The 46809-nt window shown below is 25.1% G+C and carries 35 protein-coding genes and 1 other RNA gene (1 of these 36 cut by a window edge); 35 read left to right on the top strand and 1 reads right to left on the bottom strand.

The genetic code is table 11. The features are described 5' to 3' along the window. The first annotated feature begins 113 nt into the window (after positions 1–113). The 6 genes from recA (at position 114) to BUE91_RS06585 (ending at position 8204) form a co-directional block, all read left to right on the top strand. Entirely contained in the window at positions 114–1160 is a 1047-nt protein-coding gene (recA, locus tag BUE91_RS06610) for a recombinase RecA (protein WP_073508355.1), read from the top strand. 3 nt (positions 1161–1163) lie between these two features. Continuing rightward, a complete protein-coding gene (locus BUE91_RS06605) occupies positions 1164–1727 on the top strand; it encodes a regulatory protein RecX (RefSeq protein ID WP_073508354.1) in 564 nt (187 codons plus the stop codon). Then, positions 1727–2308, top strand: coding sequence for an RdgB/HAM1 family non-canonical purine NTP pyrophosphatase (gene rdgB / locus BUE91_RS06600; RefSeq protein WP_066900197.1), 582 nt, complete (start codon positions 1727–1729; stop codon positions 2306–2308). Before BUE91_RS06605 ends, rdgB begins: the two co-directional genes overlap by 1 nt. 10 nt (positions 2309–2318) lie before the next feature. After that, on the top strand, positions 2319–4385 hold the full coding sequence (recG, locus tag BUE91_RS06595; RefSeq protein WP_073508353.1) for an ATP-dependent DNA helicase RecG: 2067 nt from the start codon (positions 2319–2321) through the stop codon (positions 4383–4385). Between the two features lie 80 nt (positions 4386–4465). After that, positions 4466–6244, top strand: coding sequence for an ABC transporter substrate-binding protein (locus BUE91_RS06590; RefSeq protein WP_073508352.1), 1779 nt, complete (start codon positions 4466–4468; stop codon positions 6242–6244). A gap of 172 nt (positions 6245–6416) precedes the next feature. Beyond that, complete coding sequence (locus BUE91_RS06585; RefSeq protein WP_073508351.1) at positions 6417–8204, top strand: oligopeptide ABC transporter substrate-binding protein; 1788 nt, start codon at positions 6417–6419, stop codon at positions 8202–8204. A gap of 66 nt (positions 8205–8270) precedes the next feature. Here the strand turns inward: BUE91_RS06585 and BUE91_RS06580 are convergent, their stop codons facing one another. After that, on the bottom strand, positions 8271–9557 hold the full coding sequence (locus BUE91_RS06580; protein WP_073508350.1) for an MFS transporter: 1287 nt from the start codon (positions 9555–9557) through the stop codon (positions 8271–8273). Between the two features lie 123 nt (positions 9558–9680). Between BUE91_RS06580 and BUE91_RS06575 the strand changes: the two genes are divergently transcribed. From BUE91_RS06575 to BUE91_RS06435, 29 genes are all read left to right on the top strand, one after another. Beyond that, entirely contained in the window at positions 9681–10955 is a 1275-nt protein-coding gene (locus BUE91_RS06575; RefSeq protein ID WP_073508349.1) for a hypothetical protein, read from the top strand. Between the two features lie 12 nt (positions 10956–10967). Then, positions 10968–11909, top strand: coding sequence for a hypothetical protein (locus tag BUE91_RS06570; RefSeq protein ID WP_073508348.1), 942 nt, complete (start codon positions 10968–10970; stop codon positions 11907–11909). Beyond that, positions 11893–12660 (top strand): Nif3-like dinuclear metal center hexameric protein, encoded by a 768-nt coding sequence (locus BUE91_RS06565; RefSeq protein WP_073508347.1) that lies wholly within the window; start codon positions 11893–11895, stop codon positions 12658–12660. Before BUE91_RS06570 ends, BUE91_RS06565 begins: the two co-directional genes overlap by 17 nt. A 49-nt stretch (positions 12661–12709) precedes the next feature. Then, positions 12710–13041: RNase P RNA component class A (gene rnpB / locus BUE91_RS06560), an RNA gene on the top strand. 194 nt (positions 13042–13235) lie between these two features. Then, complete coding sequence (locus BUE91_RS06555) at positions 13236–13571, top strand: hypothetical protein (protein ID WP_143605225.1); 336 nt, start codon at positions 13236–13238, stop codon at positions 13569–13571. A 97-nt stretch (positions 13572–13668) separates the two neighbouring features. Then, positions 13669–14208, top strand: a complete 540-nt coding sequence (locus BUE91_RS06550; protein ID WP_231097816.1) for a CPBP family intramembrane glutamic endopeptidase — start codon at positions 13669–13671, stop codon at positions 14206–14208. Between the two features lie 367 nt (positions 14209–14575). Beyond that, entirely contained in the window at positions 14576–15658 is a 1083-nt protein-coding gene (gene hemW, locus BUE91_RS06545; RefSeq protein ID WP_073508345.1) for a radical SAM family heme chaperone HemW, read from the top strand. Positions 15659–15667: 9 nt separating this feature from the next. Next, positions 15668–16543: a DMT family transporter gene (locus BUE91_RS06540; protein ID WP_073508344.1), complete on the top strand. Its 876-nt coding sequence runs from the start codon at positions 15668–15670 to the stop codon at positions 16541–16543. A 3-nt stretch (positions 16544–16546) separates the two neighbouring features. Then, complete coding sequence (locus BUE91_RS06535; RefSeq protein WP_073508343.1) at positions 16547–18262, top strand: ABC transporter ATP-binding protein; 1716 nt, start codon at positions 16547–16549, stop codon at positions 18260–18262. Then, positions 18255–19976: an ABC transporter ATP-binding protein gene (locus BUE91_RS06530; protein ID WP_073508342.1), complete on the top strand. Its 1722-nt coding sequence runs from the start codon at positions 18255–18257 to the stop codon at positions 19974–19976. The genes BUE91_RS06535 and BUE91_RS06530 overlap by 8 nt, the downstream gene beginning before the upstream one ends. A 9-nt stretch (positions 19977–19985) precedes the next feature. Further along, a complete protein-coding gene (locus BUE91_RS06525) occupies positions 19986–20441 on the top strand; it encodes a thioredoxin family protein (RefSeq protein ID WP_066900218.1) in 456 nt (151 codons plus the stop codon). A gap of 11 nt (positions 20442–20452) precedes the next feature. Beyond that, positions 20453–23038, top strand: a complete 2586-nt coding sequence (gene polA / locus BUE91_RS06520) for a DNA polymerase I (RefSeq protein ID WP_073508341.1) — start codon at positions 20453–20455, stop codon at positions 23036–23038. A 23-nt stretch (positions 23039–23061) separates the two neighbouring features. Beyond that, on the top strand, positions 23062–23724 hold the full coding sequence (locus tag BUE91_RS06515; RefSeq protein ID WP_073508340.1) for an HAD family hydrolase: 663 nt from the start codon (positions 23062–23064) through the stop codon (positions 23722–23724). 10 nt (positions 23725–23734) lie between these two features. Then, complete coding sequence (locus tag BUE91_RS06510; protein ID WP_073508339.1) at positions 23735–24622, top strand: RluA family pseudouridine synthase; 888 nt, start codon at positions 23735–23737, stop codon at positions 24620–24622. Positions 24623–24874: 252 nt separating this feature from the next. After that, positions 24875–25930 (top strand): ThiF family adenylyltransferase, encoded by a 1056-nt coding sequence (locus tag BUE91_RS06505; protein WP_073508338.1) that lies wholly within the window; start codon positions 24875–24877, stop codon positions 25928–25930. Next, entirely contained in the window at positions 25927–27117 is a 1191-nt protein-coding gene (locus BUE91_RS06500; protein WP_083573816.1) for an MFS transporter, read from the top strand. The genes BUE91_RS06505 and BUE91_RS06500 overlap by 4 nt, the downstream gene beginning before the upstream one ends. A 128-nt stretch (positions 27118–27245) precedes the next feature. Next, entirely contained in the window at positions 27246–29528 is a 2283-nt protein-coding gene (locus tag BUE91_RS06495; protein ID WP_073508337.1) for a Tex family protein, read from the top strand. An 8-nt stretch (positions 29529–29536) separates the two neighbouring features. Beyond that, positions 29537–32323 (top strand): isoleucine--tRNA ligase, encoded by a 2787-nt coding sequence (gene ileS, locus BUE91_RS06490; RefSeq protein WP_073508357.1) that lies wholly within the window; start codon positions 29537–29539, stop codon positions 32321–32323. Position 32324: 1 nt separating this feature from the next. Beyond that, positions 32325–32786, top strand: coding sequence for a signal peptidase II (lspA, locus tag BUE91_RS06485; RefSeq protein WP_073508336.1), 462 nt, complete (start codon positions 32325–32327; stop codon positions 32784–32786). A gap of 21 nt (positions 32787–32807) precedes the next feature. After that, positions 32808–33689 (top strand): glycine--tRNA ligase subunit alpha, encoded by an 882-nt coding sequence (gene glyQ / locus BUE91_RS06480; protein ID WP_066900239.1) that lies wholly within the window; start codon positions 32808–32810, stop codon positions 33687–33689. Beyond that, positions 33689–35695 carry a glycine--tRNA ligase subunit beta gene (glyS, locus tag BUE91_RS06475; RefSeq protein ID WP_073508335.1) on the top strand — a complete coding sequence of 669 codons (2007 nt, stop codon included), beginning with the start codon at positions 33689–33691 and terminating at the stop codon, positions 35693–35695. Before glyQ ends, glyS begins: the two co-directional genes overlap by 1 nt. Positions 35696–35710: 15 nt before the next feature. Beyond that, positions 35711–36262 (top strand): hypothetical protein, encoded by a 552-nt coding sequence (locus tag BUE91_RS06470; RefSeq protein ID WP_066900244.1) that lies wholly within the window; start codon positions 35711–35713, stop codon positions 36260–36262. Between the two features lie 10 nt (positions 36263–36272). Beyond that, positions 36273–37277, top strand: a complete 1005-nt coding sequence (gene ruvB / locus BUE91_RS06465) for a Holliday junction branch migration DNA helicase RuvB (protein WP_066900246.1) — start codon at positions 36273–36275, stop codon at positions 37275–37277. A gap of 1 nt (position 37278) precedes the next feature. Next, positions 37279–37980 carry an RsmE family RNA methyltransferase gene (locus BUE91_RS06460; protein WP_066900248.1) on the top strand — a complete coding sequence of 234 codons (702 nt, stop codon included), beginning with the start codon at positions 37279–37281 and terminating at the stop codon, positions 37978–37980. A 13-nt stretch (positions 37981–37993) separates the two neighbouring features. Then, a complete protein-coding gene (locus BUE91_RS06455) occupies positions 37994–38968 on the top strand; it encodes a LytR C-terminal domain-containing protein (protein WP_073508334.1) in 975 nt (324 codons plus the stop codon). An 8-nt stretch (positions 38969–38976) separates the two neighbouring features. Beyond that, complete coding sequence (gene rsfS / locus BUE91_RS06450; protein ID WP_066900252.1) at positions 38977–39282, top strand: ribosome silencing factor; 306 nt, start codon at positions 38977–38979, stop codon at positions 39280–39282. A gap of 5 nt (positions 39283–39287) precedes the next feature. Then, positions 39288–41165 (top strand): penicillin-binding protein 2, encoded by a 1878-nt coding sequence (mrdA, locus tag BUE91_RS06445; protein ID WP_073508333.1) that lies wholly within the window; start codon positions 39288–39290, stop codon positions 41163–41165. After that, the gene (gene rsmG, locus BUE91_RS06440; protein ID WP_073508332.1) at positions 41165–41860 is read left to right on the top strand and encodes a 16S rRNA (guanine(527)-N(7))-methyltransferase RsmG; all 696 of its coding nucleotides are present in this window, start codon (positions 41165–41167) and stop codon (positions 41858–41860) included. The genes mrdA and rsmG overlap by 1 nt, the downstream gene beginning before the upstream one ends. A 16-nt stretch (positions 41861–41876) precedes the next feature. Next, on the top strand, positions 41877–46809 hold the 5' portion of the coding sequence (locus BUE91_RS06435; protein ID WP_073508331.1) for a translocation/assembly module TamB domain-containing protein. Its footprint extends 47 nt past the window's final position; only the first 4933 of its 4980 coding nucleotides appear in the window; its start codon is at positions 41877–41879; its stop codon lies beyond the right edge, outside the window.

The following is a 46809-nucleotide window of genomic DNA, read 5'->3' as shown; positions in this document are numbered from 1 at the left end:
TTGCCAAACTCTTTTTATAATCTAACTGTAATAAAAATATAACAGAATATATTGACATTATAAATCAAAAATGATATAATTAATTAATAAATTATTAAAATAAGGGGGAACTCATGGCTAAAAAAGAAAGTGCTACAGTTAATGAAGATAAATTAAAGGGATTAAAGGTTGCATTAGATCAAATCACTAAAGAATATGGTGAAGGTTCTATAATGAAACTTGGTGAAAATAAAAAAATGGATGTTAAAGTTATTTCGACTGGAAGTATCAATATTGACTTAGCATTGGGAATAGGGGGTGTACCTAGAGGAAGAATAATAGAAGTATATGGTGCTGAATCTTCAGGTAAAACAACTATAGCACTTCATATTATTGCAGAAGCACAGAAAAATGGTGGATTAGCTGCATTTATAGATGCTGAGCATGCACTTGACCCTGTATATGCTAAGGCTTTAGGTGTTGATGTAGATGAACTTTTAATTTCACAGCCTGATACAGGAGAGCAAGCATTAGATATTGCAGACACTTTAGTAAGAAGTGGAGCAGTAGATGTTGTTGTAGTTGATTCAGTTGCTGCACTTGTACCTAAGGCAGAAATTGAAGGTGAGATGTCTGATCAACAAATGGGTCTTCAAGCAAGATTAATGTCTAAGGCTTTAAGAAAATTAACATCAAGTATTTCTAAATCAGATACAGTTATGATATTTATTAATCAAATTAGAGAAAAAATTGGTGGATTTTCATTTACTCCAGGTGTACAAACAACTACTTCTGGAGGTAGAGCATTGAAATTCTTCTCTAGTGTAAGAATGGAGATAAGAAAAGGGTTATCTATAAAACAAGGTGAGGATGTTATAGGTACGGAAACTATAGCTAAGATTACTAAAAATAAGGTAGCACCTCCACATAAGGAAGCTAAATTTGCTATTTTATACGGAAAGGGAATTTCACATCTTACAGAAGTATTTGATTTAGCATTGGAATTTGATATATGTAAAAAAAGTGGTTCATGGTTTAGTTTTGGTACTGAGAAATTAGGACAAGGTAAAGTTAATGTTGAAAACTTTTTATCAAATAATCCAGAATTATTCTCTAAAATTGAAGAAGAGGTTATGCTAAAACTTAAAGATCCTGAATTTGTAAGAAATAAGAAAAAATAGAAAATGAAAATAATAGAAAATATTTTAAAAAATAAGATATATATTAATGATGGTGAGATTATAGATATTAATCTAGATATTAAATCTATGTTTAAACTTGTTAAAGGGATGGATATTACTAAAATATATTATGATATAGTTTATGAATCTATGCTATCAAAATCAATATATATTATATCTTTAAAAGATAGAACAGTATTTGAGCTAACACAAAAATTAAATGAAAAATATCGTAGAGAAAATCATTACATTATTAATGATGTAATAGAAAAATTAATAAATTTAAATTTATTAAATGATAAGGAATTTGTATCTAGATATATAACTATTAATTCTAAATATTCAACTAATAAATTAAAGATGAAATTACTTTCAAAAGGAATTTCAATAGATATTGTAAATATAGTATTTTCAGAATTAGATTTAAGTGAAAATCAAGAGGAATTAATAAAAAGCTTTATTTCAAAAAATTCAAAATTGGATAGACAAAAAATTTTTAGAAAGCTTTTAAATAAAGGCTTTGAGTATGAATCTATATTACATTGCTTAAATTGTAAGGAGGATTAATGAAAATAGTATTAGCAACAAAAAATGAAGGAAAATTAGAAGAATTTAGAGCTATGTTTAAAGGTCTAGATATAGAAATAGTTTCTGAAAAGGAATTTAATGTTGGTGAAATAATAGAAGATGGTTTAACTTTTGAAGAAAATTCATTAATTAAGGCAAAAACAGTAAGCAATATATCTGGATTGCCTGCCCTAGCAGATGATTCAGGTTTATGTATAGATGCTTTAGATGGTAAGCCTGGAGTGTATACAGCTAGATGGTTTAATGAATTTGATAATTATAATGATAGATGTAAGAAAATGATTGAATTATTAGATAATCAAAATGTAAATAGAGCTGCAAAATTTGTTTCAGTTATTACTCTTTATTTTCCTAATGGAGAATCTTATGTATTTAGAGGTGAAACAGAAGGAAGTATATCTTATGAATTAAAAGGTGATTTTGGTCATGGATACGATCCAATATTTTATTCTAAAGATTTAAAAATGAATTTTGCTGAAGCAGAAGCAGATTTAAAAAATACTGTGAGCCATAGAGGACGTGCTTTCAAAAAATTAATAGAATTTTTAGAAAATATGTAAAGGATAGGTTATGTATTTAAAAATATATGATATTCTTGAAGAATTTGATATTAAAATTTTAAAAAATGATAAAAAAAACTCTAAGATAAAAGCATTAAAAAAATTAGGAATACATAGTCTTTATGACTTAGTGTATTTTTTTCCACGTACTTACGAAAACAAAGCTAAGTATAAACCAATATCAACATTAGTAGATGGTGAAAATGTAATTATTGAAGGAAAAGTACTAATGATTAATAATGCTTTTTTTAGTAAGAAAAAGATAATTAAAGTTTTATTCGGTGATGGAGAAGGATTAATAGAATTGGTTTGGTTTAATTCCCCATATATATCTAGAACATTAGAAGTTGGAATGGAATTAAGAGTAACAGGTAAGATAAGAAAAAGTAAAAATTTACAAATTGTTAATCCAATTTATAGTAAGATTAATAGTAATAATAGAAATATTACTTTAAATAAAGAAGATAAACTTGATTCAGTTTATTCATTAAGTAGTGGTATAGATCAAAAAAATATGAAAAAAATAATAGAAGAAGTACTTAAAAATTATTTATTTTTATTTGAAGAGAATTTACCACAAAAATATATTATAGAAAATAAGTTGATAAGCAGGACAGAAGCTATAGCTAATATTCACTTTCCAAAGAATAGTTTTATGTATGAAGAAGCAAAAAAAAGAATACTTTTTGAAGAAGCGCTTATACTTGAAATGAAGATATTAAAAAATAGATATAATGAAAATATAAAAAACTCTAACCTATATTTTTTAGATGATAATAAAGATTTAGTAAAAAAATATGTATCAGGATTATCTTTTGAATTAACAAAGGATCAAAAAAAGATTATAGCTGAGATATATAAAGAACTTAATAATGGTAAAATTATTAATAGATTAATACAAGGAGATGTAGGTTCAGGTAAAACTATAATATCTTTAATTTTATTACTTTACATGGCTGAAAATAATTATCAAGGTGTTATAATGGCACCTACTGAAATACTTGCAACTCAGCATTATTTAGAGGTAGTAAAGGAATTTGATAAATTAAACATTCGTGTAGAATTACTTACAGGATCTACTAGAGCAAAGAAAAAAGAAGAAATATACAAAAATGTTGAAAATGGTAATATTAATATTTTAATAGGAACACATTCATTATTAGAAGATAACTTAAAATTTAATAATCTTGGATTAATTATAATAGATGAGCAACATAAATTTGGAGTAGATCAAAGAAATAAGATAAGAGATAAAGGAATATATTCAAACCTTATAGTTATGACTGCAACACCTATACCAAGATCTCTTGCTTTAACTATATATGGTGATTTAGATGTTTCTTTATTAACTACTATGCCTTCAGGTAGAAAGCCTATTAAAACTAAGTGGATAAAAAATATAGAAGAAGAATCTATGTATGAATTTGTAGAGAAAAAAATAAAAGAAGGAAGACAGGTTTATGTTGTTTCTCCTTTAATTGAACAAAGTAGTAAATTAAATATATCATCTGCTGTTGAAACATATGAAAAATATAGGGAAAAATTTTCTAAATATACTGTCGCATTATTACATGGAAAAATTAAATCTAAAGAAAAAGAAAATATAATGAATGAGTTTAAGGAAGGAAGAATAGATATTTTGGTTTCAACTACTGTTGTTGAGGTAGGAGTTAATGTTCCAAATTCAAGTATAATAATTATCCTTAATTCAGAAAGATTTGGATTATCTTCTTTACATCAATTAAGAGGTAGAGTAGGTAGAGGAGAGCATTCATCATATTGTTTTCTTTTATCTGATACAGAAAATGAGATATCACAAAAGAGATTACAAGTTATGGAAGAAACCTTAGATGGATTTAAAATCGCAGAAGAAGATTTAAAATTAAGAGATACTGGAGAAATATTTGGAATAAAACAAAGTGGTATATCTGAATTAAAATTATTAGATATAGTTAATGACATTCAAGTAATTTTAACAGCTAAAAAGTTTTCTGAAGAATATTTATTTGAAAATTTAGGTTTGATAAAAGATGAAACACTTAAAATAGATGTAGAAAATCTATATGAAAATAGGTAAAATATATTTAAAAAAATTTGTAATAAATCATATTTTTTGATACAATTATGGATATAACTGTAATAAATTTAGGAGGAAAAATGAAAAAGTTATTATCATTAAGTTTAATGTTAGCTTCTCTAGGGTTATTATCATCTTGTTCACCAGGTGGATCAAGATCAGAAAAATCTAGTAAAATAGATTTGAATTTCCCATTAGAATACACAAATGATGCACCAGAAGTAGAAGGAGCAACATATATGGTTGCTATGGTTACATCTGTACCATTTAAAGGGATTTTTTCACCATTACATTATCAAGATAATCTTGATTCAAATATTATTTCATTAATAAATGAAGAATTTATATGGAGAAATGAAGATTTTGAGATATTAAATGTAGAAGGAGGAATTGCTACTTTATCATTAGACACTGAGAAAAAACAAATTATTCTTAAGTTTAAAGAAGGGTTAAAATGGTCAGATGGACATCCTATGGGTGTTGATGATTTAATCTATACTTATGAAGTTATTGCTCATCCTGATTATACAGGAGTTAGATTCTCACCAATAGATTATTATTTCATAAAAGGTATGGAAGAATACAATAAAGGTAAAGCATCTAAGATATCAGGATTAGAGAAAATATCAGATACTGAATTAAGAATTAATGTAACTGATATAACATCTAAAATAGTTACTGGTGGGGGACCATTAGTAGCAAACTTATTACCAAAACATGATTTAGCTGGCATTCCTGTTAAAGATTTAGAATATTCAGATAAAATTAGAAGAAATCCTTTAAGTAATGGTAAATATGTAATTAAAAATATTGTTCCAGGAGAATCTGTAGAATTAGTTCCAAATGAATATTACCATTTAGGAAAAGTAAAAGTTGGGAAGGTTATTTTAAAAACATTAACTCCACAATTAGCTGTTGAATCTTTAAAAAATGGAGATTTCTTTGAATATTTAGATTTACCACAAGATTCATATGAAAAGTATAAAGATTTAAGTAATATTACTGTAATAGGTAGACCTGATTTATATATACAATATTTAGGATTTAACTTAGGTCGTTTTGATAAGAAAAAAGGTGAAAATGTAACTGATAGAGATACACCTTTACAAGATGTTAACGTTAGAAAAGCTTTATCTTATGCTTTAAATATAGATGAAGTTTCTTCTGCTTACTATAACGGGTTAAGACAAAGAGCTAATGGTCAAACACCCCCTATATTTAAAAAATATTATGATGAAACATTAGAAGGATATCCATATAATCCAGAAAAAGCAAAAGAATTATTAAAAAAAGCTGGATATGAGGATACTAATAATGATGGAATAGTAGATAAAGACGGTAAAAATTTAGAATTGAAATTTGCAGCGATGTCTGGATCAGATGTTGCTGAACCAATTACACAAGCATTTTTACAATATTGGAAAGAAATAGGAGTAAATGTAACTTTAACTACTGGTAGATTATTAGACTTTAATTTATTTTATGATAAAGTAGAAGCAAATGATAAAGATGTAGATATATATATGGGAGCATGGTCAGTAGGAACAGCTTTAGATCCTTCATCTTCAAAAGGTAGAGATGCTATGTTTAATCTTACACGTTTCACTAGTGAAGAAAATGATAAATTACTTGCAGAAATTTCAAATTCTAAAGGACTTTCTGACTTAGAATATAAGGTTAATGCATATAAAGCATGGCAAAAATATTACGTTGATCAAGCAGTAGAAGTACCAATAATGTTTAGATATAAAGTAACACCTGTAAACAAAAATGTTAAACATTCTAATTTATATACAGATACAAAAAGAGCTAATGTACTAGAATCAGTTGTAAGTTCTTCTCCTGCAAAGGCAAAATAATATAAATTTGAGAACTATCCTAATTAAAATTAGGATAGTTTTTTTATACAACTCAAAACATTAATCATATATATTAACAAAATAAATAATATATATTTGCTTAATAATAAAAAGAGTGATATACTGATATCAATTAGAGGAAGAATAAAAACAAATATTTAGGAGGAGAATAATGAAAAAAATATTATCAGCGAGTTTAGCACTTGCTAGTTTGGGACTTTTAGTATCGTGTGGTCCAGGAAAATCTAAGTCAGAATTAGGTAATAGTTCTGCGGTTAGTTTGAATTTCCCTATGGAGTATAAAAATGATGGGATTGTTGATGAGAATGCAGAATATAAGGTTGCACTTGTAACTTCATCACCTTTTAAAGGTGTTTTATCAAGGCTACATTATAGTGATGCTTATGATGGGGATATATTAGGATATATAAATGAAGAAATTTTTTGGAAAAATGAGGATTTTGAAGTATTAGATGTTGAAGGAGGTATTGCAAAATTATCATTAGATCTAGAAAATAAGAAAGTAATAATTAAATTTAAAGAGGGACTAAAATGGTCAGATGGTCATCCTATGGGTGCAGATGATTTAATATATTCTTTTGAAGTATTAGGACATAAAGATTATACAGGAATTAGATATGATGAATCTGAACATGGTAAAATAGTTGGAATGAGTGATTACCATGCAGGTAAGGCTAAAACAATTTCAGGAATTACTAAAGTTTCTGATACAGAAGTACATATACAATTAGTTGAGAATAATTCTAAAGTAATTACTGGTGGAGGACCTATTTCAATGGGTAGCATACTTCCAAAGCATCATTTATCAGATGTAGCTATGAAGGATTTAGAAACTTCCGACAAATTAAGAAAAAATCCTCTTTCAAATGGTAAATTTGTTATAACAAAATTAATACCAGGAGAAGCACTGGAATTAGTGCCTAATGAATATTACCATTTGGGAAAAGTAAAAGTTGGAAAAGTTACTATTAAAACTCTTGCACCACAATTAGTAGTTGAAAGTATGAAACAAGGAGAATATCATACTTATTTAGAAATCCCTGGAGATGCATATGATAAATATTCTAGTTTAGATAATTTAGCAATTATTGGTAGACCTGATCTTTACTATTCATATTTAGGATTTAATCTAGGACATAGAGATAATGAAAAAAATGAAAATATAATGGATAGAGATACACCTTTACAAGATGTTAGAGTTAGAAAGGCACTATCTTATGCATTAAATGTAGATGAAGCAGCTTCAGCTTTCTATAATGGTTTAAGAAGTAGAGCCAACGGGCAAACTCCACCAGTATTTAAAAAATTCTATGATCCTACAAATGTTGGATATCCATATAATCCAGAAAAAGCTAAAGAATTATTAAAACAAGCTGGGTATGAAGATACTGATGGAGATGGATTTGTAGATAAAGATGGTAAGAAATTAACACTTAAATTTGCATCTATGTCTGGATCAGATGTTGCTGAACCATTAGCACAATTTTATATACAAAACTGGAAAGAAATAGGAGTAAATGTTGAGTTAACAAATGGAAGATTACTTGAATTCCAATTATTCTATGAAAAAGTAAAAGCAAATGATCCAGATATTGATATATATGCTGCTGCATGGGGAGTAGGAACATCACTTGATCCTTCACAATCAACTTCTAGATTTGCAGCATTTAATATGACTCGTTTTGTAAGTGAAGAAAATGATAAATTACTTGAAGCAATTTCAGATCCTAAAGGATTAGAAGATCCGAATTATAAGGCAGAAGCATATAAGAAATGGCATAAATATTATTTAGATCAAGCAGTAGAAGTACCACTTATGTTTAAATATGCTGTTTCACCAATCAATAGGGCAATTAAGAGTGCAAACTTGTATACAGATACAGCTAGAAGTATTGTATTTGAAGGTGTTATAAGTGCACCAGTTAAAGCAACTAACTAAATATTTGTTCTTATATAAACCGATGTTATATTTAATGATATAATATCAAAAAGAGGGTATAATCAATTACCCTCTTTTTAAGTTTTTAAAAAATATACTAATTTGACATAGTATTATAGTAAATAAAGATGAAAATATTGCTATTAAAAATATAGTTTTATTTGTATTTATATAAAATATTCCTTTTGGTAGTAATATATATATAAATTTATGTATGCTATCTCCAAAATATATTCCTGCAGAGAAGAAAGCTTGAAATATACCCATACTAATATTTCTATATTCTTTATCAAAGTATTGTAATGCAATTGAAATTATTGATGTATAAATTAATCCATATCCAAAACCGTTAAATATGTATGAGAAGAAAACTAAATGAGGATTATTTGTTACTATAACAAAAATATAAAATATTATAGTTGAAATTATTCCAAATTGTAATATTCTTTCAATAGAATGTTTTTTTATAAAATATGTACCAACAAGTACACTTGCACATAATTGAGGTGCTGCAAACATAGCATCATTATAAGCTAATAAAAGTGGTGACATTCCTATACTTTTATTATACACTATCATATTAGGACCACTAGTTGCAAATTTAACAAAAGATTGTAAAAGTGCTATTATACAAATATATATAAAAGCCTTATTAGTAATAATTTTCTTAATCTTTGGTATTGAAAATGAAACTTTTTTATACTCTATATCTTTAATAAAAGTTGTTAATAACAAAGTTATAAAAGCTATAGTTGTTGATACTAACCAAAGTAGTGAATAATTTTTAATAGTATTTGATGTTCCAATGTATTGTATAGGAGCTGCTATAAATTCAGCAAGTAATGGTGCAGATGCAAGTATAGAAGTAGATACTGCAGCTTGTTCTTTTGCAAATGTTTCAGAGAAAATAACATTAAAAATGGCAAGCATTGAAGCACAGACTCCCATAGATAATGATGATAAATATAATGTATTGTAACTAGGTTTTAAATATACTGAAATAGAAGCTATCATCATAAATACCATACCTAGTTGTATAAATATTTTTTTTCTATTTAACATATCACTAACGAAGAATAATGGAAGTCTAAGTATAAAGCTAATAAGACCATAAGCAGCTGTAATCTGTGTTGCAACTATGATATTAAGTCCTAATCCTCCTATATTTATAGGGTCTATTGCATATGCTTTTCTATATGCTCTAATTATACTAACACTAGACCAAAATAGGACTAATATCCAGAATATAATAATCTGTTTTTTGGTTAATTTGTATTTTTTTGTTAAAAAATATATTAAATAAAGAATAATTATTATCATAAAAATTGATGTAATTATTTTGGGATTTAACATTCTAATGCTCCTTTATAAATTTTATAGACTATTATACAGTTTTTTATATTTTAATTCAAGTAAGACTAGAAAAAAAGCTATAAATTTGATAAACTTGTACTAAAGGTATAAAAAGGAGAAAAAATGAAAAAGTATATATTAATATTGTTTATATATTTATCGACTATTGCTTTTTCTATAGAAGTAAAAGGATTTGTAATCTATCTAAGTGATGCCGAAATTAAAAAAATAGAAAAGAAAGAAGAAGTTAATGATTATTTAGATAAAACATATCCTGGGAAATACTATGCAGAGAGATTGGGTAACGTGATATATATATATCCAAGAATACAATATATTAAGTTAAATTCTAATGAATATAATATGAACAGTATTTTGAAAGCTTTACCTGATATATACATAGGAAAGATACTAAGAGATGTAGATTTTTTAGTTGATGCCAAAACAATAGAGTTATTAAAAGAACAAAAAATAATAAACCTGTATTACAGGGTTGCAGTTGATGGTGATGGAACTGTAGGAGTAATAATAGATGAAGTAAATGAAAATAGTGATGATGTAAAATTATCAGTTGGATTTGATAATAATGAAAGTGTTGCAAGTATTGAATACATTAAGGGTAATTTTAGAGAAAATGATGTATTAAATTTTGAAACAAATATATATTTTAGAGATATAAGTGCTGATATTAATGTTGGTTATACTATTTTTGATTTTAAAAGAAATGAAAAATATTTATTTAGTGGTGGTTTAAATAAGGAAGATGGCTTATTTATTAAAGCAGAGGCACAAAAATATGCACTTAGTAATAAAATAAAATCATATGAATATTTTATTAAGCCAGATATTAGTTTAAAATATTCATATTTAGATTCACATAAAATAACAGTGAGTATGGGTATGAATTATAAAATGAAAGTAATTTCAGGGTTAAAGATTAATTTAAATACTAATATAAAATATGAAAATAGATTTTTAACAAATGACTATAACATATTTTTTGAAAGTAAGCTTAATAGTTCAATAGATCTTTCAAGTGATGCTAAACTTAATAATGAAATTTTCCTTAAATTTGCAACTATACCATTAAAAGACAAGTATAAAATTAAAGTATATGATGCAAGAATAATAGAAAATAATATTAAGGGAGGAGATTTAGCATTTGTATTTAAAACTAATTTAGACAGTTTTAAATTATTTGATTCTCAACTATATTTTTTCAATGATTTGATAGTATATAAGAATTTTGGAAATAGTGCAACTTTTACAAATGGTACTGGAGTAGGAATAAAGAGTAAATTTTTACCTGTTGATTTAAATGGGTATTTTGGTTTTGGATTTAATTCAAATAGTAAAGCGGGAATTTTAGGAGGATTAAATACAGGTATAAAATTTTAATGTGAGGTAATAATGGAAAGTAAATTAGCAAAAATAATTTCAGATATAGAGAAAAATAATAAGGTAAACTATAATTCTATATTTATAAGAAAAGATATAAATGATTTAGATGTTTTAGGAACTATAATATATTGTTTGAAAAATAATATAGATGATGTTAATGAATCATATGATTTAAATTATGCAGATATAGATAATGCACACTTTAACGACGGAGAAATTGAAGATTATTTAAAAAACTATAATGAATCTGAAGAGGATTATTCAGATGAGATTTTAAATGAATTTGTGAAAATAGCTATACATGAAAGTATAAAAAACACTAAAATTAATTTTTCATTTAATGATGTAAAGCAAGAAGCATTAATTACAGTTATTAAATTTAAAAATGAATATTATGATAAATTTTCAAAGAGTTATGATAAAGATTTTTTAAAAAATATATTAAGACTTTTTGTTAGAAGATCTTTAATAAGTTATCAATATAATGAATTATCAATATATTCTGAACAAGAATATTTATTTTTATTATACATTAAAATTATTAGTGAGGTTAATGAGGGGGAAAAACTAGATGATGTGTTAAATAGAGTTGGAATCACTAAAGAATATTATAATGAATTATCTAAGGTTTTTGAAAATAAAGAGTTTTCATTAAGTTATGATGAAATAAAAGAAGAAACAGAAAGAATAAAGAGAAAATATGAAATAGCTTTAAATACAAATAGATTAACATTTTTAGAAGAAACAGTATTATCTATGTATTTAGGTTTAGATGGAAAAAGATTATCTATATCAGAAATTGCTAAAAAGAATGAGACAAATAAAGAAAATATACAAGAATTAATAAATATAAGTATAATAAAATTATCTTTAATTTTTAATATGGATGTATTAAATTATTTAGAAAAAGTACAATCTGATTTGGAGGGAATAAATGATAAGCTTATCTAAATTAATTAAAGAGTTTGAAGAACAATTTCCAAGAGAATTAGCTGAAGAGTGGGATAATGTTGGAATACTTGTTGGAGATATTAGAAAAAAAGTAAATAAAGTTATGCTGTGTTTAGATATAACAAGGGAAGCAGTAGATTTTGCAGTTAATGAAAAAGTAGATTTAATAATATCTCATCACCCATTTATTTTAAAAGGTCAAAAAAAGATATTATCAGATAATGTTATAGGTTCTAAGATTATTGATGTAATAAAAAATGATATAGTAATATATTCTGCTCATACAAATGTAGATGCAGCAAAAGGTGGATTAAATGAATACATTTTGGAAAAAATGAATTTAGAAGGTGAAATGTTAGAAAGTGAATTAATAGCATTAAGAAGGTTTAATTTAAAAGAGAAAAAATCAATTGAAGATATTATAGGTATAATAAAAGAAAATCTAAAAATAAAAAATGTTAGATTAAGTAGGGCGATGGATAATAAAATGGTAAGAAAAATTGCTGTAACTACTGGTTCAGGAGATTCTTTTATTTCTTTAATTAGAGGTAAGGTAGACCTATTTATCACAGGAGATTTAAAACATCATATTTCACTTGATATGGGAGAAGAAAATTTACACTTATTAGATATAGATCATTATGGAAGTGAAAAAATTGTTGTTGAACTTTTTGAGAAGAAATTAAAAGAAATAGATAATGAAATTGAAATTATTAGATTTGATTCAAAAGAGGTATTTGAATATCTATAAGGCGAGTTTATACTTGCCTTTTTTATTCTTTTGTTATAAAATATTTATGTTGGTATCCCAGCTAATCGCAAGATTTATCTTGAGGAAAGTCCAAACTTCATAGAGCAATGGTGGCAGTTAACAACTGCTGAAAGTAATTTTAAGGAAAGTGCAACAGAAAGTAAACCGCCTGTATAGGTAAGGGTGAAAGGGTGAGGTAAGAGCTCACCAGAGATATAGGCAACTATATTTGCTTGTAAACCCCACCAGAAGCAAGAATGTAAAAAAAAGAATATAGGGCTGCTCGTCCTTCTTTTGGTTATTCGCTTGAGCTTGTATGTAAATACAAGCCTAGAAAAATGATTAGCAAATACAGAATTTGGCTTATGGGATGCCAATTTAACGATTAAAAATAAGTAAAAAATATGACTTTGATGAAATACTCAGATATTAATTTAATTTTTTATTACATGCATTGGATAACTAAATAATCATACAACAAAAATAAAAAAAGAACTTTTGTTTTTATAAATTTATATGTTATAATGAATATAGAAGAATGAGTGGCACATTCAAAAAAAGAAAGAAGATTTTTTATGAAAAAAATATTTGTTATTTTGTCTATTTTATTTTTAGGAACTATTAATTTTAGTGAGGAGTCAAATGGTATTGAATTAAAAAAAAGTACTAATATTGAATTTAAAGAAGATAATCAAATTAGCCTAAAAGATATTGAAAATACAGGATTAAAAGAAAAGATTATTGAAGTTGTTGTAAGTAAAGTTGTTGATGTTGTTGTTGATAAAGTTTCAAACGAAATTTCTGAAAGATTCAATGGTACTGAGTCTGAAAAAAAAGAAACTGAAAAAGAAATTCATGAAGAAAAGAAAGTTTGTCCTCCTGAATTAAATGGAACTTGTTATACAGAATAATAAAATGAAAATAATTGTAAACTTATTAAAAATTTTATTATTATTTTTTCTTTTAAATTATTTAAATTTATTTTTATTTAAGGTAGTAGAATTTTTTGTGAATAAAGATTTAATAACATTAGATTTAGTTTTTATTATTAATTTAATTGGTTCAACTATTTTAATTACTTTATTTAGTTATTTATCAAAAAATAATAAAGAATATTATAAATTAAATTTAAAAAGTATATTGATAATCATTATTGTTATAATAATAACATTGGTTTTAGAAGTAAGTTTAAGTCTTTTTTTGGACTCAACAGAACAAACAATTATTTTTCATAAACGTATGAATTATTATAAATCAGTTAATAAATTACTGTTGATATTACAGATAATAGTATTTTCTCCAATAGAAGAAGAATTATTTTTTAGGAAAATTATTTTCACATATTTAGAAAATCGTAAATTAGCTCTGATTGTTTCAATAATTTTATTTGCATTTGCTCATTCATATTTTAATTTAGAAATTTTTATTTTATTTTTACCTATTTCTATAATAATTTCATTAATTTATTATAAGACAAATTCTTTAAAAGTGAATTGTATATTTCATATGTTATTTAATTGTTTTGCTATCATTAAATATTTGATATAAACATATACCTAAAAAGGGGATATTGTGCATTGTACAAAATCTTGTATAGAGATTAAGGTGTGCTTTGCAAAATATACCCCTTTTTGTATTTAGATATATTTATTTTTCTTTAAATTTAAAATTAAATTATATATACTACATTTAAATTATAGCTGATTTTATAAAATATTATAATACTAATAAATTAGGATATAAAGCCTTTTTTAATTCATTCTAACATTTGACATAAAAAAGATAAAAGAGTATAATAATATAGTAAAAACTATATAAATAAATTATTAAAAATAGAGAAAAATTTAAAAATTACCATAAGATTTTGTATGTTTTTTGTAGAAAATTATGGTATATTTTTATATATTGGAGAAATATGAAAAATATAACAGGAATATATATACATGTGCCTTTTTGTAATAAGAGATGTCATTATTGTGATTTTCATGTCTTTATAAATATGAATGATAAGATAGAAAGATATGTAGAATATGTTATTAAGGAAATAAAACTATATCCAGAATATATATACGATACTATATACTTTGGAGGAGGAACACCTTCTTTACTTAATGGAGAGCAAATAAGAAAAATACTAGATAATTTAAAGAAAACTGATAATGCTGAAATAACTTTAGAATTAAATCCTAGTGATATGGATTTAGAAAAACTTAAATATATTAAAAATGCAGGAATAAATAGATTAAGTATAGGTTTTCAAAGTTTTAATGATGATATGCTTAAATTTATGAATAGAGATCATAGTTCTAAAAAAGCTATAGAGACTTATAAAAATGCTAGAATTGCTGGATTTGATAATATTTCACTCGATTTAATATTTTCAGTACCTAATCAAGATATGGAAATGTTGGAAAATGATTTAGATAAATTTTTAGAACTTTCCCCTGAACATCTTTCTATATATTCTCTGATATGGGAAGAGGGAACTAATTTTACAAAAAGGCTTGAAAAAGGAGAATTAAAAGCATTAGATGAAGATCTAGAGGCAGATATGTTTCTTAAAATACAAGAAAGACTTGTTGGTAGTGGATATGATCATTATGAAATATCTTCATTTTGTAAAAATGGAAGAGAGAGTAAGCATAATACTAAATATTGGAATAACACAGAATATGTAGGTGTTGGAGTAAATGCTACAAGTTTTTATAACGGACAAAGATTTGCAAAGGTTAAATCTTTAGCCAGGTATTATAGGTTAATAGATCAAAATATTATTCCTATAGAGGAAAAAACTATAGAGATAGTAGATGAAGTAGAACTTGAAAATTTAAAATATATTTTAGGATTAAGAATGCTAATAAGAGGAGTAGAGTATACGCCTAATAAAAAAATTGATAAATTAATAGAAAAAGGTTTAATAGAAAAATTTGATGATAGAATAAAATTAACTAGTAAAGGTGTTTTATTATCTAATGAAGTTTTTGTTGAATTTGTTTAAGGAGTTAAAATGGAAAATAGAAGAAGGTATTATTTGGGAATATTTTTTATATTATTGTCAGCTATAGGTTTTTCAACATTACAGATGATAGTAAAAATGCTTCCACATGTTTCAGTATCCAATAAATTATTTTATAGAAATATAGTAATAATATTTATTACAGGTATGCTTATAAGGTCAAAGGGCATGAGTTTTAGATTAGAAAAAAGTGAATGGAAATTAATGGCAGCAAGATCTATTTTTGGAATTTTAGGAGTAATGATTAATTTTTATACTTTAAAATATATATTACTTGCTGATTCAACTACTATACAGAAATTATCTTCTTTTATTGTTTTAATACTTTCATACTTTTTCTTTAATGAAAAATTTACAAAAGTTCAATTTCTTGCATTGATAATATCTTTTTTTGGAGTAATATTAATAGTAAAACCAGGGAGTTCTAATTTTTCTTTAGGGTACATACTTGCAATACTTGGTGCCTTTTGTGCTTCATTTGCATATATTTGTATTAGGGCTTTGGTTATAAGGGGGAGGGTTAAACCTCTTATTATAATTTTTTATTTTTCATTATTTAGTACATTAATATTATTACCAGAAGTATTAATAAATAGAATTTCTTTTGATTCAAAGACCACAGTATTATTAATTGGAATAGGTATATTTGGAGCAATTGGTCAATATGGAATAACTTTTGCATATAATTTTGCACCTGCAAAAGAGATTTCAGTATTTGAGTATACACAAGTAATATTTTCATCAATTTTAGGATTGGTATTTTTAGGAGAATTTCCAGATAAATATAGTATTATGGGATATTTAATCATAATATTAACAGGTATTATTATATATAGATATAACCTTGTAAGAGAAGGAGGAAAATAAGATATGATAAATAAATTACTTTGGAAAAGAAAATGGAAAATTCTTTTTGCCTCTATATTAAGTTTAATAATAATGTTATTTACTATGTTACCTTTAGATTATTTAGGAGAAATAGTAGATGGTATAAATAATAAGAGTATGAGTATGTCTCAAATAAAATATAAGATTTTATTAATGATTATAATGGCTATAGTTTACTATATTGTTCAGTGTATTTATGAATACTATGTTTTTATAAACTATCCTGAAATTATATATGAAATTCAAAGGGCTATATTAGAAAAGGTGTTAAAACAAAATCCACAAATATTTAAAAAATTTAGTGTTGGAGAAATTTTAAGTAGGATAATAGGAGATGTTGAAGAATATATATCAGGATATTTTTCATGGGGCCTTTATTGTTTTACAAGAGGAATATTGGGGGTATTAATAATTTTTATATTCATTTTATTTAAAATAGATTTAGTATTTGTTATTTTAATAAATATTCCATATTTATTATCAAGCTTTATTATAATCCTAAAAAAAGAAAAATATGAGAACCTTTATTTAAAAATGACTGAAAAATTTGATGATATATCTGAAAAAACACTTGAAAGTATTAAGGGAGTAAGGATAGTTAGAACATACAATCTATTATCAAAAATTTCAAAAGAATTTGAAGATAATGTATTAAAATATGCTAAGTTACATTTAAATTATTCTATGAGAAGTATATATGGTCATGGTCTTAATATAATTTCTGTAGGATTTTCATATTTTACTTTAATAATTTATGGATATTATCAATATGTTAACGGTAATATTACTTTTGGAACAATAATTTCAGTTTCCCTTATAATGTTTTTAATGCCTTGGCCATACACTGTATTTGCAAGCTTTTTTATTGCTCATTTTGATATGAAAATTGGATATGATAGGATAAAAGATATATTGAATATGGATGAGAAATTAATTAATGAAAATGGTAGAAAATTAAAATTTTCAGATAGAATAGAGTTTAAGAATTTTTCTTTTTCATATGATGATGAACAGGTATTAAAAAATATCAACCTAATAATAAATAAAGGGGACACTATAGGTATAGTTGGTAAAACTGGTAGTGGAAAAACTACTCTTATAAAACAACTATTAAGATTTTATGAAGATAGTGAAGGAATATATATAGATGGATTTCCTATAGAAGAATATAATTTAATGTCACTCAGAGAAAATTTTGGTTATTCACCTCAAGAGTATTTCATATTCTCTAAAACTATTAAAGAGAATGTATTATTTAACAGAAAAATAGAAGAAAAATTAGAATACGCTTTAGAAGTAGCAGATTTAAATAAGGATATTAAAGGATTTAAAGATGGAATTAATACTCTTGTTGGAGAAAATGGAGTTTCATTATCTGGGGGACAAAAACAGAGACTATCTATAGCAAGGGCAATAATAAATGATCCTGAAATATTAATATTTGATGATTCTCTTTCAGCCTTAGATATTAGAACTGAAAAAAATATTATTAAAAGATTAAATGATAATAGAAAAGGTAAAACTAATATTATAGTTTCTCATAGAATAAGTAGTGTTATTAATGCTGATAAAATAATAATATTATCTGATGGTGAAATAGAAAATATAGGAACTCATAATGAGTTATTACTTTCTTCAAAATGGTATAAGGAACTTTATGATTACCAAAATAAGAAGGAGGTAGAAGTTTATGAATAAGAAGAATTATTTGTTTGAATTTTTTAAATTTATTAAAAAGGCAAGAAAAGAATATATTATTGGATTAAGTGTATTAATAATAGGGGTTGTTTCAGAAGTTATAGCCATAAAATTAATAGCAGTTGCCTTTGATAAAAAAATAGAAAGTTTTGATTTAAACGAAATATATTTTTTTGTAGGTAAGATAGCTTTAATATATATTTTTTTAAAAATACTTGAAGCAATAACTTTAGTGTATAGAAAAAGAATTTTGCAAAGGGCAGCAAATATTGTATATACGAATATACAAATTTTAATATATAATCATGTTCAAAGATTACCTATTAAATATTTTGATAATATTCCAGCAGGTTCAGTCCTTTCTAAAATTACCTCTGATGTAAAGGCTATTAGAAGTTTTTTTTCTGAAACTCTAGTTTCTATTTTAATAATATTATCTCAATTAGCTGTAATTTATTCTATTATGATATATATTAATTGGAAATTATCATTAATTTTACTTATTTATCTTCCTATTATTTTAATTTTACAAAAATATAATAAAAATTCAACATATAGTTATATATCTGATTTAAGAAAACATTATTCTATTTGTAATGGAAAAGTTAATGAAATGTGTCAAAATTTAGAGATTATAGTAGCATTTAATAATCAAGAGGAAGCACTTAAAGATTGGGATATTTCAGCACAAAATAGGTATAAAAGTGATAAGATTTTAACATTGTTAGAAGCATTTATTAGACATAATGCATTTGACTTTTTAACTAAATTAGTGCAGTTAACTATAATATTTTACTATATATATTCTGCTACATTTAATTTAGGCCTTATAACATCAGGAGACACTCTTGTATTTATTTTCTATATTTCAAATATAGTAAATGGATTAAGTAATTTAACTATGAATTTATCAGAATATTCTAAAGCAAGAGGATCTGCTAAAAATATTTATGAACTATTAAAATTAGATATAGAAAATGAAGATGATTTAATTAAACCTGAAAAAATAGAAGGAAATATTAAATTTGAGAATGTATATTTTTCATATGATGATAAATATGTTTTAAAAGATATTAACTTAGAAATTAAAGAAAATCAAACTGTAGCCTTTATTGGACATACAGGAAGTGGTAAATCGACAATAATGAATTTATTGGTTAAGTTTTATAAAAATCAAAAAGGTAAAATTGAAATATCTGGATTAGACATTAAAGATATAGATACATATACATTAAGAGAGAATGTAGCTATAGTATTACAAGATTCTTTCTTGTTTGAAGGAACTATAGGTGATAATATAAGTGAGGATAAGGAAGTTGCTAGAAGATCTCTTGAAATGGTAGGAGCTAAATATATACTTGATGAAAGAGGTTTAGATGGTGTAGTTATGCAAGATGGAAGTAATTTTTCAACTGGAGAAAAACAATTAATATCTCTTGCAAGAGCCCTTGCTAAAGATCCTAAGATATTAATATTGGATGAAGCAACTGCTAATATAGATAGTAAAACAGAGCAAATTATACAACATGGTATAGAAATGCTAAAAAAAAATAGGACGACATTAATAATTGCACATAGACTTTCAACTATTAGAGATGTTGATAAAATATTTGTATTAGATAAAGGTGAGATAGTAGAAAGTGGAAATCATAATGATTTAGTTAAATTAAATGGGTTATATACTAAAATGCTTAAACTAAATAATTCTAAATAAGGAGATAAAATGGCAACATTTAAAGAGTATTTAAGATTTACAGATGAAATAGAGTATATGGACAATCAAGTAAGATTATTAGGTGAAGTAAGTTTATCAGAAGAAAAACAAGAGGAGTTATCAAAGATTGAAAAAGAAGTTAATTTACTTGTTTTTGGACACCCTAAATGTCCAGACTCTTCTATAGTAATAGCTGTTCTTGAAGCTATGAAGAAATTTATTCCTAATATGACTGTGGATTATAGGAAAAGAAGTGAGGATAAGGAATTACTACTACAATATAATCCAGAAGGTAAAATACCTACTCTATTTATTATTGATGGTATTAAGGTTACAAAAATATTTTCAGAATATCCTGAAAGTATTAAACAAAGTATAGAAAATGATGAATTAGAAAAAGAAAAATTTCATAAGGGAATATATAATGATATAATATATGATCAAATATTTAAATATTTAAGATAGGAGTAAAAAATATGAAGAAAATATTGATATTAGATACTAGTGCAATTATGTATAGAGCATATTTTGCTCTTATGAATTTTAGAAATTCAAGTGGAGAGCCTGTAGGAGCTATATTAGGGTTTATAAAACAATTAGAACTTGCACTTTCATATTTTTCTCCAGAATATGTAATAGCAGCTAAAGATGTTAAAAGAATTGAACTTAAAAGACGTGAGATATATAAAGAGTATAAGGAAAATAGAAGTGGTATGCCTGATGAACTGGTTATGCAACTTGATGCTATAGATGGAGTTTTAGAAGGATATGGTATTAAGATAGTTAAAGTTCCAAGTTATGAAGCTGATGATGTAATAGCATCTATTTCTAAAAAATATTCTGAAGATTATGAAATAATAATTCTTACAGGAGATAAGGATTTAGCCCAGCTTATAAATAAAAATACTTCTGTTGCACTTTTAGGTAAAAAGGATGAAAATGAACCATATAAGATAATTAAAAATGATGAAGATGTAATAGAATATTTAGGAGTTAAATCTCATCAAATTAAAGACTTGTTTGGATTAATAGGTGATAGTAGTGATGGTATACCAGGAGTTTCTGGTATAGGTCCTAAGACAGGAGCTAAATTAATATTAGAATATGATAACATAGATAATATTTACGCAAACATAGATAATATTAAAGGTACATTACAAAAAAAATTAATAGAATCAAAAGATTTAGCGTATATTAGTAAAAAGCTTGCTACAGTGTTTGATGATCTTGACATAGATTTAAATATAGAAGATGCTAAAGTTTGTGAAAAAAATTTCGATAAGTTATCAGAAATATATTTAAAGTATGAATTAAGAAAAGAATATGAAAAATTAGTTAAAAATAAGCCTAAAATAGATCTTAAAATAAAGGAAATAGAATATTCTAACTTACATGATTTCATAACTAAGATTAATAGTGTTAATGAAGAAATTTCACTTTATCTTGGTGAGGAAGGGATAGCCTTTTGTAATAAGGATGAAGTTCATTATACTTTTGATATTTCAGAAGAAATAGGAAATCTTTTTGAAAAGGGTGTAAGTATTAAGGACATTAAAGATGATCTTAATGTTTGTATATATTCAGGTAAGGAATGGAAGAATTTAGGAGTTAATTTTAAAAGATATTTTGATATTTTACTTGCAAGTTTTACTCTAGGTACGGATAAATCTCAGAAAATTGAAACTATGGCATTTGATAAATTGGGAATTTCTATAGAAGAGATAGATAAGAAGATATTAAATAAATTAGCACCAATTAATGCTATAGAGTATAGAAAAAATAGGTTAATAAATATAACTTATGCTATTTTTAAATTAAAAGAAGTATTTATGGATTTACTTGAAAAAGAAAATCAAATTGATATGTACTTAGAAGAAAAAGAATTTACTGATGTTTTAATATACATGGAAAAACAGGGTATAGCTATAGATGAAAAATATTTTGAAAAATATAGTTTAGAACTTGAAATAAAGATAAAAGATATAGAAGATAGAATATATGCTGAAAGTGGAGAAGGTTTTAATATTTCATCACCTAAACAATTAGGAGAAATCTTATTTGAAAAAATGGGGATAGAAGGTGTTAAGAAGAATAAAAGAGGATATTCAACTGATGCTGAAGTACTTGAATTACTTAAAGATAGGGGTATTAAAATAGCTGAATTAATACTTGAATATAGAGAACTTGTAAAACTTAGATCAACATATGTGGAACCCTTATTAAAGCTTGCAATAGATGGTAGAATACATACAACATATAATCAAACTGGAACAGCTACAGGTAGATTATCATCTAGCAATCCTAATCTTCAAAATATACCGACAAGAACTGATGAGGGTACAAAAATTAGAGAAGGATTTATTGCCTCTAAGGGCATGAAATTAGTATCTTTTGATTATTCTCAAATAGAATTAAGGGTATTAGCTGAGATATCTAAAGATGAAAATTTAATAAATGCGTATAAAAATAATTTAGATTTACATGAATTAACAGCAAGAAAAATATTTATGTTAAAAGATGATGAAAAAGTTAGTAAAATACAAAGAAATATAGCTAAAGTAATAAACTTTTCTGTTCTTTATGGTAAAACACCTTTTGGTTTATCTAAAGAACTTAAAATTACAGTTTCTGATGCTAAGCTATATATAAATACATATTTTAAAGAATATCCTAAAGTAAGGGTCTTACTTGATGATATTATAAAAAAAGCTGAAAAAGATGGTTATGTTGAGACTAAATTTGGAACAAGAAGATATGTTTATGATATTAACTCATCTAATGTTAATATAAAAGAGCAGGCAAAGAGAATGGCAGTAAATACTGTAATTCAGGGGACAGCAGCAAATATTATCAAAAAGGTTATGAAAGAAATATATGATAAGTTATGTAATGAGAATTTTAAAATGTTACTTCAAGTACATGATGAATTAATATTTGAGGTTAGAGAAGATATATATCCTTTTGAAGAAATAAGTAATATTATGCAAAATACTATTCTATTTGATGATGTAATATTAAAAGTAAATGGTAGCGAAGGATATAACTGGGCTGTTCTTAAATAAAATATATGATAAAAGGTGAAAAAATGAAAAAAAAATTAGTGATATTTGATTTAGATGGGACATTACTTAATTCAATATATGCTATAGCTAATGCGACTAATAAGGCACTTATGCATTTTGGGTTAAAGACATATGAAGCAGTGGAATATAATCATTTTGTTGGTAATGGATTAAGAAGATTAGTAGAAATGATAATAGAAAAAGAAAATCATGATAAAAGTGTTAATGAGATTATGGAAGTTTTACTTAAAATATATGATAAGGAATATGACTATAATTTAAAACCATATGATGGTATAGAAAAATTACTTGATTATCTAACATCAAATGATATAAAATTTGCAGTAGTTACTAATAAGGATCAAGATTTAGCGGTTAAATCATGTATGATAGATGAATTGAAATCATATAATTTCTACAAAATAATAGGAGTAGATCCTGATAAAATACATGAAAGAAAACCATCTAATATAAATATTTTAAGACTTAGAGATGAATTAAATTTAAAAAATGAGGAAATACTATTTGTAGGAGATATGTTAGTAGATAAAGAAACTGCTAAAAATTCTAATATAGATTTCATTTATTGTAATTGGGGATTTGGTCAGGTTAAAGGTGAGGAAGGTATAGAAGAAAATACTCGTGTAAGCACAGTAGATGAAATAATAGAAAAATATTTATGCTAAGGAGTATGTGATGTTAGTTGAGGATAGTTTAAATGAAAGAATAGACATATATTTATCTAAAAGAATAGATGAAACTAGAACAAGAATACAAGAGCTTATTAAATCTTGTAATATTTTAGTTAATGGAAAAAAAACTAAGGCTTCATACAAAGTTAACTTTGGAGATGATATTTTTATTGATATACCTAATTTAAAAGAAGTTGATATTATACCACAGGACATAGATATAGATATAGTATATGAGGATAAATACTTAGCTATAATAAATAAATATGCTGGTATGGTAGTTCATCCATCTAAGGGTCATGAAGAAAATACATTAGTTAATGCTATTATGTATAAAATTAAAGATTTATCAGGTATTAATGGAGATTTAAGACCTGGCATAGTTCATAGACTTGATAAAAATACTTCAGGTTTAATTATTATAGCAAAAGATGATAAAACTCATTTTAAATTATCTGAAATGTTTAAAAATAAGGAAATAAAAAAAATATATTATGCTATAGTAAAGGGCAAAGTAAATAAAAAAAGTGGAAAATTAGAAACTATGATAGGAAGAAATCCAAATGATAGAAAGAAAATGGCAGTATTAGGTACAGGTAAACTTGCTATTACTAATTTTGAAGTCATAGATAGTAATGAAAATTTTTCTTTACTTAGGATAAATCTTGAAACAGGAAGAACACATCAAATTAGAGTGCATCTTTCACATTTCTTCTTTCCAATATTAGGAGATGATGTATATGGGAGAAAAGATGAATATGATAGACAGATGCTTCATGCATACAAGTTAGAGGTTACTCATCCTATTACATCAGAAAAAATAGAAGTAATAGGTAATTTTCATAGTGATTTTTTAAAAGCTTTAGAAAATACTAAACTTAAACTTGAATAAAATAAAAATAATTAGTAATGAAAATCAAAGATATTTAAAAAATATTAATAGCAGATATTTTTTAATATATAATATATATTTAATGTATAAATATTTTATATATTTGAACTAATTGACTATTTATATTTTTTATGTTACTCTTATTTCAAGAGGTGATTAGTGATATTTACAGTAGTTAAAAATTAGTGAAATAGCCTATTTTATATAGGCTTTATTTATTATATGGACTTTATTTATATTTAAGGAGGAAAAATGTATAAAATATCTTTGACGACAAGAATGTACAAGGATAGAGATGTTAATATTATCGGTCTTGGTACGAATCAATATTTTGTTGATGATGAAGAAATGGAAATAAGTTTAAAAATTTTATATTTTTTAAAAATACCAAAATGTAATAAAGAAGTTCAAGAATTTTTAAATATCAATGACAATTATTTGAATATTTTTAATAAATTAGTAAAGAAAAGAATTATTACTTCTTTTGAAGAAGTATTTCACGAAGAAAATAGTATATATTTTAAAAATAAACTTTACATTGATTCTATTTACGAAAACACAGATTTTATTTTAAAAAATTTTAAAAAACATAAATTTATAATTTTAGGAACAGGTGGGATTGGAAATTATATTGCTTATGCTCTTAATACATATAATATAAAGGAAATGATACCATTTGATGGAGATTTAATAGAACTTTCAAATCTTAATAGACAAATTTTATTTAAGTTGAAAGATGTAGATAAGTGTAAGGTAACTTGTTTAAAAAATGAATTATATAAAAGAAATGAAAAAAATAAAATAACTACAATTTTAGAATTTGCTAATAAAGTTAATTTAGAAAATCTTATAAAAAAAATTGGGGCAGAAAACACTTTTATTATATTATCTGGAGATAGTAATGGAATATTAGAAGATGTTACAGAAATAGCTGTTAAATATGAAATACCATTTCTTAATATAGGTTATTTAAATGATATTTCAGTAATAGGACCGTTTTATATACCTAGAATTTCATCATGTCCTTTATGCCATAATACATTAAAGGTTAAAAGTGAAATGATATTTAAAGAAAATGATTCTATAAAAGGAATAAACGATATATATACGGCACCATCATCATTTATTAATAATGCTATGGCTTCAAGCATGGCTATGGTTGATATAATTGCATATATGAGTGGTATGTATCAAAAAATAAACTCATACAATAAAAGAATAGGTATTTCTAATAAAACTTTTGAAAAACTTGAAATAATTACTAAAATAGATAGTAGTTGTATATGTTCTGTAGGTGATAGTAAATGAATGGTATTTTAAAGAAAAATCAAATAATTTATTATATCTCAATATTTATGATAGTACTAGCTAGATCATTGCCACATTCGATATTAACAGTGTTATTATTTCAAAAAGGATTAGATATATCGAATATAATATTTATACAATCTTTTTTTAGTTTAGCAATACTATTATTTGAATTTCCAAGTGGGATTTGGGCAGATAGATATTCTCGTAAATTTCTATATCTACTATCTAATACATTTGTTATTGTAACCTTTATTTTAATATATAAATTTTATATCTTATATATTTTAGCGTTAGCTTGGTTTATATATGGATTTTCTGAGGCTACAATAAGTGGGACATTAGATGCTCAAATTATAAATGATATAAAAAGTGAAAATGAAAGTTTACTTAATGGATTTATAAAAAAGTCATCACAAATAATGTTTACAGCTATGATAATAGGGAGTATTTTAGGTTCTTTCTTATACCTTAAAATAGGTTTTAAAATATATTTATTAGGAGCATTATTTATTGCTTTTTCCTTTTTAATAATTCTTATTTTTTTCAAAAATAATCAGGAATCATTAAAGGAAAATGTAAAAATAAAAATGCATTTATTTCAGGTAATTAACGAATTAAAGGCAAATGAAAATTTAAGAATTTATATATTTTTAGGAATTGTAAGTCAAATATATTTTCAAACTCATTTTCAACTTTGGCAAGCTTTATTTTTAACAAAGGGTATAAGTAAAGAAAACTTATATATTTACTACATCTTATTTCAGCTTATAGGGTTTATTTCATACTATTTCCCTATTGAAAAAGCAAAAAATAATATGAAATATATCTATTTTTCTTTTGTTATATTAATGCTAATACCTTTAATTATTTTGTCAACTAATAAATATTTAGTAAGTGTAATATATTTATTAATTTGTTCAGTTTTTACTATACTTGATTATTTCATTACATATAATTTTTCAAAAATTGTATCAAAAGAAAATATTAGTTCTTTAATATCATTAAAAAGTACTACATCAAGAGTTTCATCACTTATTATGTTACTATTATTTAGTTTTATCTTAAGATTTATTAGTTTACAACACTTAATTATAGTTAATTTTATTATAGTTTTTGCTATATTATCAATATCAATATTTAAATTTCATAATAAATTATCTCAAATAGAGGAAAAGAGGATATAATCTGTCTTTTTCTCTTTTATTTTTTTACTGATTAACTTTAATTTATAGTGCTTAAATATCACGCTTTAGCTAGAAATTTTGAAAAAAATGTGATAAAATGGTATGATAGGAAAATAATGGAGGAAAGAATGGAAATTAAAATATTTGAATATGTTTCTAATGAACTTAACATAGGTTTAAAACAAATTATAGAAACTATAAAGCTATATGATGAGGGAGCAACTATTCCCTTTATATCTCGTTATAGAAAAGAATTGACTGGAAATTTAGATGAAGAACAAATTAGAGATTTAGTAGAAAAAATAACATATTATAGAAATCTTGAAAAAAGAAAAGAAGAAGTAATTAGACTTATTGATGAACAGGGTGCATTAACCCCAGAGCTTGAAAAAGCTATTAATGAGGCGACAGTATTACAAAGAGTGGAAGACTTATATATGCCATATAAGAAAAAGAAAAAGACTAAGGCAGATATAGCTATAGAAAATGGATTAGAACCTTTATCTATTTTTGCAAAAGATGCAAAAATTACTATGGAAGCTTTAAGGGAAGAAGCAGGTAAATATATTAATGATAATGTTTTAAGTGTGGAAGAAGCATTAGAGGGTGTTCATTTAATATATGCTCAAAAAATATCAGAGGAAATTACTAATAGAGAATACTTAAGAAATCTACTTGCACAAAAATCTTTAGTTGTTTCTAAATTAATTGAGAAAAATAAAGAACTTGATGAAAAACAAGTATACAAAGATTACTATAACTTTCAAGAAACATATTCTAAAATAGTTACGCATAGAATACTAGCTATTAATAGGGGAGAAAATGAAAAAATCCTAAAGGTAAGTTTAGAAATAGATGAACCTACAAGAGAAGAATTAGTAAATAAGATATATAATATGAATTTTGAAAATAGTAATATTAAACCTTTTTTAATAGATGTAGTAAATGATTCTATAGATAGATTAATGTATCCCTCTATAGAAAATGAACTTAGAAATATTTTAACAGAAAAAGCAGAATTAGAGGCTATAGAAAATTTTGCAACTAATTTAGAAAAGCTGTTATTACAACCACCATTAAATAAAAAAACTATACTAGGGCTTGATCCAGGTTATAGAACAGGGGCAAAACTTGCAATAATTGATAAAGATGGTTTCTTTAAAGAAAGTGATGTAGTTTATTTAGTTAAAGAAATGCACAGTGAAAAACAATTAGAAATTGCAAGAAATAAGATACTTAAATATTTAAGTAAATATGATGTTGATATAGTAGCAATAGGAAATGGAACTGCAAGTCGTGAAACAGAGAGTTTTGTTGCAGAAGTTCTTAAAGAATATAAGGAAAAGAAAGTATCATACATCATAGTTAATGAAGCAGGTGCATCAGTTTATTCAGCATCTAAAGTTGCTGCCGAAGAATTTCCTGAACTTGATGTTACCGTAAGAGGAACTATATCTATTTCAAGAAGATTACAAGATCCACTTGCTGAACTTGTTAAAATAGACCCTAAATCTATAGGTGTTGGAATGTATCAACATGATGTTAATCAAAAGAAATTAAATGAAGAACTTGAACAAACTATAGAAAAAATAGTTAATAAGGTTGGAGTAAATATTAATACTGCAAGTGCTGAACTTTTAAGTTTTGTATCAGGTATTAAGAAAAATATTGCTAAAAATATAGTTGAGTATAGAAAAGAAAATGGAGATTTTAAAAATAGAAAAGAAATTTTAAAAGTAAAAGGACTAGGATCTAAGGCTTTTGAACAATTAGCAGGATTTGTTGTTATACCAAATGGAGAAAATCCTTTAGATAATACAATAATTCACCCTGAATCATATCATATAGCTGAAGAGATTTTAGCTAGTTTTTCTACTTCTGTAAATGAATTAAAATCAGATTTAGAATCTGTAAGAGAAAAACTTAAGTCAGTAGATTTACAAAAGATAATAGAAAAAACAGGTCTTGATAAAACAACTAAAGATGTTTATGAAGCTTTAATTAAAGATAGACGTGATCCAAGAGATGATTTTGATAAACCTCTTTTAAGAGAAGATGTTTTATCTATAGAAGATTTAAAAGCTGGAATGGAACTTGAGGGAACAGTTAGAAATGTTACAAAATTTGGAGCATTTGTTGATATAGGATTAAAAAATGATGCTATGATACATATATCTGAGCTTTCACATTCATTTATTGATGATCCAACTAAGGTATTATCTATAGGTCAAATAATTAAAGTTAGAGTACTTGATATAGATATGCAAAGAGGAAGAGTTGCATTAACAAGAAAAGATCCTAACTTTGTTAAACCTAATAAAAAGAAACAACCAAAGATTAATAAAGAAGAAATACAAAGAAAAAAATTAGAACAACAGCTGATAAATAAGGGATGGAAAATAAAAAAATAGGAGGAAATATGTCAGAAGAAAATAAAGTAGATTATGCAAGTACGCTTAATTTACCTAAAACTAGCTTTAAAATGAAAGCAAATCTTTCTCAAAAAGAACCTTTAACTATAAGAGATTGGGATAAAAATAAAATATATGAAAAATCTTTAGATAATGAAAAACCAACTTTTTTCTTGCATGATGGGCCACCATATGCAAATGGAAATTTACATATAGGTCATGCTATAAATAAGGTGCTTAAAGATATAATATTAAAATATAAGAGATTACAAGGATTTAACGCACCATATATACCAGGGTGGGATACACATGGATTACCTATAGAATGGAAAATGATACAGGAATTAGGTGAAAAAGCTAAGGAAATGTCTTCATTAGAATTAAGAAATGCTTGTAAAAAATATGCTTTAAAATCTGTTGAAATGCAAAAAAAGGATTTTATAAGACTAGGAATCTTAGGAGATTGGAATAATCCATATATTACATTAAATAAAGAATTTGAAGCAGAAGAATTAAGAGTATTTAGGGATATATATGAAAATGGATATATATATAAGGGATTAAAACCAGTTTATTGGTCACCTACTACAGAAACTGCACTTGCAGAAGCAGAAATAGAGTATAAGGATGTAGAATCAGATTCAATATATGTTAAGATGAATTTAACTGATGAATCTAATGAAAAGCTAGGAATAGAAAATTCAGCTATGGTAATATGGACAACTACTCCATGGACTATACCAGCAAACTTAGCTATATCTTTAAATGAAGATTTTGTATACGGGATATATAAAACAGTAAAGGGTAATTTAATATTAAGTAAAACATTAGCTGAAAAAGCATTTGGCGAAATGGGATTAGAATTTGAATTAATAAAAGAGATTTCAGGTAAAGACTTTGAAAGATTAACATATATTCACCCACTATATGATAGGGTTTCTATGTTAATTTTAGGAGATCATGTTACAGAAGATGCTGGTACTGGATGTGTTCATACTGCACCAGGACATGGGGTTGATGATTATAACGTATCATTAAAATATGATATAGGAATATTATCTCCAGTAGATAATAAAGGACATATGACTCATGAAGCACATGGATATGAAGGTCTTTTCTATAGGAAAGCAAATGGTGCTATAATATCTGATCTTGAAAATAGTGGACATTTATTAGGTCATAAAAAAATAGTGCATTCTTATCCTCATGATTGGAGAAGTAAAAAACCTGTAATATTTAGAGCTACAGAACAATGGTTTATAAAAGTTGATGGTGAAGTTAGAGAAAATACTTTAGAAAGATTGGAAGAAGTTGAATTTGTTCCAGCATGGGGAAGAAATAGAATTACTTCTATGATGGAAAATAGACCAGATTGGACTATATCAAGACAAAGAGTTTGGGGAGTTCCTATACCAATTTTCTATAATGCTAAAACTAATGAAGTAGTTTATGAATCAGAAATAATGGCTAGAGTAATAGATTTAGTAGAAAAAGAAGGAACTGATATTTGGTGGAAATATTCAGCTCATGAAATAATAGGAGAAGAATTATTAGTTAAACATAATTTAAAAGATGTAGAATTAAGAAAAGAACAATCAATACTTGATGTATGGTTTGATTCAGGAGTTAGTCATAGAGCAGTGTTAAGACCTAGAGGATATAATATTAGACCTGTAGATCTTTATCTTGAAGGTTCTGATCAACATAGAGGTTGGTTCCAATCATCATTACTTACATCAGTAGCTTCTACATTTGATTCGCCTTATAAGAAATTATTAACGCATGGTTTTGTTATGGATGGACAAGGTAGAAAGATGTCTAAATCATTAGGTAATACTATAACTCCTAAAGATATTATAGATGTACATGGTGCAGATATATTAAGACTTTGGGTTTCAAGTGTTGATTATAGAGAAGATGTTAGAATTTCTGATAATATAATACAACAAATGACAGATTCATATAGAAAAATAAGAAATACTGCAAGATATTTATTAGGTAATATAAATGATTTTGATAGAAATAGTAAGGTAGCTTATGAGGATATGTTAGAAATAGATAAATGGGCTATGCATAAATTAGAAGAATTAAAAGAAAAGGTTGCGAAACATTATGAAAATTATGAATTTTATTCATTGTTCCAAGAAATACTTTACTTCTGTTCTGTTGATATGTCATCATTTTATCTTGATATAATAAAAGATAGATTATACTGTGAATATAAAGATTCATTAGAAAGAAGATCAGCACAAACTGTATTAGTAGATATTTTAGATGTTTTAGTAAGAATAATATCACCAGTATTATCATTTACAGCAGAAGAGATTTGGGAAAGACTTGATTATGTTGGTAAAGAAGAAAGTGTTCATTTATCTAAGTGGATAGAAGCTAAACCAGAACATATAAATGAAGAAATTGCTAAGAGATGGCAAATATTAGGAGAACTTAGAAAAGAAGTTAATAAGAAAATAGAAAAAGAAAGACAAAATGGTTCTATAGGATTATCTCTTGATGCAAGAGTATTAATTAAAGTAACTAATGATAAATATGAATTTATTAAAGAATACTCTAGTTGGGATATATCAGATATATTCCTTGTATCACAGGTTGAGTTTACAAATACTGAAGAATTAGAAAAAACTGATTTAGAAGGATTTGAAGTTAAAATTATAAAAGCTTTAGGTAAGAAATGTGAAAGATGTTGGAAATATTCTGAAGAAGTTGGACAAGATTTAGAATATCCAGATGTTACATTAAGAGATGCTAAGGTATTAAGAATGTTGAAAGGACAATAATATGCAATACATATTTTTAATATTAATATATATAGTATTAGTATTTATTGATCAGATTACTAAACATTTAATGTATGTTATTTCTAATGCCCAAATTGGTTATTCTATATATGTTTTAGGAGATTTTTTCAAGTTAACATATATAGAAAATCATGGAGGAGTATTTGGAATTTTTCAGGGTCATATTATTGTATTTACAATAATTAGTACCCTACTTATAACATACATCATATATACAGAATGGCATAATTTTTTAAAGGCAGATTTCATAAAAAAAATTGCAATAATATTTATTGCTTCAGGTGCAACTGGTAATATGATAGATAGGTTCTTTAGAGGTTATGTTATAGACATGATAGATTTTAGAGGAATTTGGCAATTCATATTCAATGTTGCTGATTTATACGTACATATAGGAATATATATTCTTATACTTATGTACCTGCTAAAAAAAGAAAAATAAGTATGAAGAAAGGGAAAAATTATGTATTTTCAGGATATAATACTAACACTTCAAAAATATTGGAGTGATCAAGGTTGTATAATAAGTAATCCATATGATGTTGAAACAGGTGCAGGAACTTTTAATCCAGATACATTTTTAATGTCTTTAGGGCCTGAACCTTGGAATGTTGCTTATGTTGAACCATCAAGAAGACCTAAAGATGGAAGATATGGACAAAATCCAAATAGGGTGTATCAACATCATCAATTTCAAGTGATAATGAAACCATCACCTGATAATATACAAGAACTTTATCTTAAAAGTTTAGAAGCTTTAGGGATAGATATTAAAAATCATGATATTAGATTTGTTGAGGATAACTGGGAATCTCCAACTCTTGGAGCATGGGGTCTTGGTTGGGAAGTGTGGTTAGATGGAATGGAAATTACACAATTTACATACTTTCAACAAGTAGGAGGTATAGAAGTTGATATAACTCCTTCTGAGATTACTTATGGACTTGAAAGAATAGCATTGTACTTACAAAATAAAGAAAATGTTTATGATTTAGAGTGGACTAAGGGTGTAAAATATGGTGAAAGAAGATTCCAGTATGAGTATGAAATGAGTAAATACAGTTTTGAAGTTAGTGATAATAGTATGAATTTTACCTTATTTGATATGTATGAAAAAGAAGCTAATAACTGTATAAATCATAAATTAGTTCTTCCAGCATATGATTATGTTCTTAAATGTTCTCATACATTTAACAACTTAGATGCAAGAGGAGCTATATCAACTACTGAAAGAATGTCATATATTTTAAGAGTTAGAGACTTAGCTAAAAAATGTGCTGAAATATTTGTTAAAACTCGTGAGGATTTAGGTCATCCGCTTTTAAAAAAAGGGGGTAATAAATAATGAGATTTCTATTTGAAATAGGTGTTGAAGAACTACCTTCAAGATATGTAGATAAAGCAAGTGATGATATGCTAGAGATATTTAAAAAGGAATTAATAGAATTTAGAATAGAATTTTCTGGAGAAAAGAAGTATAATTCACCTAGAAGAATAGCTATATACTTTGAAAATATTGCAGATATGCAAAAAGATTTCTATGAGAAAAAAACAGGACCATCTACTTCTGTTGCATATAAAGATGGAAAGCTTACTAAAGCAGCATTAGGGTTTTTAAATTCTCAAAATTTAACTGAATCTGATTTGAAAATAGAAAAAACAGATAAGGGTGAATACATTTATGTAGAAAAGAATATTAAGGGTATAGAAAGCTTTAAGGTTTTACCTGAACTTATGGAAAAGGTAATTAAATCACTTGATTTTGATAAGACAATGAAATGGAGTGATAAATCATTTAGGTTTGCAAGACCCATTAAATGGATAGTTGCAACTTTAGATGATAAGGTAATTGACTTTACTTTTGAGGGTATTAAAGCAGGTAATATTTCAAGGGGTATGAGATTATTTGGTGGTCAAGAAGTTTTAATTGATGATAGTAGAAAATATGAAGATATTTTATTAAATGAGTATGTAGTAGTAGATGCTTTAAAAAGACGTGAAATGGTGCAAGATAGTATTAAGGATAACTGTGAAAAAAACGGAGATAAAGTAATAGTAAATAAATATTTACTTGATGAGGTAGTAAACCTTGTTGAATATCCTTATGCTATTTGTGGAGAATTTAATAAAGATTATTTAGAATTACCAGAAGATATTATAACTATAACAATGGAAACACATCAAAGATACTTTCCAGTTAAAAATTCTGAGGGTAAATTAACTAATAAATTTGTATTAATTAGAAATGCACCTGAATATTCAGAATTAGTTAAAAAAGGTAATGAAAAGGTTATAGAGCCAAGACTTGCTGATGCTAAATTTTTCTTTGATGAGGATTTAAAGATAAATCTTAGTGATAATGTAGAAAAACTTAAAAATGTAACTTTTCAAAAAGATATGGGAACTATATTTGAAAAAATGAAAAGAAGTCAAAAAATTGCTAAGTATTTAATAGAAAAATTAAATTTAGAAAATAGTGAAGATATTTTAAGAACAATATATCTATCAAAAGCTGATCTAGTAAGTAATGTAATTAATGAAAAAGAGTTTACTAAATTACAAGGATTTATGGGTTCTATATATGCAAAAAAACAAGGAGAAAAACAAGAAGTTGCTAAGGGTATATTTGAACATTATTTACCAAGATTTCAAGGAGATATATTACCAGAAACTATTGAGGGAACTATATCTTCTATAGCTGATAAATTAGATACTTTAGTAGGAGCATTTTCTGTTAATTTAATTCCCACAAGTTCTAAGGATCCATATGCACTTAGACGTGCAACTAATGGACTTCTTTTAACTGCATTTAATAAAAATCTTAATATTGATTATGTAGATATGGTTAATAAGGCACTTGAAATATTTGGTGAAGATAAGAAAATATTAAATGAGAAGGCAAAGGAAAATATTTTAGACTTTGTTAAACAAAGACTTGAGGCAATACTTGCTCTAGATTTTTCTAAAAATTTAATTTCTTATCAAATTAATAATGTTACATCTATTGTAGATATTAAAGATAGATTAATTAAACTTTCAGAACTTGAAAAAGGTGAGAATTTTGAAATATTAATTAATTTAATTAAGAGATTAAAAAATATTTCAAAAGAAGTTAGTGTAAATTTAAATATATATCTATTTGAGAATGAAGAAGAAAAAGAATTATATAATCTTTCACAGAATTTAAGTGGAGATTTTAATGATATAGATATGTTAATTGATAAAAAGGATATAATTAACAGTTTTTTTGAAAAAGTAATAATAAATGTTAAAGATGAAGTTATTAAAAATAATAGAATAGCTTTAATTAATGAGATGTTAAATAAAGTAAATAAACTAATACAAGTATAATATAAAGGAGGAGAAATGAAAAAATTAATCTTACTTATATCTTTAATTGGAGTAGTTTCTTCTCCAATTGAATTAAAAAAGGAAATTAATGTATTTGAAGATGAGGAAATAGTAAAAAGATATATAGAACATTTAGAAGATGTTGATATTAATGACTATCTACCATATGTAAATGCAAATGATTTAATTGCTGAAGTTTATCAACCCAATAACAATGTTATAAACTCTATTAGTGATAAAAATATTATAGATGGATCTTTTAAAGTAATTCAAAAATTTGATTTTGATGTTAAACATTTAAAGAATATAATTAAAAAAGAATTGTCTACTGAATTATCAGATAAAATTGATAAAAGCATATTAGATTTGTCAAAATATACAAGTATTGAATCCTTATTTTTCGACGGAAATAATGATTTAAAAAAATTAAATGATCTAAAAAAAGATTTAGTTGATTTTGCAAATGAAAAATTAAAAATATATGGAGAACTTTTAAAAGGTGAATATATAAATAATGAAAATAATGCAGAAGTATATAATAATGTTATTGAGTTAGAATTGGAATAGGGAGGTTATTTTGGATAATAGATTTGTTGATTTAAATGAGATATTAGAAGATTATGAAATAAGTAGTGAAATAAACTCTTTAAGACCACAGTTATTTAAAGACTATATAGGTCAGGAGGATTTAAAGGAAACACTAGGTATATCTATAAAAGCAGCTAAGATTAGACAAGAAGCACTGGACCATATATTATTATTTGGACCACCGGGACTTGGTAAAACAACTATGGCAACTGTTATTGCAAATGAAATGGGGACTAATATTAAAATAACATCTGGACCTGTGCTTGAGAAGGCTGGAGATTTAGTATCTATACTTACAACACTTGAAGATGGAGATGTTCTGTTTATAGATGAAATACATAGATTAAGTACTAATATTGAAGAAATACTTTACTCTGCCATGGAAGATTTTAAAGTAGATATTATGTTAGGTAAAGGTCATGGTGCTACAAGTTATAGAGTAGAACTAAAAAAATTTACATTAATAGGGGCAACTACTATGGCTGGTAAGCTTTCTAAACCTTTTAAGGATAGATTTGGAATACAGCATAGAATGAATTTTTATACTACAGAAGAACTTATGAAGATAATTTTAAGATCTGCAAATATTTTAGGTGTAGAATGTAAGGAAAATTCATTAAGAGATATAGCACTTAGAAGTAGAGGAACTCCAAGGCTTGCTAACAGGGTATTAAAAAGATCAAGAGATTACGCTACTGTAAATAGTAATGGAGTAATTAATGATGAAATAATGAAAGAGGTAATTAGAATATTAAAGGTAGATGATAGAGGACTAGATGAAATGGATAGAAATTTATTAAGATCTATAATAGTTAATTATTCTGGTGGGCCTGTTGGAGTTGAGACTCTTGCTACTCATTTAGGTGAAGATAGAAAAACTATAGAAGAAGTTTATGAACCGTATTTAATACAGTTAGGATTATTAAAAATAAGTTTAAGAGGTAGAGAAGTTACAGATTTAGCTTATGCTCATATGGGACTTGAAAAGAGGTAATATGTTAACTGTTATAGCTGATAAGGTTATGGGTAATGTAGTTGAAATCACTGAAACTACAGAGATAAATCATATTAAAAATGTATTTAGATTAAAAGAAAATGATGAGGTTAGGGTAATAGATTTTGAATATGAGTATAAGGGAATAATTAAAGAAATTAATAAGAAAAATATATTAATTGATATTTTTGATAAAAAAGACGATATTTATTCTTTATCTTTTAATTTAGATGTAGCAATAGGTTTATTGAAAAATGAAAAAATGAAATTATTAATACAGAAATTAACAGAGTTAGGTATTAGGAATATTATTCCATTAAAAACTGAAAGAGTAGTAGTTAAAATTAATGAAAAAAAAGAAAAATGGGATGTAGTAGTTAAAGAAAGCATGAAGCAATGCAGAGCTATTAAAAAAACTAATGTAGAAATACTTAATGAAATTAAAAGGATAAAATATGAAAACTATGATAAAATAATATATGCTTATGAAAGTAGTGATTCATCATTTAATTTAAAGGAAATATTAAAAAAAGAAGATAGTAATATCTTGTTAATTATAGGTCCTGAGGGTGGATTCTCTTTAGATGAAGTAAAATATTTAAAATCTATAGGTGCAATAGAAATTAGTTTAGGTAAAAGGATATTAAGGGCAGAAACAGCAGCTATAGTTCTTGCTGGAAGTATAATAAATATAAAAGAGTAAAAGGAAGGTAGAAATGAAAAAGAAATTAACAGTACTTTTAATGTTATTAGCAATGGTTTCTTGTGGGACTAAAACAAGTGGAGAAATTGAAGGAAATAAGGTAGTTAAAGTAGATAATTCTTATTACTTACACTATGATGATACAGTAATTAAATTAAATGATGATACATACATTACTAAAGATAAAAAAGTTTCAGACTATTTTAAAGGATCATTTTTTAGCAATGAAGAAGATGACTTTTTAGTAGATTTAAAAAAATATTTCCCACATGGATTTAATGGTATAGAAAAAGGTAAAGCTCCAGAAGAGTTTACGGAAATACCTTTAATGTCATTAGGAGATAAAAAAATTATAGATGCTTTAGCTCTGTCTTTAGATTTATCAAGTAAAAATCCAGAATTATTAATTGTTAAAGATGAGACTAAAGATGAAGAAGTTAAAGAAGAGATTAAAGAAGAAGTGGATTTAACAGGTAAAAAAGTTGCAATATTAAATGCAAATGGTATAGATGGTTATGCAAGAAGATTAGGAGAAAGTTTAAAAACAACTTTAGGAGTAGAATTTTTATCAGAAAATTATGGTAAATTTGAAGAATTTAGTTATATAGTTAACCATAAATTAGATTCTAAGGAATTAGATAAGTTAATTGATACATTAAATATTAAATTTATTAAAGTTAAAAATAATTCTAAGCTAAAATCAGGACATGATGTAGTTATAATCACAGGTAATGATTCTAAGGTTAAATATAATGTTGAAGTATTATCAAAAGGTGGATTAAAAGATGTAGAAAATGCACTTAAAGGATATAGTGTTACTACAAAAATGGAAACTAAGTATAATAATGAGAATATTAAAGATGATACTATTATAATGCATAATCCAGAAGATATATTTATAGCTAAAAAAATATTAAAGTTATTACCTAATTCAATGTTAAAAGAGGATGCTAGTTTAAGTAATAAATTAATAATAACAACTAAATAAGGAGATTTATGGAAGAAATAGTAAAGTTAGTAGTAGATATAATAGAAGATAAAAAGGGTATGGACATTAAAGTTTATAATTTAAAAGGTAAATCACCATTTTTTGATTATTCTATACTTTGTACAGGAACTTCAACTAGAAATGTTGATGCTATAGTACAAGAACTAAAAAAAACTATGCCAATAGTTAAAGGAATAGAAGGGCAAGAAGAAGCAAATTGGGTATTAATAGATGGTGGAGATGTAATAGTTAGTGTATTCACTAAAGATGCTAGAGAATACTACAAATTAGATGAATTTTATGAAAGTGTTTAAGAATAATGAGAATATTAGATATAGAAGATAAGAGTAAAAGATCTCCATCTTTTCTATTTATAGTATTTCTAATATTTTTTGGATTAGTTTTAAGATTATATAACCTACAAATAACTAATAGTGAACTTTATAAAAATAGGGCAGAGAGAAATAGTTTAAGGACTAATACTATTAAACCAGCTAGAGGAAAAATTTATGATAAAAATGGAGAATTACTGGTAAGTAATACTACTGGTTATCACTTAATACATAAAGAAAGTCATAATATATCTAATGGTGAATTAAGAATTTTAAAAGAGGTATTTAATAAAACTGATGATGAGAGAAAAGAAATATTTTCAAAATTAAGTAAAAAATCTTCTGAAAAGTTAAAAGAAATATATTTAGATACATTAGATATGATGAAATTAACTAATATGGAATATGAGGATATTGTTAATAAGTTTTATAAAGTATTGCCCTCAGGATTTGATAAAGTAATAATTATTGATGAAGATCTAGATTCAAAAAGTGCCTTAATTGGAGTAGAAAAAATAACTAATCCACATATAGATATTTTAGAATATGATAAAAGATATTATCACAAACATGAAATAGCTTCTCATGTTATAGGTAATGTTAAACTTATAAGTGAAAAAGAATACGAAGAATTAAAAGATAAGGGCTTTGAAAAAGATGATCTTGTAGGTAAAGATGGAATTGAGAAAACATATAATGTGGAACTTAAAGGGAAATCTGGTAAAGAATTTGTTGAAGTAGATGCAAGAGGAAATGTCTTAAATAAACTTGATGAAGAAACAACTATAGCAGGTAAAAATCTTTATCTTTCTATAGAATATGAATTACAAAAATATATGACAGAAAAATTTAAAGGTAAAGTAGGAACTTTTATAGCCATAGATGTTAAAACAGGTAAGATAATTACATATGTAAGTTATCCTGAAATAGATTTAAATAAACTAAGTTCAAGGATAAGTAAAAAAGATTGGGAAAAGCTTTTAAGTTCTAGTAAAAAACCATTATTAAATAGAGGTATAGCTGGATTATTCCCACCAGGATCTACAGCTAAAGTAGTTAGTGGATTAGCTATACTTGAAGATGGAATATCACCAGATGAAACTATGTATTCTACTGGAGAATTTACTTATGGTAGAGTTACTTTTAGGGATTCAAATAGAAAAGGACATGGTATTACTAATTTCTATAAGGCTATAGCTGAATCTGTAAATACATATTTTTATCAAAATATTTTAAGAATAGATAGAGATAAATATTTTGAAATAGCAAAAGATTTTGGTATAGGAGAATTAACTGAGGTAGATCTTCCAGGAGAAATGGCAGGAGTTCTTCCAACTCCTGAATGGAAAAAAAAGAGATTTAGGGCAGAGGCATCTAAAAAATGGTTGCCAGGAGATTTAATCAATATGTCTATAGGTCAGGGATATATGCTTATGACACCTTTACAGGTATTAATGATGTATCAAGCAATAGCAAATGATGGAGTTATGGTTAAACCAACTTTTGTAGAATATTTTGAAAATTTAGATGGTGTAAAAGAAAGAAAAGATGTAGAAATATTAAGGAAGTTAAATATTAAAGATGAGAATATAAGGTATATACAAAAAGCTTTAAGAATGACTGTTACTGACGGAACAGCTAAGCTATTTAAAGATCTTCCTGTAGAAGTTTCAGCAAAAACTGGAACAGCACAAAATAGAAAAGATTCACAACATCATTCTTGGATGGCAGGATACTTCCCTAGTGATAAACCTGAAATAGCATTTGTTGCCTTAGTTGAAGAGGGTGGATATGGTGCTGTTGAAGCAGGTGGAAGAACACATGAATTCATCTCTAAATATTATGAATTAAAAGGAGAAAATTAATGAAAGAATATTTTGTTAATCTCTTAAAATTGTCTGATATAGATATATATGAAGAAAAAATTGATAAATTAATAATATATCTTGAAATGCTTATACAAAAGAATAAGGTTATGAATTTAACTGCTATAAGAGATAGTAAAGATATGATAGAAAAACATTTTATAGATGCCTTATTACTTACTAAGGTAATAGGAGATGAAGAAAATACTTTAGTAGATTTAGGAACAGGTGCTGGATTTCCAGGACTTGTTCTTGCTATATACTATCCTGAAAAAAATTTCCTATTAGTTGATTCAGTTAAGAAAAAAATTGCTTTTTTAGATGAAGTTATAGAAAAACTTCAATTAAAAAATGTTAAAACTAGTAGTGAAAGGGCAGAGGAGATTATAAAAAAATATAGGGAAAAATTTGATGTAGCCTTGTGTAGAGGTGTTGCAAATTTAAGAATAATACTTGAGTATATGATACCTTTTGTTAAAAGTGGTGGAAGATTTCTTCCACAAAAACTGAATTTAAATGAGGTAGAAGAATCAAGTAATGCATTAAAATTATTGCATTCAAGTATTGATGCTATACATAGATTTAATCTTCCTGTTAGTAAGGATGAGAGGATAATACTTGAAATTAGGAAAAATAGTAAAACAAGTTTAGAGTATCCAAGAGCAACAGGAATTCCAAGCAAAAAACCATTATAACAAAGGAGGTCTGAATATGAAAATAGTAAAAAGAAGCTTATCTTTTATACTTCCGATATCTCTTGTAATAGCAGGAGCTAAAGTATATATAAATTCTGAAGTTTTTAAAGGGCATTTAAAACTATTATTAAACAATGTTTTTGAAATAAAAGTAGATTATTCAGATCTTAAATTATATGGTTTTTCAAATTTAGAAATAAAGAATTTAAGGCTAAGGACACAAGATGGAATAGAAGTAATTGCAGCAGATTTAGTTAGAGCAAAAATAAATCTATTTACACCGACTAGAATATCTGATGTTGAATTAATAAAAGGTAGGATAGTATTTGAAAGAGGTTTAAATGGTATAAATTTAAGAAAAATACTTCCAGCTTCTAATACAACAGATTATAGGAGATTATCATCAACAAATAGGGTGAGATTTAAAGATGTTTCATTAAAATATATAGATAAATCTTTTGGATCAGTTATAGAAAAAGAATTCAAGGATGTTAATGGATATTTAATAAGTATTCTTCAAACTAGTCTTGATTTAGTAGCATATGCTAAAACTGATAATAAGGAAAAATTTGGAATTAATATTAAACTAGATTCAGATCAAAGAAGAAATATTTTTGATTTATTTTCTATAAAAAAATATGATGATTATTATAAAGAAAAGATAAAACTTAAATTTGATTTTGACAATGTCGGTTTAACCAAAAAACTATTTCAGTATGTACCAATTAGTAATATAGCTTCTGTACATAGTGGTAAGGTTAATGGTAGTTTACTTATAAAAGAAAATGATGATGAAAATTTTGAATTTTATGGCAATTTACTTATTAACAATGCTGATGTTTGGTATAGGGAATATAATGGTATAGTAAAAAATGTGAATGCTAATGTTAAATTTAATAAATATGATATAGATTTAGATGGAAAAGGTAAAATTGATGATGGTAATATAGATTTAGGTATTAGATTTAATATTAATAATAATAGATTAAATGTTAAAACTAGTATAGATAACGTATATTATTCTACATTAAGAAAATACTCACTAGTTAATAATATAGGCTTAGATGGAAAATCAGATAAAGTAAAGGTAGATATAGATTTAGGATTAAGAATTAAAGAAGATGATTTTGATATAGAGAAATTTAATGGTAAAGTTAATACTAAATATTTAAATGTTTTTGATAGTGATATTAATAATTTTAACTTACATTTTAAATTAAAAGAAAAAAATGTAATTAATATTAAGACTCAAAATATGGCTTTTAATAAAAATGTTAATGAAAACTTAAATATTAAGGCATTATTAAATGCAAACTTTAATTTGAATGTTAAAAATATTTCTGGTAGTGGAAACTTTGCCATAGATAATAAAAGTAAATTTGTTAACCTAGGTAGAATTAATGGAAGTGTAGAAGTAAAAGAAAACAAAGATATATTAGTTAACTTTAATGAAAAGAAGATATTTGGTAATATGAAATATCTTAATGAAAAAAAAGAAGTTAAATTAAATGTTAATAATAGAGCAGCAGTTAATGTAAAATACATGGAAAATGATGTAAATATTAAACCTAAGATTAATAATTTGACTTATTCACTTAAAAAAAATGATTTTATTTACGGAGCCTTAGATATACAAGCAAGATCTAATGACGGTAAATATTTTAATGATGTTAATGCAAAATTAAATATTAATAAGAGTAGATATAATGTTGACGCTTTTGCAAGAATTGATGATGGGAATATAAGGGTTAAGGGTAATAGTTATAAAAAAATGAAATATGATTATACTTTAACAGCAAATAATTTTGACATGGTTAAATATCTAAAAAAAATAGGTGTTAATAATTTAAGTGAACTTGATGGTAATAAAGAAAGTTTCACAGCAAAAATTTCAGTTCATAATAGTAATGATAAAGTAAAATTATCCTTAGATTTAAATAATCCTGTAAATATTAAATTTAGGGATAGATTATTAGGAATTAAACCTGAATTAAAAGATTTGGTATATAACTTTAAAGATGGAATTGTTGAATCAGGAGCTATGAATCTTGGAGTTATAGGTGATGGAAATATATTTGATAATATTACAACTGGTATTAGTGTTAATAATGGTAATTTAGATATAAGTTCAATAGTTAGTGTTAAAGACGGTAAATTAGTTTTTAATGGTAAGACTAATAAAGATTTAATACATTCATATGATATCAAGGGAGAAAAAATAGATATTTTTGAAATAGGTAAACTATTTGGATATATAGATAAAGACGTCAAAGAAAGTATGAAGATTAATTTTGAAACTAAGGTTAGTGGTAATATAGATGATATTAAAGGAGATATATATATTACAAGCCCCTATGGTGGATATATAGCCGAATATGAAAACCTTGTATTAAAGGGTAAGATAAATAATTTAAAAGAAATAGATTTAGATCTTGATTTATCTGTTGATGAGTTATGGATTAAATATCAAAGATTTGTTGATATCAAATCTAAGGTTAAGATTAGAAAAGAAGATATATTCGTAGAAGAATTTGGGAATGATAATCTTAAACTTAAGGCTAAATATAATTTAAAGACTAGAAATGTTAATTTAGAATCTAATTTAAATGCATATAATATTTATTCTACTTTTGGACCAGATATAGATTTATTGGTTAATAATATGAAATTTAATGTTTATGGAAATTTAGATAATTTAAATGGTAATATATCTATTGATAAATCTCCTGTAATGTTAAATAAAAAGAAAATATCTGATTTTGTTATGAATGGTAATATAGTTAATAATAAGATTAATTTAGATAGGATGAAAATTAGAGATAATAATATAAGTGGATATTTCGATATTAAGAATAAGAATTATGATATAAATATTAAACTTAAAGAAAATAATATAGAAGAATTAGTTGATATTCATGATTTGAAACTTAATGTAGACTCTAATTTAAATATTAAGGGTAATCTTGATAAGACAGATATTACAGGTAATTTAGATATATATAATTTAAGCTATAAGGAATACAGAATACCTAAGGTGTTTTTAGATATTAATCATAAAGATACTAGTATTTTTAATATTATGAAAACAGGAGTTCTTAATATTAATAATTTTGAGATTAAAGATAAAGAAAATAAAGAGGTATTTAAATTTAAAGATAGCTTTGATTTAGCTAATTTAGATGTAGATTATAACATTCAAAATAAAGAAATAGATTTAGGGAAAATAAGTTTATTAAATCATGAGACATATAAAGGTAAATTAATACTTGATTTAATACTTAGACATAATAAAGAGGAAACTTTAGTTTCATTAAATGTTAAAAGTGATGAGCTATTATTAAATAGCTTAAAAGTAACAGATGTATATTTTGATATACAGGGAAATGATAAAGTTATGAATATTTCTGGGGCTTACTTAGAATATGAAAATAACCCATTTTTATTAGATGGTTATGCAAGTTATATGTTAGATGACTATAATTTCAATCTATTAGCTAATGATTTTAACTTAAAATTCTTAGAAATTAGTGATAAAATTAAAAAATCTAGTGGTATAGCTAATCTTAATTTATCATTAAAGAAGAATTTAGTTCAGGGTAAAATTGATATGAATAATTTTTCGCTTGAAACTTTTGATGATATAGCTAATTTAAATAAAATTAATGCCAATATAGATTTAAAAAATAAGACTATTAGTATTAATGATTTAAGTGGTAATGCAAATGGTGGAAACTTCAGTGTACTAGGAAAGTTTGATCTTCCTGAAATATCTGATGATTTTTTAACGTCTAAAAAAATTAAAACAGGATCTATAGAAGTTGACACAAAAATAGATAATGTAAATCTTAAATATGCAGGAAATAATTTAAGGATTACGAGTGATATAAATATAGAGAATAATAAGATATTTGGTAATGTTATACTAAATAATGGGAATATAGTTAATATTTCTCCATTTTTAAGTAGTAGCAGAAAGTCTAAAAATAAATTAACTAATGTTAATGATTACTTTACTGAACTTAAAAATCAAATTATTAAAAATATAATAAACCAACATATTTTAGATGTATCCCTTGAAACTGAGAAAGATATTAATATTAACATACCTTCAGTAGTAGGTTTGGTTAAAGATGTTAAAGGAAATGCTTTTGGTAATGCAAGGGTTCTATTTGATAGATCTAATTTATCAATTTATTCAGATTTAAGTGTTAATAAAGGTGAATTTGTTTTAAATGGACATATATTTAAGGTAGAAGATGCTGTAGTTAAGTTTATAGGTAATCTTGATCCTATTATAGAATTTAAAGCAAGTACTCATGTAGGTGAGGATGTAATAAGTATAAAAATAACAGGATCGCTTAATAATAGAACTATAGAATTAAGTTCTGAACAAGGTAAGGATACTAATGAAATTTTAGGTATTATAGCCCTTAATGAAGAAGGTGGATTATTAGACGTAGATAAAATTAAAACTACAAATATTGTAGGTAAGGCTCTATCATCAGCTTTAAATAATTTACTATTTTCAACATTTACTAATAAGGTTAGTTCAACATTGGGTATAAATGATTTTAAAATCAAAGCAAACTTTGATTCTAAAAATAATTTAGAGTTTAAGGATATCATAAATAATACAACAACAACTTTTTATATTAACAATCAATTTTTTAATTTAAATAATCTTTATTGGAATGCAGAACTTACAGTTCCATTTGATTTAAAGATTGATAGAATAAAAAATGAATTGAAATATAATTTATGGTTAAATTACTTCTTGAAAAAAGGAATATCAGCTACAGCGGGTATAAAAAATCCTATAGATGTTACAAATAATAAGGCTAGAACTGCAACATTTTATACAGGGTTACAATATGATAATAGGTATGGAACCTTTATAGAAATTATTGATGATCTTTCAAGTTTATTCAAAAAGAAGAAGTATCTTAAAA

The sequence above is a fragment of the Streptobacillus notomytis genome, from assembly GCF_001902585.1.
Taxonomy (GTDB): Bacteria; Fusobacteriota; Fusobacteriia; order Fusobacteriales; family Leptotrichiaceae; genus Streptobacillus; species Streptobacillus notomytis.
Note: the sequence above shows the minus strand (reverse complement) of the source record. Positions and strands in the feature narration are given on the sequence as shown.

Coding starts and splice junctions, on each gene's coding strand:
- rsfS (WP_066900252.1), top strand. CDS start 38,977: ATGGAAGAAATAGTAAAGTTAGTAGTAGATATAATAGAAGATAAAAAG.
- BUE91_RS06580 (WP_073508350.1), bottom strand. CDS start 9,557: ATGTTAAATCCCAAAATAATTACATCAATTTTTATGATAATAATTATT.
- BUE91_RS06455 (WP_073508334.1), top strand. CDS start 37,994: ATGAAAAAGAAATTAACAGTACTTTTAATGTTATTAGCAATGGTTTCT.
- recA (WP_073508355.1), top strand. CDS start 114: ATGGCTAAAAAAGAAAGTGCTACAGTTAATGAAGATAAATTAAAGGGA.
- BUE91_RS06535 (WP_073508343.1), top strand. CDS start 16,547: ATGATAAATAAATTACTTTGGAAAAGAAAATGGAAAATTCTTTTTGCC.
- rdgB (WP_066900197.1), top strand. CDS start 1,727: ATGAAAATAGTATTAGCAACAAAAAATGAAGGAAAATTAGAAGAATTT.
- polA (WP_073508341.1), top strand. CDS start 20,453: ATGAAGAAAATATTGATATTAGATACTAGTGCAATTATGTATAGAGCA.
- hemW (WP_073508345.1), top strand. CDS start 14,576: ATGAAAAATATAACAGGAATATATATACATGTGCCTTTTTGTAATAAG.
- ileS (WP_073508357.1), top strand. CDS start 29,537: ATGTCAGAAGAAAATAAAGTAGATTATGCAAGTACGCTTAATTTACCT.
- BUE91_RS06525 (WP_066900218.1), top strand. CDS start 19,986: ATGGCAACATTTAAAGAGTATTTAAGATTTACAGATGAAATAGAGTAT.
- BUE91_RS06605 (WP_073508354.1), top strand. CDS start 1,164: ATGAAAATAATAGAAAATATTTTAAAAAATAAGATATATATTAATGAT.
- BUE91_RS06460 (WP_066900248.1), top strand. CDS start 37,279: ATGTTAACTGTTATAGCTGATAAGGTTATGGGTAATGTAGTTGAAATC.
- glyS (WP_073508335.1), top strand. CDS start 33,689: ATGAGATTTCTATTTGAAATAGGTGTTGAAGAACTACCTTCAAGATAT.
- BUE91_RS06495 (WP_073508337.1), top strand. CDS start 27,246: ATGGAAATTAAAATATTTGAATATGTTTCTAATGAACTTAACATAGGT.
- rsmG (WP_073508332.1), top strand. CDS start 41,165: ATGAAAGAATATTTTGTTAATCTCTTAAAATTGTCTGATATAGATATA.
- BUE91_RS06540 (WP_073508344.1), top strand. CDS start 15,668: ATGGAAAATAGAAGAAGGTATTATTTGGGAATATTTTTTATATTATTG.
- recG (WP_073508353.1), top strand. CDS start 2,319: ATGTATTTAAAAATATATGATATTCTTGAAGAATTTGATATTAAAATT.
- BUE91_RS06575 (WP_073508349.1), top strand. CDS start 9,681: ATGAAAAAGTATATATTAATATTGTTTATATATTTATCGACTATTGCT.
- BUE91_RS06530 (WP_073508342.1), top strand. CDS start 18,255: ATGAATAAGAAGAATTATTTGTTTGAATTTTTTAAATTTATTAAAAAG.
- BUE91_RS06505 (WP_073508338.1), top strand. CDS start 24,875: ATGTATAAAATATCTTTGACGACAAGAATGTACAAGGATAGAGATGTT.
- BUE91_RS06590 (WP_073508352.1), top strand. CDS start 4,466: ATGAAAAAGTTATTATCATTAAGTTTAATGTTAGCTTCTCTAGGGTTA.
- BUE91_RS06470 (WP_066900244.1), top strand. CDS start 35,711: ATGAAAAAATTAATCTTACTTATATCTTTAATTGGAGTAGTTTCTTCT.
- glyQ (WP_066900239.1), top strand. CDS start 32,808: ATGTATTTTCAGGATATAATACTAACACTTCAAAAATATTGGAGTGAT.
- BUE91_RS06585 (WP_073508351.1), top strand. CDS start 6,417: ATGAAAAAAATATTATCAGCGAGTTTAGCACTTGCTAGTTTGGGACTT.
- BUE91_RS06555 (WP_143605225.1), top strand. CDS start 13,236: ATGAAAAAAATATTTGTTATTTTGTCTATTTTATTTTTAGGAACTATT.
- lspA (WP_073508336.1), top strand. CDS start 32,325: ATGCAATACATATTTTTAATATTAATATATATAGTATTAGTATTTATT.
- BUE91_RS06510 (WP_073508339.1), top strand. CDS start 23,735: ATGTTAGTTGAGGATAGTTTAAATGAAAGAATAGACATATATTTATCT.
- BUE91_RS06515 (WP_073508340.1), top strand. CDS start 23,062: ATGAAAAAAAAATTAGTGATATTTGATTTAGATGGGACATTACTTAAT.
- mrdA (WP_073508333.1), top strand. CDS start 39,288: ATGAGAATATTAGATATAGAAGATAAGAGTAAAAGATCTCCATCTTTT.
- BUE91_RS06565 (WP_073508347.1), top strand. CDS start 11,893: ATGATAAGCTTATCTAAATTAATTAAAGAGTTTGAAGAACAATTTCCA.
- BUE91_RS06570 (WP_073508348.1), top strand. CDS start 10,968: ATGGAAAGTAAATTAGCAAAAATAATTTCAGATATAGAGAAAAATAAT.
- BUE91_RS06500 (WP_083573816.1), top strand. CDS start 25,927: ATGAATGGTATTTTAAAGAAAAATCAAATAATTTATTATATCTCAATA.